54 protein-coding genes and 3 pseudogenes (1 of these 57 only partly in view) are annotated in these 55,997 nt (G+C 61.7%); 39 read left to right on the top strand and 18 right to left on the bottom strand.

Annotated elements, in window-relative coordinates; genetic code table 11:
• Positions 1-151: 151 nt before the first annotated feature.
• The 4 genes and pseudogenes from NKH37_RS28400 to NKH37_RS28385 form a co-directional block, all read left to right on the top strand.
• Positions 152-316 (top strand): annotated as a pseudogene (locus tag NKH37_RS28400) (DUF982 domain-containing protein); the annotation flags it as partial.
• A 114-nt stretch (positions 317-430) separates the two neighbouring features.
• Complete coding sequence (locus NKH37_RS28395; RefSeq protein ID WP_353011734.1) at positions 431-658, top strand: hypothetical protein; 228 nt, start codon at positions 431-433, stop codon at positions 656-658.
• A gap of 142 nt (positions 659-800) precedes the next feature.
• Complete coding sequence (locus NKH37_RS28390) at positions 801-1,058, top strand: hypothetical protein (RefSeq protein ID WP_353011736.1); 258 nt, start codon at positions 801-803, stop codon at positions 1,056-1,058.
• A gap of 191 nt (positions 1,059-1,249) precedes the next feature.
• Complete coding sequence (locus NKH37_RS28385; RefSeq protein WP_353011738.1) at positions 1,250-1,501, top strand: DUF982 domain-containing protein; 252 nt, start codon at positions 1,250-1,252, stop codon at positions 1,499-1,501.
• Positions 1,502-2,061: 560 nt separating this feature from the next.
• Here NKH37_RS28385 and NKH37_RS28380 read toward each other — a convergent pair.
• Positions 2,062-2,477: pseudogene (locus NKH37_RS28380) on the bottom strand (SOS response-associated peptidase family protein); the annotation flags it as partial.
• 57 nt (positions 2,478-2,534) lie between these two features.
• Between NKH37_RS28380 and NKH37_RS28375 the strand changes: the two are divergent.
• Positions 2,535-2,999 carry an SOS response-associated peptidase family protein gene (locus NKH37_RS28375; protein ID WP_352643908.1) on the top strand — a complete coding sequence of 155 codons (465 nt, stop codon included), beginning with the start codon at positions 2,535-2,537 and terminating at the stop codon, positions 2,997-2,999.
• Positions 3,000-3,072: 73 nt separating this feature from the next.
• On the opposite strand, the gene NKH37_RS28370 is transcribed toward NKH37_RS28375, so the two are convergent.
• Positions 3,073-3,315: a DUF982 domain-containing protein gene (locus tag NKH37_RS28370; RefSeq protein WP_353041978.1), complete on the bottom strand. Its 243-nt coding sequence runs from the start codon at positions 3,313-3,315 to the stop codon at positions 3,073-3,075.
• A gap of 405 nt (positions 3,316-3,720) precedes the next feature.
• Between NKH37_RS28370 and NKH37_RS28365 the strand changes: the two genes are divergently transcribed.
• Positions 3,721-4,917, top strand: coding sequence for a DUF932 domain-containing protein (locus NKH37_RS28365; protein ID WP_353041976.1), 1,197 nt, complete (start codon positions 3,721-3,723; stop codon positions 4,915-4,917).
• Between the two features lie 39 nt (positions 4,918-4,956).
• Here the strand turns inward: NKH37_RS28365 and NKH37_RS28360 are convergent, their stop codons facing one another.
• Positions 4,957-5,529: a hypothetical protein gene (locus NKH37_RS28360; RefSeq protein ID WP_353012979.1), complete on the bottom strand. Its 573-nt coding sequence runs from the start codon at positions 5,527-5,529 to the stop codon at positions 4,957-4,959.
• Positions 5,530-5,663: 134 nt separating this feature from the next.
• Between NKH37_RS28360 and NKH37_RS28355 the strand changes: the two genes are divergently transcribed.
• Positions 5,664-7,814, top strand: a complete 2,151-nt coding sequence (locus tag NKH37_RS28355) for a ParB/RepB/Spo0J family partition protein (RefSeq protein WP_353041974.1) — start codon at positions 5,664-5,666, stop codon at positions 7,812-7,814.
• Between the two features lie 73 nt (positions 7,815-7,887).
• Entirely contained in the window at positions 7,888-8,685 is a 798-nt protein-coding gene (locus tag NKH37_RS28350; RefSeq protein ID WP_352643839.1) for a UCP036055 family protein, read from the top strand.
• On the opposite strand, the gene NKH37_RS28345 is transcribed toward NKH37_RS28350, so the two are convergent.
• Complete coding sequence (locus tag NKH37_RS28345) at positions 8,667-8,939, bottom strand: hypothetical protein (protein WP_352643840.1); 273 nt, start codon at positions 8,937-8,939, stop codon at positions 8,667-8,669. The genes NKH37_RS28350 and NKH37_RS28345 overlap by 19 nt on opposite strands.
• Positions 8,940-8,974: 35 nt before the next feature.
• Between NKH37_RS28345 and NKH37_RS28340 the strand changes: the two genes are divergently transcribed.
• Positions 8,975-9,604 carry a DUF1419 domain-containing protein gene (locus tag NKH37_RS28340; protein WP_352643841.1) on the top strand — a complete coding sequence of 210 codons (630 nt, stop codon included), beginning with the start codon at positions 8,975-8,977 and terminating at the stop codon, positions 9,602-9,604.
• A 431-nt stretch (positions 9,605-10,035) separates the two neighbouring features.
• On the opposite strand, the gene NKH37_RS28335 is transcribed toward NKH37_RS28340, so the two are convergent.
• Positions 10,036-11,226, bottom strand: a complete 1,191-nt coding sequence (locus NKH37_RS28335) for a DUF1173 domain-containing protein (protein WP_353041972.1) — start codon at positions 11,224-11,226, stop codon at positions 10,036-10,038.
• A 187-nt stretch (positions 11,227-11,413) separates the two neighbouring features.
• Here NKH37_RS28335 and NKH37_RS28330 point away from each other — a divergent pair, with 187 nt between their 5' ends.
• The 10 genes from NKH37_RS28330 to NKH37_RS28285 all read left to right on the top strand — a co-directional run bounded on the left by NKH37_RS28330 (position 11,414) and on the right by NKH37_RS28285 (position 21,959).
• On the top strand, positions 11,414-15,907 hold the full coding sequence (locus tag NKH37_RS28330) for a strawberry notch-like NTP hydrolase domain-containing protein (protein WP_353041970.1): 4,494 nt from the start codon (positions 11,414-11,416) through the stop codon (positions 15,905-15,907).
• A 12-nt stretch (positions 15,908-15,919) separates the two neighbouring features.
• The gene (locus NKH37_RS28325; protein WP_353041968.1) at positions 15,920-16,969 is read left to right on the top strand and encodes a DUF7146 domain-containing protein; all 1,050 of its coding nucleotides are present in this window, start codon (positions 15,920-15,922) and stop codon (positions 16,967-16,969) included.
• Between the two features lie 247 nt (positions 16,970-17,216).
• On the top strand, positions 17,217-18,158 hold the full coding sequence (locus NKH37_RS28320; RefSeq protein WP_352483439.1) for a DUF2493 domain-containing protein: 942 nt from the start codon (positions 17,217-17,219) through the stop codon (positions 18,156-18,158).
• Positions 18,159-18,220: 62 nt separating this feature from the next.
• Entirely contained in the window at positions 18,221-18,481 is a 261-nt protein-coding gene (locus NKH37_RS28315; protein WP_352483438.1) for a type II toxin-antitoxin system prevent-host-death family antitoxin, read from the top strand.
• Positions 18,471-18,890, top strand: coding sequence for a hypothetical protein (locus NKH37_RS28310; protein ID WP_023723159.1), 420 nt, complete (start codon positions 18,471-18,473; stop codon positions 18,888-18,890). The genes NKH37_RS28315 and NKH37_RS28310 overlap by 11 nt, the downstream gene beginning before the upstream one ends.
• 157 nt (positions 18,891-19,047) lie before the next feature.
• Positions 19,048-19,326 carry a type II toxin-antitoxin system TacA family antitoxin gene (locus tag NKH37_RS28305; protein WP_023723160.1) on the top strand — a complete coding sequence of 93 codons (279 nt, stop codon included), beginning with the start codon at positions 19,048-19,050 and terminating at the stop codon, positions 19,324-19,326.
• Entirely contained in the window at positions 19,327-19,734 is a 408-nt protein-coding gene (locus tag NKH37_RS28300; protein WP_353041966.1) for a GNAT family N-acetyltransferase, read from the top strand.
• A gap of 290 nt (positions 19,735-20,024) precedes the next feature.
• The gene (locus NKH37_RS28295) at positions 20,025-20,558 is read left to right on the top strand and encodes a hypothetical protein (RefSeq protein WP_353041964.1); all 534 of its coding nucleotides are present in this window, start codon (positions 20,025-20,027) and stop codon (positions 20,556-20,558) included.
• Between the two features lie 708 nt (positions 20,559-21,266).
• Positions 21,267-21,590, top strand: coding sequence for a DUF736 domain-containing protein (locus NKH37_RS28290; protein ID WP_006339490.1), 324 nt, complete (start codon positions 21,267-21,269; stop codon positions 21,588-21,590).
• A 57-nt stretch (positions 21,591-21,647) separates the two neighbouring features.
• A complete protein-coding gene (locus tag NKH37_RS28285; RefSeq protein ID WP_352834551.1) occupies positions 21,648-21,959 on the top strand; it encodes a hypothetical protein in 312 nt (103 codons plus the stop codon).
• 82 nt (positions 21,960-22,041) lie between these two features.
• Here the strand turns inward: NKH37_RS28285 and NKH37_RS28280 are convergent, their stop codons facing one another.
• The 7 genes from NKH37_RS28280 to NKH37_RS28250 form a co-directional block, all read right to left on the bottom strand.
• Positions 22,042-22,314, bottom strand: a complete 273-nt coding sequence (locus NKH37_RS28280; protein ID WP_353011655.1) for a hypothetical protein — start codon at positions 22,312-22,314, stop codon at positions 22,042-22,044.
• A 64-nt stretch (positions 22,315-22,378) separates the two neighbouring features.
• Positions 22,379-23,089, bottom strand: coding sequence for a hypothetical protein (locus tag NKH37_RS28275; protein ID WP_353011653.1), 711 nt, complete (start codon positions 23,087-23,089; stop codon positions 22,379-22,381).
• A gap of 80 nt (positions 23,090-23,169) precedes the next feature.
• Complete coding sequence (locus NKH37_RS28270; RefSeq protein WP_353011651.1) at positions 23,170-23,589, bottom strand: hypothetical protein; 420 nt, start codon at positions 23,587-23,589, stop codon at positions 23,170-23,172.
• Positions 23,586-24,674, bottom strand: coding sequence for an AAA family ATPase (locus NKH37_RS28265; protein WP_352834562.1), 1,089 nt, complete (start codon positions 24,672-24,674; stop codon positions 23,586-23,588). The genes NKH37_RS28270 and NKH37_RS28265 overlap by 4 nt, the downstream gene beginning before the upstream one ends.
• 11 nt (positions 24,675-24,685) lie before the next feature.
• The gene (locus NKH37_RS28260) at positions 24,686-26,035 is read right to left on the bottom strand and encodes a type IV secretory system conjugative DNA transfer family protein (RefSeq protein WP_353041962.1); all 1,350 of its coding nucleotides are present in this window, start codon (positions 26,033-26,035) and stop codon (positions 24,686-24,688) included.
• Complete coding sequence (locus NKH37_RS28255; protein ID WP_353041960.1) at positions 26,007-26,732, bottom strand: hypothetical protein; 726 nt, start codon at positions 26,730-26,732, stop codon at positions 26,007-26,009. The genes NKH37_RS28260 and NKH37_RS28255 overlap by 29 nt, the downstream gene beginning before the upstream one ends.
• Before the next feature lie 24 nt (positions 26,733-26,756).
• Positions 26,757-27,278 carry a conjugal transfer protein TraD gene (locus NKH37_RS28250; protein WP_353041958.1) on the bottom strand — a complete coding sequence of 174 codons (522 nt, stop codon included), beginning with the start codon at positions 27,276-27,278 and terminating at the stop codon, positions 26,757-26,759.
• A 248-nt stretch (positions 27,279-27,526) separates the two neighbouring features.
• Here NKH37_RS28250 and NKH37_RS28245 point away from each other — a divergent pair, with 248 nt between their 5' ends.
• Positions 27,527-30,967 carry an AAA family ATPase gene (locus NKH37_RS28245; protein WP_353041956.1) on the top strand — a complete coding sequence of 1,147 codons (3,441 nt, stop codon included), beginning with the start codon at positions 27,527-27,529 and terminating at the stop codon, positions 30,965-30,967.
• Positions 30,968-31,302: 335 nt separating this feature from the next.
• On the opposite strand, the gene NKH37_RS28240 is transcribed toward NKH37_RS28245, so the two are convergent.
• From NKH37_RS28240 to NKH37_RS28225, 3 genes are all read right to left on the bottom strand, one after another.
• Positions 31,303-32,331: an alpha/beta hydrolase family protein gene (locus NKH37_RS28240; protein WP_353041954.1), complete on the bottom strand. Its 1,029-nt coding sequence runs from the start codon at positions 32,329-32,331 to the stop codon at positions 31,303-31,305.
• Between the two features lie 70 nt (positions 32,332-32,401).
• Positions 32,402-32,992, bottom strand: coding sequence for a recombinase family protein (locus tag NKH37_RS28235; RefSeq protein WP_353041952.1), 591 nt, complete (start codon positions 32,990-32,992; stop codon positions 32,402-32,404).
• A gap of 1,539 nt (positions 32,993-34,531) precedes the next feature.
• Positions 34,532-35,026, bottom strand: a complete 495-nt coding sequence (locus NKH37_RS28225; RefSeq protein WP_353041950.1) for a LysR substrate-binding domain-containing protein — start codon at positions 35,024-35,026, stop codon at positions 34,532-34,534.
• Positions 35,027-35,068: 42 nt separating this feature from the next.
• On the opposite strand from NKH37_RS28225, the gene NKH37_RS28220 reads away from it, so the two are divergent.
• The 7 genes from NKH37_RS28220 (at position 35,069) to NKH37_RS28190 (ending at position 42,099) form a co-directional block, all read left to right on the top strand.
• The gene (locus NKH37_RS28220) at positions 35,069-35,251 is read left to right on the top strand and encodes a CsbD family protein (protein WP_353011633.1); all 183 of its coding nucleotides are present in this window, start codon (positions 35,069-35,071) and stop codon (positions 35,249-35,251) included.
• A 987-nt stretch (positions 35,252-36,238) separates the two neighbouring features.
• Positions 36,239-36,439 (top strand): hypothetical protein, encoded by a 201-nt coding sequence (locus tag NKH37_RS28215; RefSeq protein WP_353041948.1) that lies wholly within the window; start codon positions 36,239-36,241, stop codon positions 36,437-36,439.
• The gene (locus tag NKH37_RS28210) at positions 36,436-37,296 is read left to right on the top strand and encodes an efflux RND transporter periplasmic adaptor subunit (protein ID WP_353041946.1); all 861 of its coding nucleotides are present in this window, start codon (positions 36,436-36,438) and stop codon (positions 37,294-37,296) included. Before NKH37_RS28215 ends, NKH37_RS28210 begins: the two co-directional genes overlap by 4 nt.
• Positions 37,297-38,571: 1,275 nt before the next feature.
• Complete coding sequence (locus tag NKH37_RS28205; RefSeq protein ID WP_353041944.1) at positions 38,572-39,540, top strand: helix-turn-helix domain-containing protein; 969 nt, start codon at positions 38,572-38,574, stop codon at positions 39,538-39,540.
• Between the two features lie 145 nt (positions 39,541-39,685).
• On the top strand, positions 39,686-41,203 hold the full coding sequence (gene adh / locus NKH37_RS28200; RefSeq protein ID WP_023720422.1) for an aldehyde dehydrogenase: 1,518 nt from the start codon (positions 39,686-39,688) through the stop codon (positions 41,201-41,203).
• Between the two features lie 68 nt (positions 41,204-41,271).
• Positions 41,272-41,604 carry a DUF779 domain-containing protein gene (locus NKH37_RS28195; protein ID WP_023720421.1) on the top strand — a complete coding sequence of 111 codons (333 nt, stop codon included), beginning with the start codon at positions 41,272-41,274 and terminating at the stop codon, positions 41,602-41,604.
• A 63-nt stretch (positions 41,605-41,667) separates the two neighbouring features.
• The gene (locus NKH37_RS28190) at positions 41,668-42,099 is read left to right on the top strand and encodes a potassium channel family protein (RefSeq protein WP_023720420.1); all 432 of its coding nucleotides are present in this window, start codon (positions 41,668-41,670) and stop codon (positions 42,097-42,099) included.
• A 13-nt stretch (positions 42,100-42,112) separates the two neighbouring features.
• Here the strand turns inward: NKH37_RS28190 and hemN are convergent, their stop codons facing one another.
• Positions 42,113-43,462, bottom strand: a complete 1,350-nt coding sequence (gene hemN, locus NKH37_RS28185; RefSeq protein WP_353041943.1) for an oxygen-independent coproporphyrinogen III oxidase — start codon at positions 43,460-43,462, stop codon at positions 42,113-42,115.
• Between the two features lie 156 nt (positions 43,463-43,618).
• Between hemN and NKH37_RS28180 the strand changes: the two genes are divergently transcribed.
• On the top strand, positions 43,619-44,347 hold the full coding sequence (locus NKH37_RS28180; RefSeq protein WP_031194425.1) for a Crp/Fnr family transcriptional regulator: 729 nt from the start codon (positions 43,619-43,621) through the stop codon (positions 44,345-44,347).
• A 2-nt stretch (positions 44,348-44,349) separates the two neighbouring features.
• Here NKH37_RS28180 and NKH37_RS28175 read toward each other — a convergent pair whose 3' ends face one another.
• Positions 44,350-44,760: a hemerythrin domain-containing protein gene (locus NKH37_RS28175; RefSeq protein ID WP_353041941.1), complete on the bottom strand. Its 411-nt coding sequence runs from the start codon at positions 44,758-44,760 to the stop codon at positions 44,350-44,352.
• 43 nt (positions 44,761-44,803) lie between these two features.
• Between NKH37_RS28175 and NKH37_RS28170 the strand changes: the two genes are divergently transcribed.
• The 11 genes from NKH37_RS28170 (at position 44,804) to NKH37_RS28120 (ending at position 55,316) form a co-directional block, all read left to right on the top strand.
• Complete coding sequence (locus tag NKH37_RS28170; RefSeq protein ID WP_352641916.1) at positions 44,804-45,016, top strand: hypothetical protein; 213 nt, start codon at positions 44,804-44,806, stop codon at positions 45,014-45,016.
• Positions 45,013-46,623, top strand: coding sequence for a cytochrome-c oxidase, cbb3-type subunit I (gene ccoN, locus NKH37_RS28165; protein ID WP_023720416.1), 1,611 nt, complete (start codon positions 45,013-45,015; stop codon positions 46,621-46,623). The genes NKH37_RS28170 and ccoN overlap by 4 nt, the downstream gene beginning before the upstream one ends.
• A gap of 11 nt (positions 46,624-46,634) precedes the next feature.
• On the top strand, positions 46,635-47,366 hold the full coding sequence (gene ccoO / locus NKH37_RS28160; protein ID WP_352641918.1) for a cytochrome-c oxidase, cbb3-type subunit II: 732 nt from the start codon (positions 46,635-46,637) through the stop codon (positions 47,364-47,366).
• A gap of 12 nt (positions 47,367-47,378) precedes the next feature.
• Positions 47,379-47,528: a cbb3-type cytochrome c oxidase subunit 3 gene (locus NKH37_RS28155; protein WP_352641920.1), complete on the top strand. Its 150-nt coding sequence runs from the start codon at positions 47,379-47,381 to the stop codon at positions 47,526-47,528.
• Positions 47,529-47,530: 2 nt separating this feature from the next.
• Entirely contained in the window at positions 47,531-48,394 is an 864-nt protein-coding gene (gene ccoP / locus NKH37_RS28150; protein WP_353041939.1) for a cytochrome-c oxidase, cbb3-type subunit III, read from the top strand.
• A gap of 217 nt (positions 48,395-48,611) precedes the next feature.
• The gene (gene ccoG, locus NKH37_RS28145) at positions 48,612-50,171 is read left to right on the top strand and encodes a cytochrome c oxidase accessory protein CcoG (RefSeq protein ID WP_352641924.1); all 1,560 of its coding nucleotides are present in this window, start codon (positions 48,612-48,614) and stop codon (positions 50,169-50,171) included.
• A complete protein-coding gene (locus tag NKH37_RS28140) occupies positions 50,168-50,665 on the top strand; it encodes a FixH family protein (protein ID WP_353041936.1) in 498 nt (165 codons plus the stop codon). Before ccoG ends, NKH37_RS28140 begins: the two co-directional genes overlap by 4 nt.
• Complete coding sequence (locus NKH37_RS28135; protein WP_353041934.1) at positions 50,662-52,896, top strand: cation-translocating P-type ATPase; 2,235 nt, start codon at positions 50,662-50,664, stop codon at positions 52,894-52,896. Before NKH37_RS28140 ends, NKH37_RS28135 begins: the two co-directional genes overlap by 4 nt.
• 50 nt (positions 52,897-52,946) lie before the next feature.
• Entirely contained in the window at positions 52,947-53,102 is a 156-nt protein-coding gene (gene ccoS / locus NKH37_RS28130; protein ID WP_023720408.1) for a cbb3-type cytochrome oxidase assembly protein CcoS, read from the top strand.
• A gap of 185 nt (positions 53,103-53,287) precedes the next feature.
• Positions 53,288-54,394 carry a copper-containing nitrite reductase gene (nirK, locus tag NKH37_RS28125; RefSeq protein WP_353041932.1) on the top strand — a complete coding sequence of 369 codons (1,107 nt, stop codon included), beginning with the start codon at positions 53,288-53,290 and terminating at the stop codon, positions 54,392-54,394.
• Between the two features lie 52 nt (positions 54,395-54,446).
• Positions 54,447-55,316, top strand: coding sequence for an SUMF1/EgtB/PvdO family nonheme iron enzyme (locus tag NKH37_RS28120; protein WP_353041930.1), 870 nt, complete (start codon positions 54,447-54,449; stop codon positions 55,314-55,316).
• Positions 55,317-55,382: 66 nt separating this feature from the next.
• Here the strand turns inward: NKH37_RS28120 and NKH37_RS28115 are convergent.
• A pseudogene (locus NKH37_RS28115) lies at positions 55,383-55,997 on the bottom strand (NnrS family protein) (it continues 562 nt past the right edge of the window).

The following is a 55,997-nucleotide window of genomic DNA, read 5'->3' as shown; positions in this document are numbered from 1 at the left end:
CTTCGCGCGAGCCCAAAGTCGATCACCGGCTCAGACATCCCTTCCAAACATTCCCACCCTCTAATTATCGCTCAATGGCAACCCATTGGTTCGTCCCTCCGGTCTTCGTGAAGACTGAACCGGCGACAGGCATGGCTGCAACAATGCGAGGCCAGCCCTTGAGCAGCTCAAGCGGTGGACCCGGAGAGGACCTCGCTGGCACAAGGCGGTGACCCTCTGCCTGTCAGATCTGGAGGGCGATCCGATTGATCCTCAGGTGGTACGAAAGGCATTTGAGGCTGCCGCTAAGGAAGCCAAGATGTATCTTTCCTCGTAGGTGAAATTTCTCCCAAATATCAGCCCTTTATTCCGGACGATTCGAACATTGATTTTTCCGTGGAGTGACCCATAAGGTGGCCGCTTGGGTTCTCGCTGAGGTGGGAGGCCTCGGATGAACGTTCTGACGAACTGCCGACCGAGCAAAGTGACTGCCCATAAGCTTGTTGAAGAGCTGATCTTACAAGCCGGTCGCGGCCAAATCATCTCCGTCAAAGAGACCATCGCAGCGGTGCGCCGAGACGGGCCGCATCTGGTGGAAAGTGACTGCGCGCTGGTTGAGCTTATAGTCGAGATTGCCCCAGCCTTTGGCCTGTTTGTCGGGTTCGATCTTCGCGAATAGCCGGATGGCAACCCATTGGTTCAACCCTCTATGAGATCGAGAGGGGCACGGGGGAACTTCGCGCGCGCACCCACCAAATTCGCATCCCCCTTCGGAACCCTTTCGCAGCGAAAGTGTTTCAGACGAATGTGGGAACGACCTTATGCCGGCACGACCAACAGCAGGGACAGCCTTTCAACGGTTGATCAGCTCAGAAGATAATCGTCTGATGCTCCGCAACAGGCTTGGCGTCGAAGTCGACGAGGAACTGCCGGCGTCCCTTGCTGCATTATTGCAGGAGCTTGAGCGGCGCGAGCAGGTCGAGGCTGAATGGAGCGCCACCACTTTGGCAGCGCACGTTTCTATGGCGTTCGACGAACCAGAAGGAACCTTCAGTGACCCTCACGGCCATGCTGCGTAGGGGACGTGCCTTCCGAGGGATGATCAGTTCGGAAGACTACTGCCGGAAGCTACGCAGGCTCCTAAGGTTTGTAGGCGAACCAACTCTGACACCGACGCTTGCCACACTGGCGCGGGAGCTTTCAGAAGACTCTGAGCTGCCGAAGCAAGAATCGGCCGACAAAATTCCATAGCCGTCCTACATTTCCCCTCATGGCAACCCATTGGTTCTCCCCTCCGGTCCCTGTGAGGACTGAGAGCGCCGGTATGACCCGGAACGTCAACAACGTCGAGGCAGCCGGCCAGGAGCTGATGAAGTGGACCAAGCGTGGCCCCAAATGGAACCAAGCGGTGCGCGTCTGGATCGCCTGCATTGCCGACGAAATGGAACCTGAGGAGGCACGGAAGGCATTCCTGGCTGCTGCCGAGGAAGCTAAGATGCTCGCTGCTCCCGGGGTGCGGTGATCCTCGCGCAATGTCGCATAACGCCAAGTGCTTTTCGAATTGAATTATTTCAACCTCGCATTGCAGGAACGGGCGATGCTTGGGTTGAGATCGCCAAACATTGAGGGGGCAATTTTTGAACCGCATTTTGATTACACTCGGCGTGGCAGTCTGCGTCATATCTTCGGCTGCTTCAGCCGGACAGGGAGGGGAGCAAAACATTAACTTCCTGGCTCGGATGCCCGACGCCAAGTTGAATTTGGCCGCTACAATGGCAGGTAACGTCATCGGTGTTATTCAAAGATGCCGGGCGCTGAGGCCAACCGAAGGTGGAAAAGCAATTATAGCTGTTCCAGTCCTTTTGTACGACGGTCTGGATAAACACCTGACACCCAATCGACCTAAGTTCACGAGGGCCATCCGCGCCTATGAGGCCGCTTTGAACAAAGCGGTGCGGCGTAGGGATGATTGCCAGACTGAGAAGGCCAAGTACCCGAGACTCTACCGGTAGATAGCTGTCAGGGGGCATTGGTTACGGTCTGGAGTAATAAACAGGCGGATCTCCTGTGTCCCTGTGCGCCCTCGCCGACCTCAGGCATTTCACGCCAGATGCCGGCGATGCAGAAGATCGGCTCGTCCTTCTTTGCGAAGAGCCACTTGTCCTTGCGCTTCTTCTTGGGGTCTTCCGGATCGGTGAACTCGTAGAAACCGTCCGCCACGATCAGGCACCGGTTCGACGAGAACTCCCGGCCCTCCGAACGAAATTATAGACGGGCCGCTTGTTCGGTCCGTGCCAGCTCCAGCGCCGTTGAATCATATCGCCTTCGCCTCGGACACCCTCGACCGTCCTGATGATCGGCGCAACGTCCGTGATCTTGATGTCCTCGCGCGCCTCGAGGTTTGGCGCACCTTCGCCGAAGCGGATCTTGATCTTGAGGTCGGCGAAGTCTTCCACGATCGAAGCGACATCCACCGTCAATCGATAGTCATTGCACATCGGTCCTCCGTCCGACCGCATTGCACCGCGATCGTGTTCCTGTATGTTCGCGTGACCATGAGCGCGAAGGTTTTCGATTCCGACGCATCGCTCGACGAACGCAAGCTGTCTTGGGGCCTTCAGCCCAGCGAAGTTGGAGGCAGGCCGTTCACCGTCATCCGCGCTGAGGGCAGGACGTTTCCCAGTCACCGTTGCCTCGTTCCCGCATCCGAGTTCCGCCATCGTAGCCGCGGCAAGCCCTATAGTTTCTCGCTCGCTGACGATGACTGGTTGTATTTCGCTGGAGTCTGGCGCCAGGCGACGCGGGACTGGCCTGAGGCTTATGCCATCCTGACGATCGAGGCTAACGACGACGTGGCGCCCTTCCACGACCGGCAGATGGCGGTGCTGCGGCGCGATCAGCGGATGGCTTGGCTCGACGGGACCTGCATGGAAGAAGAGCTGCTTCGGCCGTTGCCTGCCGGCACGTTCGTGGTTTCGCAGCCGCGCGAAGCATCTGCACAGGCGGTGCTCGCATTTTGAACCAAAAAGAACTTTTTGATCTCGCCGGCCATCCGCCGCTCCCACTGTGATCGAGGCTAATATGGTTTGGACCTCAGTCGCTGCGTAGAATTTTCGCTTCTAACGCCGCTGCAACGAAGGCCCGTCTCGCTATCGGCGTCTGGGCTTCACCACGCAGAACCTGAAGACATGCATCCATAGCCAGTTTTCGCTTCTCCGTCTGATGAGGGAAACTTCGCAGCAGGATCGTGCCTGCGTCATTCACATCGAATATGACGCGCTCACGGTCATGCCCGCCAATTTGCACCACCACGGGCCGGACGAACCTGCTCGACATGCAATTACTCTCTCAGTTCCGACCTCGATACGGTCTTCACCTATCATGACGTTGGGTCAATTTATACATGTATCAGCTAGGGCCGAAGAGAACTTGCAGTTGCTCAATCTCAAGACAAGTTGCCTGTCCAATTCCAGCAGGCCGTTATCTGAATCCGGATGGGTCCCCGTCTTGTTTGCGCAAGAAAGCACAGCGGATTTCTGTCGCGTCCGGAAGGTGAAGCGGCGCTTGGTCTTCGGGCTTTCCTGAAGCCCGAGCCTTCTCTCCTGGGTGTCAGCCTTGACGCGGCCGCCGCCGAAATGCCGACGCGCCCAGTGGCGCGTGGATGGAAGAGGGCGGGCGGGCCGCAGTGGCGAGTGAAGGTCCGGGAGAGAGTCTCCCGGCGCTCGCCGAGGAGCGACACCCATGACCCAGATGGAAATTCACACGCCCAAGCGCAACGAGCGTGCCGGTTATAAGGTCGACGTCAGCCGCGGCCAGCACATCGGCCGCGTGTCGTCAGAATGGTTCAACCGGCCGGCGGACGAGCGATATCTGTCGCTCACCGACCTTCGGAATTCGGTGAAGGCCCGGTCGGAGCGCAGCAAGACCCGCATCGTCGAAAGTGAGCGGATCCGCGTCGAGACCAGCCGCGACGACCCGGAGCGCCTGAGGCTAATGCTGCCCGATGCGCCTGCCCCAATTGCCCCCACGCATTGGAGTTTCGGCCAACTCGCCAGTCTAGTAGGCGCGCCGGCCACCTATCTGCGCCAGCTTCCGGCCCCGCTCGCGGTGATCAACCTACAGCACGGTCTCCTCAACCACCGCGCCGAGCAGGTGAAGACGCTGGAAATCGAGAACGGACGCCTCCAGCTGCGAGCGGTAACAGGTCCGGACTACGGCAGAATATTTGACTCAGAACTGATCGACGCCGTGCAGAAGATCGCTGGCAACGGCAACGGGGACACTCGCTGGAAGGTGCCGGGAGTCCTCGATTGGTCGACGGGAATTTACAACCCGAACGTCGACATCTCCAACGACACGACTACGCTCTATGCGTCCGACCGAGATGTGTTTGTGTTTCTTGTCGACGACCTGAACCCGATCGAGGCCGGGCGGCTGCCGAATGGGGAACCGGATCTTTATTTCCGCGGCTTCTACTGCTGGAATTCCGAAGTCGGAGCCCGCACCCTCGGGATTGCCAGCTTCTATCTGCGCGCAGTGTGCCAGAATCGTAATTTATGGGGCGTCGAAGATTTCGAGGAAATCACCATCCGGCATTCCAAATATGCCGCCTCGCGTTTCGCCCTGCAAGCTGAGCCGGCGCTGATCCAATTCGCGGAATCATCGCCCATGCCGTTCGTCAACGGCATCAAGGCCGCGCGGGAACGGATCGTCGCAGGAGACGACGAAGATCGCCAGGGCTTCCTGCGCAAACGGGGCTTCTCCAAGTCCGAGACCACGAAGATCATTGAGACTGTTCTGATGGAGGAAGGCAGGCCGCCGGAATCGATCTTCGATTTCGTGCAGGGCATCACGCGGGTCGCGCGCGACAAGCCGCATCAGGATGTCCGCCTGGAAATGGAGGGCAAGGCCAAGAAGCTTCTCAATTTCGCCGCCTGATCCTGCGGAGGCCGGCAGCGAAAACTTTCGTTGCTGGCCTCACGTCCGGTTCGCCATCTCCATCAATCCCAGCTGCCGTGCTCCGAAGCAAAAGGACGGCGCTTTTTTCGTGGCGGTCAGGTGACGGACGAAAGGCTTTCGGCCGTTCCGTCGTGGAACAAACCGAGGGAACCCGACAACATCTACGCCCAATGTATCGCCGCAGGTCTCCCGGTCATCGACAGCTGATCCGTCAAGTTCGGTATCGTGCTGCAGCTGACGCTTGGCGGGCCGCTGGTCGCTGTCGGCCGTAAGCCCGAGCCAGCATCCTGGCATGGCCTCTCCTACGTCCCGCAGCATGCCGTCGCCAATGCGGCGGCAGGCGCCGAGGTCTGAAACATAGCCCGAGAAGGCGCAGCGCATGAGCGGCGGGCCTCTTCTCAATCTCTTCACATGACGGAATTCGAGGATCTGAATGTTCGGCACGACCGGACGCGCAACACGAGCAAGTCCGTCACCGTCGACCGGCAGGCACTGATCCATATGCTGACGGACCACGCCAGCATGCTGGAGGCCCTCGGGCGGCTCGGTCGCGTCGATCCGCGAGCCGAAACGATAGCGGCGCGTCGTCATCCCGACCCATCAAATCTTGCGGCAGGCGGCCAGCGCCGGCGTGAGGTTTGGAGGCAGAGGGGGGAGAGGAGTTTCCTGACGGGCTTGGAGGTTCGGGGAGAGGCCCCGGGCCGCCCGTCATGGAGAACCTGACCATGGCAAAGAACGCCATTCAGAAGATCGCGATGAACGCCGCGGAGAATATTCCCTATGACAAGCTAATGCTGTCGCAGAAGAATGTCCGGCGCATCAAGGACGGCGTGTTGATCGAGCAGCTGGCCGAAGACATCGGACGGCGAAAGTTGATCCAGAGCCTGAACGTCCGTCCCGTGCTCGGCGGCGAGGGCGAGGAGACGGGCACGTTCGAGGTGCCCGCTGGCGGCCGGCGTTATCTCGCGCTCGGCATCCTCATCAAGCAGAAGCGCCTAGCGAAGAACGAGCTCATCCCCTGCATCGTCAACCGCAGGGAGGAAACCTCAGCCGAGGAGGACTCGCTTGCCGAGAACCTGCGCCGTGCAGACCTTCATCCGCTCGACCAGTTTCGCGCGTTCAAGAGTCTCAGCGACCAGGGCCTCGATCCGGAAGAGATCGCCGCGCGCTTCTTCGTGTCGCCGGCGACGGTGAAGCAGCGCCTGCGGCTCGCATCGGTGTCGCCGAAGCTCCTCGACCTCTACGAGAATGACGAGATCCGGCTTGAGCAAATCATGGCCTTCTCGATCTCGGACGATCACGCGCGCCAGGAGCAGGTCTGGGAGCGGATTTCCAGCTCGCACACGCAGGAACCCTATTACATCAGGCGTCTGCTCACGGAGACGACGGTGCGGGCCGATGATCGCCGGGCCGTCTATGTTGGAGCCAAAGCCTATGAAGCAGCTGGCGGCGTCATCCTTCGCGACCTGTTCGAGCAGGATTCCGGCGGGTGGTTCCAGGATGCCGCACTTCTCGAACAGCTTGTCTTCGATAGGCTGAAGATGGATGCCGAGGCGGTCCGCGCCGAAGGGTGGAAATGGGTCGAGGCGGCAATCAGCTTTCCCTATGGCCACACCTCCGGCATGCGGCGCATCTATGCCGAGGCGCAGGAGCTCAGCGCCGAGGAGATCGAACGCTACGACGCGCTGAAGGCCGAATACGACAAACTGGATGCGGACTATGCCCAGGCCGAGGATGCCGACGAAGCAATCGAGGCGAAGCTCGACCAACTGGGTGCCGAGCTCGATGCGATCGATGATCGTCCTCAAAGCTACGATCCCGCCCAGAAGGCCATTGCCGGGGTGTTCGTTACGCTTTCCGCGAACGGCAAGCTCCAGGTCGACGCCGGTTTCGTGCGGTCCGAGGACGAGCCGCGGACCGAGACCGGCGACGTCGATGAGGGCGAGGAAGGGGGCGCCGATGGCGGAACCCGATCCACTGGCGACGACGATGGCGACGGTGTTGTCGTCAACGGCAGGCCGGTGAATGACAGCGCTAATGACGATGGCGAGGACGATGGCATCAAGCCGCTGCCCGATCGGCTCGTCTTCGACCTGACCGCGCAGCGGACGCTGGCATTGCGCAACGCGCTCGCCGGTGACGTCGACATCGCCATCGTCGCCGCACTCCATGCCTTCGTCCTGCAGGTCTTCTATCGCTTCGCGCCGGACTCGTGCCTGGAGATCAGCCTGAAGAGCGGCAGCTTCAGCCAGGTCGATGGTCTTGCTGAGACATCCTGGGCCAAGGAGATCGCCGAGCGGCACGAAGCCTGGAACCGCGATTTGCCTGATGAGGCGGAAAGCCTGTGGGACTTCCTTCTCGGCCTCGACGAAGCAAGCCGCAAGGCGCTGTTCGCGCACTGCGTCTCGCTGACCCTCAATGCGGTGGTCGAACCCTGGAACAGGCGGCCGAAGGCGCTCGAGCATGCAGACATGCTTGGCCGCTCGCTTCAGTTCGACATGGTCGACGCCGGCTGGACGCCTACGGTCGAGTTCCTTGGGCGGCTCACCAAGGCGCGGATTCTACAGGCTGTCCGTGAAGCGCGTGGCGCAGACTCCGCGCAGCTGATCGACCACATGAAGAAGGACATCATGGCCCGTGAAGCCGCCCGTCTTCTCGAAGGATCGAACTGGCTGCCCGAGCCGCTGCGCCTTGAGGTCGATGAAGTGGCTACCGATGCTGGCGACGCGGTCGTCGGCGACATGTCGGACGAGGTGACTCTCGACGGCGATGCCGCCGAGTTGCCGGCTTTCCTTGCCGACGATGCGGATCCGTCCTCCGAAGAGCCGGTGACCATCGACGGCGACGAGGCCGACCACCTCCAGGCCGCCGAATAATCGGCCTCACGCTCGCACCGGGCCCGGCACTCCCGCCGGGCCCTTTCTCGTTTTCTGACATGGAGAAACCCGCATGTCCGCACATATCGTGTACGAATCCGCCCCTTTGGGGAGCGTTATCCGGTACAGCGACGGCGCCGCGAAACCGCCGGCTCGCTTCACCAAGAAGCTCGCCGCCTGGGAGAGCCGCAACGGCGTCGGTCGCCTGGTCAGGAAGGAACCGCCGCGCGAGCGCGCGACCTATAGCTCGCCGGCCTACTTCACCCTGCATGAGGGCGATTTCGGGCAGGGCGGCATCATCGTCGTCTCGGTCAGGCGCACCTGGTCCGTCGAGAGTGACCTGGGTTTCGAGATCGTCGAGCGTCCTACGATCGGCATGGTCCGCGTCCTGCAGGAACTCGGCGACAGCCCGGAGCTGCTCTATCTCGCCAAGGATCGCGAGGCGGCCGAACGCTGGCTCGCCAACAACCAGTATGGTCGGGCCTATCTCGAGGAAGTCTCCGCGGACGAGGTTCGGCGCCGACGTCATCGAGGGCCGCACGGTCGCCTGATCGCTTCACCCCATAGAACCACCCCGACGACAGACCCGGGAACGCGTGAGCGGTCGCCGGGTCTTTCCCGTTTCATGGAGATCGACATGTTCGACTGGAACAGAAGCTGCTCCTATGACGAGCAGCAGAAGAGACGTTTTCACACGATAGCCCGTTCACGGCTCAAGAAACTCGCTGCCCAACTAAACCTGCCGCAGGGAAGCTTTGACCTGCGCTCGAACAAGGCGGGCATAGCCGTTCCGGTGAAATTACCCTGCACCATCACCGCGCCTACATCCAGGTCGGCCAGTTCGGTTTGTCCTCAGATCACGGCATCCTGATCCGCACCTGCAAGGGCCGCAAGGACTATACCGGCGGGGCCAACCACTTCGTTGCGCTCGACATGCTCAACGACATCCCGGCGCTCGCCGCCGCCGTCCGTGCCGTTACTGGGGTGGTCGAGGCGCTTCGCCTTCCTCCGAGCAACGCGCCGCCTGAAGCCTGCAAACCCCATCATCGCCGGCGCACGCGCCGGCCGCAGGCCCGGCCAGTCGACAGCCACAACACCACAAGCAGTTGCGACGACGCGGTTCATGCCGCGCGTGGCCGACCTGCGTTCAGGAGAACCCCATGACCGCACATCCACCCTTCAGGAAGGTGCTCGACGGCGTCGCCACCCGCGAGCAGATGTTCCAACTGTTCAGCCGACACAAAGACACTCCCGGCATCGATCCGCTTTCCGGCACGCCCTATTCAGGCGAGTGGTTCCAGATTGCCGCGTCAGAATATCACTTCATGCTCGATTTGCTGCCGCCGCTCTTCATGCGCACCGGCATGTTCGGCATCTCGGAGTTCAAGGCTGGCAACGTGACCAGCGTATTCTTCGCGATCCGGATCCGGGGCCGCGAACGCTGGTTTCATGGCTTTTGCGACCTCACGGATCGGCAGTCGCCAGACAAGATGCGCGCCGCCATCATCGCCCACGAGACCGGCGCGAGTGACAACATGACCCGCGCGGAAAAGCTCGAGGCCATCTGGAACGCGAGGCATCCCGACTTCAAGGGGATCGCCGGCGAGATCAATCCCCACACCTGGCCTGCGGAGCACCGTGCCAAACGCGTCATTCTCGTCAACGACGGTGGCAACGGCACGATCCTGAAACTGCTGGAGGACCTGTCCGACAACGAAATCGACAACCGACTGGCGGCGATGCGCCCGCACACCAAAAGGCGAGGGAGCAACGATGAGGACCCTTCGTAAGCAGCCGACACGGGCGGACAAGCGCAGCTACGAAGCGTATTCGACCTATACCGCCGGCTTGGGTGTCTCAGATCGTTGCCGATACCGGCGCACACCGCCACCCATCGCAACCATCGACCGCAGTGCCGCCCCGGACGGACGCCGATGCGAAAGCCAACTCTCCAGCGTTTCGCTCGCCGATGCAACGCGGGGGTCGGACAGGTCGAATGGCATGACGAGTTCAACGCTGACAACGATCACTCGCCCGCTGTGCTTACACCGCGGATCCTCGCAAACCCGCAGCATGCTCACCGAAAAAGACGATCGCTGGTCACCCCTCACCATAGCGTCATGGTCCAAGACAGCGGGGATCCTTGTCCAACGCATTGTCTGAATCGATGGCCGCCAATTGATTCACGAAATTGATGGAAATCTGAGATGTCGTTCCCAGCCTATGGAAGGGCCGGCATCTCCCCGTCACCGACCCTCCAGGTCCACGCACCCATCTCCGGCCGGTTCGCGATCATATCCTGCAACGAAGCTTCGAACGCTTCGCCCGCACCGGCCGGAACGACAAAGAGCGCTATCGGCTCGTCCCTGTTCTGAAGCAATGCGTTGGCGATCGGCTGGTCGGGTTGCAGGTCAAAGCGCAATCCCTTTACGCTCTTCTCGCGAAGGCGGGCGAGCCCATCGACGAGCTTTTTCTCCGGGATCGTCTCGTAGGGAATCCAGTTCTCGGACACCACCATCAACGCGACCTCCTCGACAATGGCGAGGCCGGCCGGGTTCAGTCCGAACGTAGCGATCGTCATGAGATGTGAGCTGGAATCCGCTGCCCACAGGGACAGTTCTTTCTCAAAAAGCGCCTGCAAGCGGCGATGCAATGCATCGTCGATCATGAAGGGAAAACCGGGCAAATGCCTGATGACGAGTTTCTGACCGGATCGGGCGGGCACGATCTCCTTCACCTGGCCGACCAGGACAAGCAACTTTCGTGGGCCGGATTTCGGCGGGAGCGCCGTGCCGAGAACCGCGTTGCGACGATTTTCGATCGCTTCCTTGTTCTCGGCGCGAAACGGCTCGGGTACGAACAGGATGTCCGCGAGCGGTCCTCCCCTCACAGTCATTTGCCTGGCAGCCTCGAGCAGATGCCAGCGGACATTCCACCAATGTCGCTTGCCGGCCCATCGGGATGTCCAGACCGTCAATTCGGCCTCGTGCCAGAGATAATGAAGGAGGCCACGCAGCGACATCTTCCTGGGATCGGCGGTTACGCTGGCGGAACTTTGCCCCGCAGGCACGGATGCTGCGCGGCTCCCTGTCTTCGACAGGTTGAAGTCCAATTTGAGGGCCGCCATGCCGCTTTGCGGATCGAGCTGTATCGCGCTGCCCATCAAGGCGCCCAGGCCGGATAGTTCGTAAGGCGATTCATACGAATCGCAGGATGGATCATGCCCGCCGCCACTCAGCGGCATGCGCTTGATCAGATGAAGGTCGCCGATGCGCGCAATGTACATCGGGCAGCCCGGCTCGCGGCACAGGCATAGCGGACGCTCGGTGCGAGCATAGGCGTTTGCCAGCGCCGCCTGCAGGTCAGGCGCTCCCTCCTCGTAGACCGCACTGCCAATTCTGAACCGTCGCATCACCTCCGCAGCTCCAGGTCGCCGCCGCATCCCTGTCCGGACATTCAAGTCATGGCTTTGTGCAGAGCGCAACCCCTTTGGTGCGTCGGCGCCAGAGGCAGAGGGGAGCCGGGAGGAGTGCGGCCCGGCTGGCGCGGAGAGAGTGCCGGCGCGGGTGCCACTCCCCCCTCTCGCGAAGGACATCTCCATGAACATTGTTTCGACCACCTCGACCGTCGCCCGGACGGCCGCTCGCCTCGCGGTGCCGGCACATGACGCCATCAACACCGCCCAGGCGATCCATCAGGCGTCAATGCTGCTTTTGCCTTTCCTCGGGCAGGGCAAGCCTGTCACCACCGCCGCCCTGCGCACCGCCATGACGACAAGTTTTGGCGGCAGCGATGCGCAAGGGTTCTGGGTCTGGAAGGACGCCTATGAAGCGCTCGAAGTCGCCCAGGTGCTGTTTCTGCGCCGGTTCGGCCCTGCGATCCTGTCCCGGTCCACCACACCGCAGGCAACGCTGGCGATGATGAAGCGCATCGCCGAACTTCTTCCCACTCATACGCGACGGTCCGACGAGGGCCAGGCCATGCAGCAGCTCTCGACGCCCTTGCCGCTGGCCTTCGTCACAGCGCACGCCGCGGCGATCGCATCTCGCGACCTCGTTCTCGAACCCTCGGCCGGCACCGGTCTGCTCGCCGTCCATGCCGAGATGGCGCGCGCCTCGATCGCCCTGAACGAGCTTGCCGCGACGCGGGCCGATCTCATCGGCCTGCTGTTTCCCCGGTTCCCCGTCTCCCGGCACGACGCTGCCCATATCGACGATCATCTCGACGCGGCCATGGAGCCGTCCGTCGTGCTGATGAATCCACCCTTCAGCGTCGGCGCCTATATCGACGGCCATGTCGCCGATGCGGCATGGCGGCACCTCTCCTCCGCATTCGCACGCCTGCGTCCGGGCGGGCGCCTGGTAGCCATCACCGGCACCGGCCTATCTTCCGAAAACCCCAAATGGCGGCCCGCCTTCGAACGCCTGCAGCAGCAGGGCACCATTGTCTTCACCGCGGCGATCAACGGCCGTGTCTACGCCCGCCATGGCACCACCACTGAGACCCGCTTGACCATCATCGACAAAGTTCCTGCTACCGACCCAACCAGCTTCTCCTCGCCGGGCAAGGCCATGCATGTCGAGACGTTGCTCTCCTGGATCTCGGCCCTGCCGCCCCGAGCACCGGGCGGCTTTCCGGACTCGATCGGTGCATTGTCCAGCGGCATCCTGCGCAATGCCGCCATGCACATGGGCGCCCGATCGGGGGCGAGAGCCGCACCCCTCGGTGTCTCAACGGCTGCTCCGAAGGCCATCCAATCGGTTCGTCCGATTGTGCGGGCGAAGCCCGCTCGCCAGGTCATGGCAAGCAGCGCGCCTGCCGTCCCGCTCGCCTATGAGCTGCGCGACTGGATGCCCGAGGAGGGCGGCCGGCTCACCGACACGATCTACGAACCGTACGCGCTCCAGTCAATCGACATTCCCAGCGCCAAACCGCATCCGACGCCGCTCGTGCAATCGGCCGCAATGGCCGCCGTCGCGCCGCCGAAGCCTTCCTATCGACCGCTTCTTCCTGATGCGATCATCGACGAGGGCCTGCTGTCGGACGCCCAGCTCGAAAGCGTCATCTATGCCGGCGAAGCCCATTGCGGCCATCTCACCGGCGCCTGGACGGTTGACGAGACCTGCGATGTCGTCTCGGCCGCGCCAGAAGGTGCTGCGAACGCTGTCCGCTTCCGCCGTGGATGGTTTTTGGGTGACGGGACCGGCTGCGGCAAGGGACGGCAGGTCGCCGGCATAATCCTCGACAACTGGCTGCAGGGCCGCCGCCGTGCGATCTGGATCTCCAAGTCGGACAAATTGCTTGAAGACGCCCAGCGCGATTGGGCAGCACTTGGCCAGGAAAAACTTCTCGTCCAGCCGCTCTCACGTTATCGGCAGGGCACACCGATCCGCCTTGCCGAGGGCATCCTGTTCACGACCTACGCAACCCTGCGCTCGCAGGAACGGGAGGGCAAGAAATCCCGGATCGCCCAGATCCTCGACTGGGTCGGACAAGACGCGAGGGGGGACGAAGGCCCGACGGGAATCAATAGATCTTTCGATGGCGTCATCGTCTTTGACGAAGCGCACGCCATGGCCAATGCCGCTGGCGGCAAAAGCGAGCGTGGCGACGTCGCGCCCTCGCAGCAGGGCAAGGCGGGACTGCGGCTGCAGCACGCGCTGCCCAATGCCCGCGTTGTCTACGTCTCCGCGACCGGTGCGACCGCCGTCGAGAACCTGGCGTATGCGCAGCGTCTCGGCATCTGGGGCAGCGAGGATTTTCCATTCGCCAACCGAGCCGAATTCGTCGCCGCGATCGAGAATGGCGGTGTCGCGGCGATGGAAGTGCTCGCCCGCGATCTCAAATCGCTCGGCCTCTATATGTCGCGTTCGCTCTCCTATGATGGCGTCGAATACGACTTGCTCGAGCACGCACTGACCGATGAGCAGATCCGCATCTACAACGCCTATGCGGACGCCTTCCAGGTCATCCATAACAACCTGACTGCCGCACTCGAGGCCACCAACATCACCAGCGAGGCCGGCACGCTGAACCGCAACGCAAAATCGGCGGCGCGCTCAGCTTTTGAAAGTACCAAGCAACGTTTTTTCTCGCATTTGATCACCTCGATGATGATGCCAACGCTGATCGGCGCGATCGAGCAGGACCTCGCCGACGGGCATGCGGCAGTCGTACAGATCGTCTCGACCGGCGAAGCGCTGATGGAACGACGCCTTGTCGATATCCCAACCGAGGAATGGTCGGATCTGCATGTCGACGTCACGCCGCGCGAGTACGTCGGCGGGTACTTGCTGCACTCCTTCCCCACCCAGCTGTTCGAGGAATATTCGGACGCGGAGGGCAATGTCTATTCGCGGCCTGTCCACGACGAAGATGGCAACCCGGTCCAGTGCCGGGAGGCCATTCGCCGGCGCGACGAGATGATCGAAAACCTTGCATCGCTGCCGCCGGTCGGCAGCGCGCTCGACCAGATCATCCATCACTTCGGCACCGCCAGGGTTGCCGAGGTGACCGGCCGCTCGCGCCGCATCGTGAAGAAGACCGGCCGCGACGGCATCGATCGGCTCGCCGTGGAAAACCGCCCTGGCTCGGCCAATCTCGCCGAGACCCAGAGCTTTATGGATGACGACAAGCGCGTGCTGATCTTTTCGGATGCCGGGGGCACCGGCCGCTCCTATCATGCCGATCTTGGGGTGAAGAACCAGAGGTTGCGCAAACACTATCTGCTGGAGGCCGGCTGGCGCGCCGACAACGCCATCCAGGGTCTCGGACGGACCCACCGAACAAATCAGAAGCAACCGCCGTTGTTCCGGCCCATGGCCGCCAACGTGAAAGCCGGCAAGCGCTTCCTGTCGACCATTGCGCGACGGCTCGACACGCTGGGCGCGATCACGCGCGGCCAGCGCCAGACCGGCGGGGCGGGACTGTTCCGGGCCGAGGACAATCTCGAAAGCCCCTATGCCCGTGCGGCCCTTCGCCAGTTCTATCTTCTGTTGCACCAGGGCAAGATCGAGGGCTGCTCGCTCACGACCTTCGAGACTGTGACCGGGCTGTCGCTGACGACTGACGAGGGCGGGCTGCGCGACGAACTGCCGCCGATCACGACCTGGCTCAATCGCCTACTAGCGTTGCGCATCGAAACCCAGAACCTGCTGTTCGAGGTGTTCGAGCAGTTGATGGCGGCGAAGGTCGAAGGCGCCATTGCCGCCGGCAATTACGACAAGGGGCTGGAGACGATCACGGCGGAGAGCATCGTCGTTACCGATCGCCGGACGGTCTACACGCATCCGGTCTCCGGCGCGCAGTCCCATGTCCTGACTGTTGCGCGCAAAGACCGCATCCGGCCACTCGGCCTGGTAGACGCTCTGGCGATCGTACGCGCCGAGCCGCAGTCAGTCCTGCTGGTCAACACGCGTTCCAATCGAGCGGCGATCCAGCTGCCGACCGCCAGTCTGATGCTCGACGACGGAACGGTCGAACATCGCGTCCGTCTGCTTCGGCCGATTGACGAGCTGCGCTTTGGTCTTGACGCCCTCGCCGAAACCCACTGGCAGCCTGCCGACCGGAAGCTGTTCTGCGAATTGTGGCAGGCAGAAGTCACAGCGGTCCCCGAGTTCACCCCGAGCACCTTCTACATCGTCGCCGGCCTGTTGCTGCCGATCTGGCGGCGGCTGCCCGATCATGATTGCCAGGTCTACCGGATCCAGACCGATGCCGGCGAACGCATCATCGGCCGTCACATCGCGCCGACGCTGGTGGCCACCATGCTACGCAATCTTGGTATCGACCATGTGCCGACGCTTGCGCCGGAGGCGGCATGGACAGGCCTGATCGAAGGCAAGATCGGCTTGCAGCTTGCCGAAGGCCTGGTCCTGCGCCGCAGCCGCGTCATGAACGACTACCGCGTCGAGCTGGTCGGCTTCACCGAAGCGATGGTCCCGCGGCTGAAGGCGCTGGGTCTGATCTCCGAAATCATCTCCTGGAAGCTGAAGCTGTTCGTCCCGACAGGCGACGAAGGCTCCGCCATCCTCGCGACACTCCTCGATCGCCATACGCTGGTCGGGGTCACCGAGCGCACCGCAGCGGCTTAAGGGGAGGCGATCATGACCGCCTCGGCCTCCGAGCTGGCACGCCGCCTTGGCGAACATGCCGAGGCGGTGTGCCGCGAATATCTCTCCAACGGCCATCGCTCCGGCAATCACTGGATCGTCGGTGATGTCCGCAACGCACGCGGCCGCTCCATGCATGTGCGGCTGAAAGCCAATGCCAAAGGCCCTGCCGGCAAGTGGGTCGACGAGGCGACGGCCGAATATGGCGACCTGCTCGACGTCATCGAGGCGAGCTGCGGCCTGGTCGGATTCCGCGAGGTCGCCGATGAAGCGCGTCGCTTCCTCGCCATCCCACGGCCACAACCCCAGTCCCGCTCATCCGATATCCAGCGCCAGCCTGCCGCGGCACGCGGCTCCCCTGACGCCGCCCGCCGCCTGTTCGCCATGTCGCAGCCGATCGCCGGCACGCTGGCCGAACGCTACCTCACCGGCCGCGGCATTCTGCTTGCCGCCCGCGAACGCGCCCTGCGCTTCCACCCCGGCTGCTACTATCGCGATCTCGTGACCGGCGTGACGCAGACCCTGCCCGCGCTGATCGCTGCGGTCACCGGCATCGACGGGCGCATCACCGGCCTCCAGCGCACCTGGCTCGCTCCGGACGGCAACGGCAAGGCGCAGATCGCCGATCCTCGACGCTCGCTCGGTCATCTCCTGGGAAATGGCATCTGGCTCGGCCTCGATCCCGGCACGCCCGTTCCGGTCATGGCCGCCGGCGAGGGTTTCGAGACGATGGCCTCGCTCCGCACGGTGATGCCGGCGCTGCCGGTGGCTGCGGCCACCTCGGCCAATCACCTCGCCGGCCTGATCTTGCCCCCCGGCTGCCGCCGCCTCTACATCGCGGCCGACGCTGACGCCGCCGGCCGGCACGGCATCGAACGTCTCAGCCAGCGCGCAGGCGAGTCAGGAATCCTCGCCCTGGTGTTGCGGCCGCAGCTCGGCGACTTCAACGACGATCTGCGCCATCTCGGCCCAGCTCATCTCGCCGCATGGCTCAGCGATCAGCTCGTCCCGGAGGATGCCCGTCTCTTCCTGCCGCCCGGATGAACGGGCGGGGCCGGCAGGCGGGCAGAGTCGGCGTCACCGGAAGCCTTGCAGGCATGGCGACGGTCCGCCGGAGAGGCTGTGCCCGCGGCCTGCCCGAGAGGCGACCCCTGCCACCCCCCGGTCACGGCCGCAACGGCTGCGCCGTCCTCCGCTCGCGCTCCGGCCTTCGGTGCGGCCGCGCCCGCGGCGCGGCCGGGATGCGCTGTCAGGCCGCGATAGGCGCGACCACAACCGATGGAGACACGCCATGACCTACGAGCTTCCTTTCGACGACGCCTACGAACCCTACCACGCCTCCTCGCCGACCGATCGTGTCATCCTCGAACTGCAGATGTACGGCCATCGCCCGCACCAGGACGAACCTGATCCTCGGCCGCTTCCCGACGACGAAGTGATCCGGGCTGGCCTCGGCGGCATCGTCGAGACCTTCGCCGGTATGCTTGGCGACACCAGGCTCGAACCCGATCTCGACGACCTGCTCTGGTCCTTCGCAAACGTCTTCCACCGCGCCGCCGAGCGCGTCGCCCGCAGCCTTGACCGCAACGAGGACGCGCAGCGTTCGAGCCAGAGTGAGCAGGACGGCTCCGAGGTGAAATCGGTGGAGCTGGAACGGCTCACTGCGGAAGGCATCACCTATATCGAGCGCCGCAACGTGCTCGAAATCATGCGCGATGAGGCCGCCGACCTCTACGAGGCGCAGACCGGATCGGCATGGCGGCCGCGCACCGGCTCCAAGGTCAGCCACCAGGCGATGACCGCAGCGGTGATCGACTCCAGAGACTTCCTCGCCGCCCGCCGCCATGCCGAAACCGAGGTGCTCGTTCCAGCCGGCACCAAGATCGCCTTCGCCGGCGGCCTCGACTGCAACGATCACGACCGGATCTGGGAGGCGCTCGACAAGGCCCGCGAGAAGCATCCCGACATGGTCCTGCTCCACGGCGGCAGCCCGCGCGGCGCCGAACGCATCGCCGCCTGCTGGGCCGAGAACCGCAAGGTCACCCAGATCGCCTTCAAGCCGGACTGGACCCGACACGCCAAGGCGGCTCCGTTCCGCCGCAACGACCAGCTTCTCTCCGTGGTGCCCTACGGCCTGATCGTCTTTCCCGGCTCCGGCATTACCGACAACCTTGCCGACAAGGCGCGTCGGCTCGGCATCCCCGTGTGGCGGTTCGCGGAGGGCGGCGCGTGAGTGCCGTTTTCTTGCAAATCAAGAAAATCCAGATAATATGGAGATCGATAAGGAGTCCAGCCATGCGCCAGTTCACGACGGGGGATCTCAACAAGCAGGTTGGCGACGTCACCGACGTTGCCAGCCGCGAACCCGTTATTCTTACCAAGCACCGGAAACCCCGGTTCGTGCTGATGAGTTACGAGCACTACGAACGAATGCGCATCGGCGGCGATCCCCGCCGCGCATACCGTGTCTCCGAGATGCCAGAGGAACACACGGAACTCTTCGCCGCCGAGATCGACCGACTAGCGCGCGGGGAAGGATACGATGATGAGCGGTAGATTTCTGCCTGGTCAGGTGATCTCCTACCCGTATCTTTGGGCATGGCAACACGAGCGCGGCGAAACGGAAGGCCGCAAGAGCCGGCCGACCTGCGTAGTCATCGCTGTCCGCGGCGCAAGAGATGGCCTGACCCATCTCGCGCTCCTGGCGATAACCACCCATCCACCGACCAGCGATCGGGTCGGTTTGGAAGTCTCCGCTATCGAGTGCCGCCGCGCCGGTCTGACCGATCTCAAACGCTGCTGGATTGTGGTTGACGAATACAACTACGATATTGCCGAACGCTCCTGGTACATCGAATCCGACGGTAAGCCCCTCGGTCGTTTCAGCAAGGCATTCATGATGAAGATCGCAGGCGCCTTTATCGAAGCGCGCAGCGAGGGCCGCCGCGTCAGCCGTCTGGATTGACGTTCTCTTTCGCGGCAGGGAGCATACCTCGGATCGGATCAGTCCGCCGTTTCCGCATGCCTGTACGCCGGTCGCAGGAACAGGAATGTTGCGTCACGCAAATCCGGTGTCATGCTGCATTGCACGGACGTATGTCCATCCAGCACAGGAACGCACCATGGCCGCCGCCGCGAATAGGAAGATATCCGTCTCGATGCGGTTTCGCGACGACGATCTCACGATCATCGACCGCGGCGCGGAGCTGCTCGGCCTGTCGCGCACCGAGTTCATGCGGCGCGCAGCACTGCACGAGGCGCAGGCGGCCATCGTCAACACAACCGCCATCGTGTCCCCGGAAGCCTATGACGCTTTCATGCAGGCGATCTCAGCCCCCGCCGCTGCGCCTCCGCCGAAGGCGGCCGAGCGGCTGCGCCGGTCCCCGCCCTGGGACCGTTAGGTGGCGCTTTCAGGCATCGAACTCTCGATGACACGCACCGCCTCGACAGCTTCGATTGCGGCAAGCCGGCACTCAACGCCTGGCTGGCTGGCTTCGCGCGAACGAACCAGGCCCGCGGTTTACCCGCGTCCTGATCGTTCACGACGAGGGCACAGTCGTCGGCTATTACGGCCTCGCGCCAGGCGTGATCCAGCCAAACAGCGCACCGCGCGCCTCCGCACCGGCCGGCGGCCCGATCCGACCCTGTTAATCGGACAACTCGCCGTCGACCACCGCCATGCCGGGCAAGGCGTCGGCAGCGGTCTGGTCAAGGACGCGCTGCATCGCTGCGTCGCCGGCGCCGACATCGTCGGCGGCCGCGCGGTGGTGGTGCGGGCTATCGACGCCGAGGCCGAGCGCTACTGGTAGAACTCGGGCTTCATTCCCGCGCGGACAATCCGTCGGTGCTCATGCGCTCGATCCAGGACGTGAGCCTCTGGCTGGCCGACAAAGGCCACTAGCTCCACGCGCGTAGCGCCTCCGGCAGCGGCAGGGGCCGGCGCGCCGGCCTACGGCCGGCCGGGCTCTCGTCGCGGCCTCCCGCCGCTCCCCGAGCCGGCTTCGCCGTCTCGGCCTTCGGGTGACGATCCCTCGCGAAGGGCCGGAGGGAAAGGGCGGCCAGAGCGAGGCGGGGGCGCTGGAGAGAAAGGAAAGTCACGATGGCGATGATATTCATAGGTGGATCGCGCGAGATATTCGAGCTGCCGGAACCTGCCATCGCTCGGATCGGCGCAATCGTCGCTGCCGAGCACGGCGTGCTGATTGGCGACGAGTCTGGAGCCGATGCCGAGGCGCAGGGCCTGCTCGCGGGCTACGGCTACGAGCATATCGGGGTCTTCCATACCGGCAAGGAACCCCGCAACAATCTGGGCGACTGGGCCGCCTACCATGTTCCTTCTCCTGAGGGCGCCGAAGGATACTGGTTCCACGCCGCCAAAGACCGGGAGATGGCGCGGCGCGCCGACTTTGGCATGATGGTCTGGGATGGCGCATCACCTGGCACGGCCGTCAACGTGCTTCGGCTCGCCATCGCGAACAAGCCGTGCGTCATTTACGATCTGGCAAGGGGCAGCGTGGCGACGACGTACAATGTGCAAGACTGGTGCGCCATACTCCGCCATGCCGGTATGGACATTCGCCGCCAGGCCGAAGCCCGCATGATGCCGGACGAGGGTCTGGCGTTGCCGGGATGATGTACGCGCGGTCCCGCCGACAGCTCGGCGGTCCGATCCGATAGGCTTGATCCGGCCCCGCGCCGCCTACTCCACTTTTATGAACGGCCGGAGCCGACCCCTTTCGAAACCGGCCCGCGCAGAGCCGCGGGGCGTTGTGCAGGATGATCATCTTGACGCTTCTCGCCTCTGAGGCGGGGGCAAGCGTGCCGAACATCCTGGCGTGCCGGGTCATCCAACCTGGCTGCGAGGCTCGTCCCCGAGGGGCGTGAACTTCGCTGCCAGTCGGCTCCGATCTCGAAACCGCTGTGCCGCCATACCGAACACGCCAGGCGGTCACGCGCCGGGCTGCTGTTCGATGTGTTGGCGACGCCGACGACATGACCCGAGAGGCTGCTGCATGTTCCTGCGATCCGGCAGCGTTGCGTCGGCGGTCTAGCGATGGCGGCCTGAGTTCTTTTCCTTCGGTCGCATCCGGGGCCATTCCCGTTTCATGTCGCCTTTGTAGACGACCGCCTGCTTTGTGCGGTCAACCCCCGTTGGGGTACACTCGGCGAATATTCAGGAAAATTCGATTTCTGTTTTTTGTCTGCAGACAGGCGAAGGGCCTGTCCGCTATTTTTCGGCAAATAGAATTTTCCAGAATTTTCGCCGAGATGACCGCAGCAGGACGGCCCTCTCCTTTGGCGCCATCGGGAATGGTCCCGATGCAACCGAAGGAGAACTACCATGGCCACCACGATCGCAAACCTCACCACCAAGTCCGACGGCTCGATGGAAGGCGTCTTTGCCACGCTCCGGGTCAACGCCCCGATCACCCTCATCCCGAACACCAACAAGTCGCGCGAGGACGCGCCCGACTACCGGATCGTCAACAAGCGCACAGGCTTCGAGATCGGAGCCGGCTGGCACCGCATCTCCCAGCGTTCGGGCGAGGAGTACCTCTCGGTCAAGCTGGAAGCCCCCGAGATCGGCGTGATCTTCGGCAATCTTGCACCCGCCCCGGGCGGCGAGGAGAACAAGAAGGTCATCCTCTGGAACAACCCCCAGTGAGGCATCGGTGGCCGGCCCCGCAAGGGGTCGGCTCGCCACCGGCAAAAGGAGGTTGCAATGAGCCGCTACACCATCACCGTCACTGGCACCGCCACCAGACAGGGCCGCTCGGATCCAGACGCTGTCATCGGTTACGACCCGCCGCTTCGGACCTATTTCCTGCAGGCGTTCCCCCACGACGTGACCGACGACCCGGCGCTCTGGCTCGGCACCCACGATCACGCGTTCGAGACGCTGCAAGATCTTCACGACGCAGCCGTCGCTCACGGCTATGGCTTCATGCCACTGCCGGCGGTTGTCGCGGCGAAACTCATCAAAGACAAGGTGGCTGTTGCTAGCCCGGGCGCCCCGCGAAGGAGATCTGGCTGAATTCCTGAAACGCCTCAATGAGCCCGGCTAGGCGAACGCGCCCAAACGGCCGGCGACGGAGCGCGCCGTCGCCGGCCTTTTCTTATGCAAAGCGTGGCTGAAGACCAATGCCTATCGGCCGGTGCGGACGGTCGACAGGCAGACGGGCGGGAGCGCTTAACCGCGATTTCCGCGATCGCGGAATTGCGAAAACGCCCGTCGACAGACCCAACATGGCGGCAAGCTGTTCGCGGGCGAGCCCGCGCATCTCGCCGCTTTTGGGCGTTTGCTTGCTGAGCTTCTTTTCCATTTCAACGAAAGACACAACCCGTTGAAGCCAGGCCTGCGGAACATCGGCTTTCAAAACCTCGTTCATCCGTTTCGACGGACCCTGATTGACGGCGGCTGTGGTGCTTTTTGGTTCTCGCCATGACCTTTTGCTACCCCTGGTGCAGCAATTCGCCGCTGTCGATCATGCGCAGGTTCATGTCGGCGGGGGTCTTGATGAGCAGTTGGGCATTGAGAACATGCAGGTCACGCGGCTCGGTGCAGGCCAGCCAGGCGCGAAGCTTGTAAAGACCGGGGTGAAGATCGGCGCCAAAGATGAAGGAGACGCTTTTTTGCTCTCTGGCCGGCATCGGAATTTCACCATGCTGGGAGCCGATCGAGCGATCTTCGAGCCACAGCGAGGCTATGCAGCCGGCATTGACAAAAACGTTGGATCCGGTGGTGGCGCGGTATTCGACGGCGAGTTGCGTGCGGCCGGGTTCTGCGACCTTCAGCCAGCCCTGGAGTTCGACTGAGGTGAGGCCGGTGTAGAGCACACCTTTGCGTGACAGTTCATTGAGGGGAATGGCGCCGCCGATATAGACAAAGCTGCCGACGCTGTCGGCAGGGATCTCTGGAAGATCGTCTTTTTTGGCCGGCGCAACCCGGGCGATGGCGAGCGCGCCCCGCTGGTAACCTTGGCTGGCACCGGCTTCGGAGGAAGCCTGCTTCTTCGCGCCATCGTTTCCGGTGGCGGGCAGGCTGCCGTTGCTCTTTGCCGACGCACCGTCCTGTCCGGGGATGCCGAGATGCTCGATAATTCGATCGAGTTTTTGCTCGATGCGGTCCAATTGCTGCTGGTTTGCCTGCTGGTCTTGCGCCAAGGCAAAGCCGGAGCCCTCAACGAAACTCAACGCTGCGATTGCAATGCCGAGCGCCAGCCTGCCCACGCTTTTCCTTTGCATCATGGGGATGATCCTTCTTTCGGTACGGTTCCAAAATCGTCGTGCGGCGCGGGCGCCACCTTTATTCCTTGCAGCGGCCGGCCAGGAGCGACAGCAGGCGTATGGTCTTGAGCCGGCTCCGAGGTTGATCCAGGCGCGGGCGGTTCGGTCCGCGACCCTGCGGCTGTAGATGCATTGCCCTGTTCGAATTTTTCCGAAGTTGACGTCGGCGTGCCGGCGTTCTTTCCAGCGCCGGCAACGGGGCCGTCGCGATTGCCGGCGAGATCCCGAACAATACTAATAGCCAGAAAGATCAAAGCCAGAACGGCGGCGATCGTGGCATAGCGGAACAGCGGATCGCGCCGGAACAGGGCGGGAACAAGTTGGAGCCAGCGCACCAGCGTGGCTCGCACAGATGAGAGGAGGGTTTGAGCCGTCATGTAGTTGATCCCTGCCGCTCGTGTGATGCTATCGCCGCCGCAATGTCACCTGGCTCGATGGTCATGATGGCGTCGCGGCCAGCACTGCCGATGCCGTGGGTAGCAAGACGCATGGCTTGCGCCTCGCGCGTGCTTTCCCAAAGCGTGCGGATTGCGCGGGCATTGCCGAAATCGTCTCCACGCTCCGGTTGGATGCGGACGCAGGCAAGGTTAGCCGAGTTCTCGGCCGCGGCGTCGAGCACAAAACCTTCACGGTTGGCGAGGTTGCGAAAAATCCCCGCCAGCTCTTCAGCCGAATAGTCCTCGAACATTATTGTCCTGGTGAAGCGGGAGCGCAGGCCGGGATTTGCTTCGAGGAAGCGGCGCATTTCACCGGTATAGCCGGCGGCGATGACACACAATCGATCCCGATGATCCTCCATCAGCTTCAGCAGCGTGTCGATCGCCTCGCGGCCAAAATCGTTATTTTGGCCCTCGGGGGCCAATGCATATGCTTCGTCAACGAACAGCACGCCGTCGAGCGACGCCTCGACCGCCTCCCGTGTCTTGATTGCGGTCTGTCCGATATAGCCGGCGACAAGCTGGCTGCGGTCGACCTCGACGACATGGCCGGATCTGAGCAGGCCGAGTGCGAAAAGAATCTCGCCCATAAGACGCGCCGCCGTTGTTTTTCCGGTCCCTGGATTGCCGAGGAAGATCAGGTGCAGGCTTGGGGGTGCGGCGTTGATGCCGTAGCGCCGACGTTCCTGCTCGGCCTGCAGCACCGCGACCAGCTTCTTGACCTCATCCTTGACGGAGCGCCACCCGGTCATGGCGTCGAGTTCGGCCAGCACGTCATCGAGCGGCCGATGTCTTGCTGCACGGATCGGCAGAGCCGGTTTCCGTTCAACGCCTGCTTGCGCGTCCCATTCACCCTTCGAGAATTTCGGCGATACCGGCACGCCATGCTTTGCAGCATGCGCCAGCCGCCAGCCCATGACGATAACCGCGACGATAAGAATGACGCCGGAATAGGTTTCCAGCAGGGCGAGCACGACGATCAGGACGGCAAGGCCAGGGATAATCGGGGCCAGAATGCGCTGCATCTCTTGCCGCCTCAACCCGACGCGGCTTGGGGCGCGAAACGGTTCCGCTCGACCTTGGCGACCATTTCCGGCCTGCGGAAATAAATCGCTCTGCCGCAGCGCAACGGCTTTCGGCCCTGGACGAAGACGAACTGCTCGTCGGCTCTGGCATCGGCAAAAATTTCGGAGACGGTCGCCAACCGTCTGCCACGCTCGGAGCGCTGTTCCGAGGCGCCGGTCGAGGCGGTGCCGATCTCGAGCGGCTTTGCGCTTTTTCCCCGGTTTTTTGTCTCGGAGTTCAGCACGACGCCATGTTCGCCCAGCGCTTCGGAGACAGCGCGGGCCTGTTCGAGCGAGCCGATCGCGGCGTAGGATCGCCAGGAAGCGCTTTCGAACCAGGCGCTCTTGCCGCCATCGCCCCATTGTTCGCGCAGCTGGCCTTCGGACTGATAGAGCATGACCAGCGTAATGCCGTATTTGCGGCCGGCATCGCGGGCGCGGGCCAGTGAGGTCATGTAACCGAGGCGGGCGACCTCATCGAGTAGGAAGACGATACGCCCGCCCGGCAAGACGCCGTCGGCCTCATAGACGGCATTGAGCAGGAATCCGACAACGACACGGGCGAGCGCCGGCGTCGATTCCAGCACCTTCATCGGGATGTTGATAAAGAGGTCGAGCTTGCCGGCGATCAGATCAGCAGTGCGAAAACTGTTACCCGACACCAGTTTTGCGTAGGCGGGATTGGCGAGCCATTCGGTTTGCTCGCTCATGTTGCCGTAGACGCCGGAGAACGTCTCGGCGACCAGCCCCATCAACTGGCCTGCGAGATGGCGGGCGCGATGCGAGGAGGAGTGTTCAAAAATGCGTGCTAGCTCGTTCCGCATTTTTGCCTCCGGCAAGGCGAGCCGTTGCGCCAGAGTGACGAGATTGCGTTTGTCGTCGGACAGATTTTTGTCGAAGACGATGTCGGAAAGCAGGGTCTCGACGATGGCCTTGCCACGGCCCTCGAAGAAGGCCTTGCCCGAGGCGCCGTGCGGCGCATCACGGGTGGCGGTGTGTTTCTCGCCGCAGATCCAGTCGACGACCGAGCGGATGTCGCCATCGATGAGCGGCGAACTTTTTGTCAGCCAGTCGAGCGCGTTGAAGGCTCCGCTGCCCGTCATCGGATCAATTGAGATGACACGCCGGCCCATCGCCGTGCGTGCGCCCGTCAGCATCGGCGCCAGCTCGGAGGAGGGATCGAGGGTGACAATTGAGGCGCGCCAGGTGAGCAGCGTCGGCACGCAGACGGAGACGGTTTTGTAGGCGCCCGAACCGGCGAAGACGAGGCCGTGGGTGCCGCCCCAGGAGAGATCAAAGGGTGAGTAAAGGCGACTTGCCACCCTTGCCCCATGTTTTTGGATCGCGCGGATCAAACTTTTGTCCGCGCCGGGCCGGCGCATCCTGATCGACGCGGTAGGCTTCGCCGATGACGACGCCGCCGCGCGGATTGGTTGTCGACTTGGCCGAACCACCGAACAGGTTTTGTGACTCGCGAATGTCCATCCAGTCCGCGTGGCCAAAGATGTCAGAGGAGGCACGCTCAACCGGCTTGACGCTTTGGGCGTGCAGCGATTTTCCCATCAGCATCCTGACGCCGGCCGTGGTCGCGAGAAAGCCGACAACCCCGGCATAAAAGATGGCCATGTCGGCTGCGTTCAAAATGGCGGACCAGGCATAGTCTGATCGGTAGCCGAGCAGTCGTGTCGCTTCCGGCCAGACGGTGAAAACCGTTGCCGCGGCCATGCCCAAGACGCCGGCGATGGCAGTGAGGGGCAGCACCATGCCGGATCGACGCAGCAGCAGAGCCGCCGCCATTGTGATGGCCGGCCCGAGCAGCGCGATCGATGGCCATGCCGCGTAACCAAGTCTGTAAATCACCGATGCCGGCGAGAGACCCGTGCGATACCAGTCGAGCAAGGCGCCGCCCCACAGAGCATGCGCGTAGCGCCAGGCCGGGTACCAGATGACGAGCGGCAGGATGGCGAAGGTTGCCTTGAACAGTGTCTTGACGAGATCATAGGACAGCCGCCCGAACATTTTTTTGGCTCCTCGGCGTCGGCGCTATGAGCGTTCAGACTTCCTGCCGCGATCCGGCTCCCGATTGGACGGCGCGGTGGAATGAACGCGGTGTAGGGTGCCGTTCTGCTCGGCGGCCAGTGCTGCGACGGCGTCGTGTTCCGCCAGTCCTTCCCAGTGCTGCATGACTTTGTTCCAGCGCAGGCCGGCGCCGCGCAGGCGGGTCGCGAATGGGGTCGGCAGCGGAGCGGGGAAGGTGAGGGTCAACGGTTCGTTTGTTGCGCCATTGCCGATTGTTTCTCCAGCGAGCGCGGTTTTGCCAGCCTTGATCCACTCGGTAATGTTTGCGCTGTTGCCCGCGTCATTGGCAAGCGACAACAAGCCACCATAAAGGGCCGCTTCCTCTAGGTCCAATAATCCGGCCCGTTCGACGAGGGTTCCGGCTTCAACGAGGCGGCGGGTGCGCTGCTTGCGTTCGTCCGTCTTGAGTTTTGCTTCCTGCTCGGCGAGTTTCGCCCGCTGCTGTTCCAAGCGGCTCATGCGTTCGGCAAGCGAGGTGCGGGCCATGACGAGAATCTCCGTCTTTTCTCCGTCCGCCAAGCCCGAGGGGACTTTGCCAGCCGTGGCGCGTCTCTTCAACCCCCTTTTGTATATGCCGGCGGATGCAACCAGGACCTTCGGCGTGTTCCGCCGCTATGGATTCTGCCATATCGCCAATTGATTGTCGATGCGCGGTCGGTGGATTATTGCAGACGCAATATGCATTCTTCGAATGCTTGCTTGCGGCGGCGCGCTGATGATGGCATTCTGCGGCAATGGCCATCGCTTTCGCACGTGCCCGATACATCTCACGCTCCGACGGCGGCAGCGCGGTGCGCTCGGCCGCCTATAACGGCCGCGAGGCAATCAAGGCGCAGCGCACCGGCGAGGTGTTCTACTTCAAGCACCGCGAGGCGCCGGAGCATCATGAGGTGCTGTTGCCGGAAGGCGCGCCGTCAGAGCTGGCGTCGAGCGATGCGCTATGGAACGCGGCCGAGGCCATGGAAAAGCGCAAGGACGCGCAACTGGCGCGGGAACTCGTCTTGGCGTTGCCGGCCAATCAAGAGCTTGATCACGACGACCGGGTGGAGCTGGCGCGGTCGTTTGCGCAGGAACATTTTGTCTCGAAGGGGCTGGCGGTGCAGCTTGACGTCCATGCGCCGCATGGGGCGGAGAGCGAGGGCGAGCGGGCCAATTATCATGCGCATTTGTTGATCACGACGCGGCGGCTGGGCGAGGACGGGTTTGCGGCGAAGAAGGCGCGCGATCTCGATCCGGTGATCAAGCGGGGCGGGGGACGGGCGATCGTGGCGGAGGGCGAAGCGTGGGGCGCGCTGTGGCGCGATCATCAGAACCGCTATTTTGCCGAACAGGGGCTTTCGATCCGGGTGGATGCGACGAGCGCGGTGCCACAGGAACACATCGGACCGATCCGCATGCGCACGCCGGGCGCCGAGGTCAATGTGCGGGCCGAGCATATCAGGCGGGCGAACGAAGAAGCGGCGCGCGATCCTGAACATGTGCTCACAGTGCTCACGCGCAACCAGGCGAGTTTTTCCGAGTACGATCTCGACCGGCATCTGAAAAAGCACATTCGCGATGAGGGCGAACGGGCGGAGGTTAAGGGCAAAGTGCTCGGGCGTGACGATGTGCTCGCGCTGCATGACCGGGAGACAGGCGAGAGTGCAGGACGCTGGACAACGCGGGCGGTGCGCGACCAGGAGGTTTTGGCGCTTGCCGATGCACGGCGCGTGGCCGGAGGGTCCCGTCGCGATGTCGGGGCAAGGGCGCGCGAGCGGCTCGTGTCCGTGCAGGAATTGCGGCCGGATCAGTTGTCTGCGTTCGATCATGCGACGGGGTCCGGGGGGCTAAAAATAATCGAGGGGCGTGCCGGGACGGGAAAGAGTTTTGCGCTTGGTTCGATCCGCGATGCGCATGAAGCGGCCGGCTATCGCGTGATAGGCCTCGCGCCGACCAACGCGGTGGCGCAGACGATGAAGGAGGACGGGTTTGCTCGATCATCGACCGTTCATGCCGAACTGTTCCGATTGAAGAACGGCCGCGCGCAGTGGGACCATCGTACGCTGGTTGTTGTCGACGAGGCAGCGATGATGGACGCCAAGGTGACCGGCGAGGTGTTGCGGGAAGCGCGGCTTTCGGGCGCCAAGGTTGTGCTGGCCGGCGACGACCGGCAGCTCGGCTCGATCGAGCGCGGCGGGCTGTTCACAGAGCTGAAGAAGGAGCACGGATCGTCCGAGATCACCCAGGTCACGCGTCAGAAGGTCGACTGGCAGAGAGAGGCGGCGCGCGATCTTTCGGACGGTCGCTTCGAAGACGCGCTGCGAGCCTTCGCGCGAAACAAGGCGGTGGTGTGGACGTCGAAGCAGGATGAATTGCGAGAAAAACTGGTCGAGCGGTGGGCCAGGGATGCTGCTTCGAATCCGTCGGCATCGCGGTTCGTGTTCGCCTACACCAACAAGGATGTCGATGCGCTGAACAAGGATCTGCGCGCGGTGCGTCGCGAGCGTGGTGAGCTCGGTGAGGATTCTGTGTTTACGACCAAGCACGGCGAGGCCGCATTCGCTGTCGGCGACCGGGTGCAGTTCACGGATACGCTGAAGGGCGCCGGCATCTACAACGGCAATGCCGGCGTGATCACCAGCATTGACCGGAACTTTGGCCGCATCAGTGTCTCGCTCGATGCAGCTGCGGGCCGGGAGGGCAGGAAGGTCGAATGGTATGCTTCGGAGTTCAATGGCTTCCGGCACGGTTATGCCGGCACGATCTACAAGGGCCAGGGCAAGACGCTTGACCACACCTATCTCATGCACACGCATCACTGGCGCGCCGCCTCGAGCTATGTCGCGCTGACTAGGCAGCGTGAGAGCGCGACGATCTTCGTAGCGACGCAGACCGCCCGGGATTTGCGGCAGCTCGCCCGGCAGATCGGTCGCAACGAGATCAAGTCGGCGTCAGTGGCTTATGCAACACGCGACGAGCTCAGCGCGGAACAACGGGCGAAGCTGGACGAGGGACGGGCGGCGGAGAATGCCCGGCCAGCGTCGCATGTTGGGCAAGCTCAGGATGGCAGGGAACAAGAGGAGCAGCCGATGGCTTCAGTTGTCGAAGAGGCACGCGTGGGCATGCGTCAGGCAGATCCGCGCACACCGGAGATGCAGTCCGGCGCCATTGCCAAGGACGCGGAGAGCCAGCGTCGGCCCGAGCGTCGAGGCGGGACGCCTGAGCCCGTCGTGGCGCAGAAGTCAAAAGAGGCAGGAGGCAGCGATCGTCCCGGGCCAGCCGATGATCGGGTCGTGGCAAGCAGAACCGAAGATCGGCAGGCTGTTCCAGATGGCAGAAATGAAGAGCGGTCGCGCAGCACCGCAGCCGACCGGCCAGCGGACGCCAGGGTACTGATAGTTGCATTCCAGGATGTGGCTGCTGGTGGCGTGCGCCGCGACAGCCTTGGGCGATCGATCGACGAAAAAAGCATTGCCGCTGCTGTCAGTCGCGATGCGGATGTACAGCGCGAGCGCGAGGCTCGCTCAATCTATCTGGAGGCCGCCTACCGTGATCCGAAATCGGCGGCGCAGCGTCTCGACGAGATCATTGCTCGAGACGGTCCGACAAGTGCTGCACAACGGATATCGGCGGACACCAGCTTGGTCGGCGAGCTGCGGGGCAGGGAAGGGTTCTTCGCCGGTGCCAGGGCGCGGGAAGAGCGGACCGCCGCTGAACAGGCTACCGCCGCGATTGGCCCGAACATTGTCCGGACCGCCGAGTTCGAGAACCGAGCCGAACGATCCTATCGCACTCAGGTCGAAAAGCAGCTCAAGGCTGACGCGGTTGAGGTGAGAGATGTTTCGGATCGGGCGAAAGCTGCCCTGCAAAAAATTGCAATGGCCAAGGATGATCGCGAGCGGGCCGAAGCCTTCAAGGCGGTGTCAGCCGATCAGGAGGTCAGACGGGAGATCGCCACCTTCAAGAAATCGATTGAAGTCCGTTTCGGTGAAGACGGCGCACGCGAAATCGCTCGTGCGACAGCCTCGGGCAAATCGTTTGAACATCCATCCGTGCGGAAATCCGATCAGGTCAGGTTGGGTGAGGCCGCGGCTCTCTATTCCGCAGCCCGATCGGGTGAAGTCGCGTCCAGACAAGAGGCCGAAACTGAACGTCTTGCAGCGCGCGAATCTCAGTCGACACGGCTGAAGCAGTAGGGAAGCGCCGTGGGGCCGGCTGCGTTATCCCGTCGGCGTCGCAGGCCGCGGCGAATGACTACTCTTTAAGCAAGGTGGTCGTTCATTGTCACAAATGGGCCCGGTACAGTTCAGAGCTGCAGATCAGCATTCGGGGAGTTGCCAAAGATGCTCTTGTACTCTCGGCCGAACTGAGAGGGCTGAGGTCGCGCCATGCACCTTCAGGAGCCGGGCGACCTCGGCCGGCTTGAAATCGTCGTTGACGAGCTGTCGCGCATGCGCGACCTGGTTGGGGGAGGGACCGAACCACATCCCGCGCGCCCTGGCCGCGATCCGGCGCGGAGCCATCAAATAGCTCAAACTTCGCTAAAGTCGTGGCGAAACCCGCGAACCTCCCAAAGCTCTGACAGGGTCGGGGTTTCTTTCAAAAAACGAAGAACCTTCCGAGCCGCGATCAAATTGAAGGGGAACATTCCAATAGATGAGTGCCCACAATTCAGCCGCACGACCTCAGGTGGAAGATTGCACTTCGCCAGCAACTCAATGAGACGCTCAGAGCCTCCTGGGCGCGCAACCGTATCGTCCTTACCGAGCAAGAACATCAAATCCAGACGAGGACGTGTAAGGCCGAAAAGATGCTTCTCTAAATCGATGAGACCCCAAGCGGTTCTTAGCCCTTCCAGTGACATGGACGATTCAATACGACCACGTAAGGCCGTCATGGTCTCCGCAGTCCAGACGAGATCAGCAGGGCTTCCCGGCGATACCATGAGAACCGCCTTATCAACCTTCTGCTCTTGGGCAGCAACGAGACCCGCAACAGTGCCACCCAAACACATCCCTACAACCGAGATTTTCTGATACCCCTGACTATAAAGCCAACGAACAATCTTACGACCATCTAGGACAGCCTGTCTCATCGACTGGACGGTGCGCCCTAAATTCGCGTTGAAAAGTTTTTCCTCCGAATAGTCATTCGAAGCTCGCCCAAAATGATACGGAAGTGTAGCTTCAATAACCGTTATGCCCTTTCTAGCGAAGTATTTGGAAAATCCCGGATACCGGCTCCGAGCGTACCAATGATGAAACACAACAAGCGCATGTTGTTTAAATCCACTGTCGGTAACAACGCATTCGAACGTATTGTTCGCTTGATCTTCAGTTGAAATATCAGATTGGAAGATAACACTATCCGCTTCTTCCCTTAACGGAACAGCTGGAAATATCGGCGCGAAAAACATCTCGCCCTTGGAAATTTCATTGAAGACCAATGCGTCAGAGCCATAGCGAGAAAACGGAATCGCCTTATCATGAATACGCCTCTGGCGTTCTAATGATCTCAGGACGTGCTTACGATCATAACGGTGCGCTAGATAACGAAACATATTTCTCTCCTTTTTCTTTGCAGGTTGAAAACCTTTCATCATTAAACCAATGCCGAAATCCCGCCGTACTTCATTCAACCGACAAAGGCGCGGCTGGACATCCCTCCAAACTATTTAGCGCCCGATAAAGGGTTGCTCGATGCACCTTCAGGAGCCGTGCAACCTCAGTCACTGGCTTGTCCTGGGCGATGAGGTGACGGGCGTGCGTGATCTGGTCGGCCGATAGGGCAGGGGAGGGACCGAACCGCACTCCACGTGCCCTGGCCGCGATCCGGCCGGCGCTGGTGCGCTCCACGATCAAGGATCGCTCGAAATCCGCAACGCCGGCGAACATGGTCAACACCATGCGGCCCGCCGGCATCGTCGTGTCGGCCCATGGCTCGGCCAAAGATCGCAAGCCGGCCTCGGCCTCCCTGATCCGCTCTGCAATGTCGAGAAGGTCGCGCGTCGATCGGGCGAGGCGGTCTAGCCTGGTGACCGTCACCACGTCGCCGGGTTGCAAATGGTCGAGGAGCTTCACCAACTCGGGCCGATCGTGCCTTGCCCCGGAAACCTTTTCCTCAAAGAGGCGAATGCAGCCGGCCGCGCCAAGCGCTGCGCGCTGCTGGTCGAGGTCCTGGCCCTGGCCCTGGGTGGAGACCCGGGCATAGCCAATCATCATCGTGGCGGGTTTCCTGTCGCAAGTTATGTCGCAAGGACAATTACCACTTGCGACAAAGACATGCGACACAAAAACCCCCTGATTTTCAGGGGACGGCCGATCTGTCGCAGGTTTTAGGAATTATGCGAGGTAGCAACGATCTGCCTAGGAAGCTGCGCGAAATGGTTGGAACCAAGACGTCCACCCCCCTTGTGCACATCTATAATTTGGGCAACGACCAAATTATAGATGGGCATCACTGCTAGCCCTTGTCCCCGATCCCAACGCGAAATAAGCATCCGCCCCGAACGGACCACCAGACGGTGCAATCCACCATAGATAGCCACTCTTTGATCCATGAGACCGGAACAACCTGCTTTTCGAGCCACTGGCCACCATTGAGGAACAACAAGCCGAAGCGCGCGAGATCGCAAGCAGACAGGCGAAATGTATGTGCCCGATGGTCTGACGATGAAACTTGGCGTGGATCCTCGGCCATTTTTTCGGCCTCGATGCTCGGCCGCTGCGCCTGGCGCTCGGCCCGAGTTTGCTCGTGCGTCGACTCCCTATCCGGACGTAGCTCGATCTCGCTCCGGACGCCCATTTGCTCCGCAATCCCGCGCCGCTCAGAAGCGTTCAGAGTCTTCCGTCCAGTTTTATCGGGCGGTGAGGTGATGGTTAGTAATATCGATCCGTCGTATCGAGACTTAGAGTAAGAGTGACTGCCAGAACACTTGATCTAGTTCCTCTAGGTGATTGCTCGAAGACTCGAAACGCGAGCTATTCATACTTTGAATAGTGAGAAATATTATTTTATAACTGGTGAAAGTCGCGTAATATATCTTATGGAACTGAGTTACTTATATAGATTCAAAGTACGCAACCGACTTTCCGTTGAAGCGCATCAACACAAATCGGCGCGACTGACGACAAAATACAAGTCTAGCCTTGGGAATACTTGACAGTACGCCGTGCGCTGACCGCTTTCGATCAATACCGGGAAGGCTTGTCCCACGTAAGGAGGAGGTCGGGCGCCCAGAATATCACCTGACTGCGCCTTCCAGCGCGACATGCATCGTCCAGTTGTCACAGGCGTTCACAATTCCCGGGTGCCTCCAATCCTGACGCGTTTAGATTGGCTGTCGGCGCGCAGCAAGGAGGTCGTATCGAGACCTCATGCAGGAAGCGCCAAGCTGCTTTGGCCCGACCAAACCAGCCGATTTGCACGCCAGAGTAGCCCGTAGCTCAACGCCCCCGAGGTGTATTAATGGCTGACAGTCCGATCTAACGAAGGATACCTACTACCGCGATCGGCCCGCCCCTTCATGGTCCGCTCCCCCAATACATTCTTTGCGCCATTTAGGCACTTCTCCAAAGCGGGCACTCAAAACTGGCCTCCGGCGAAGCTCAGCCGCGTATTGTGGGCCACTGTGACGCGGCCTGTTCGGCCTGAAAGCTTTCGCCGGTGACTACGATGGCGTGCTCGCAATGTACCACGACGAGGGCCAGATCGCGACGAAGATGCGCGGCTTCAACCGGGGCGTCACGGTCACAGCGGGCCTAGACACCATCTTCGTGCCAAGCGGCAACCTTGGTGAAACCGGGGATTTCGAGCGGTGGATCAACGCCTGCCAATCCGTCTGCTCCCGCCATCACTCGCCGCGGAATGACCGCAATGAGATTGCTGGTCCGCAGCACGTCCAGAAGCACTAGAAAGCTGGGAATCGACAAAACAGCGTGTCGCGAGCGGCCAAGATGAGCGAGTGCCTCATCCGTGGCACCTTGGAAGACGTGGCCTGAGTGGGACATCAGCGCATGGTCGAGGGCGCAGAAGCGATCAAGGGTAAGCCGCCCCGGCGTTGCATCGGGATGACCGGCTCTCAGCGCACAGACATAATCTTCGTCGAACAGGCGCCGGACGCGCAGTCCATCCGGGGTCGTGTCGGGCGTGAGCAGCGCCAGATCCAACTCACCCTTCTCGAACTGGGCGACCGGACGCACCGCCACACGGATGCCCTCTATCCAGCCATGTCGTTCCCGCTCACTCTGGAACATTCAGGTTCCGCCTACGTTGGTTTCGCTCAAAGGAGAAGAACGATGCACAAGGACGAAGTTAAGGGTTCCGCGAAGAAACTGCGCGGCAATGTGAAGGACAAGATCGGTAAGGCCACGAGCGACGATAAGCTTCGCGCGGACGGAGCCGCTGACAAGACCGAAGGCAGCCTTCAGAAGGGCCTCGGCAAGGCGAAAAATAAAGTTCGCGATGCCTTAAAGGATTGACAGGGCGGACCCGGCCAATTCCGTCATCACGCTGGCGGCTATGACAAGGTTGAAGTTATTTTTTTCTGTCACCCTGCCCCCCCGTGCGAGACGTTGCCGACAATAGCTTGGCCGCCTTCGTGACGTGCTTCACCGACGGGCCGCGACCGGTTTTTCACCGATCCTGCAGCTTTAAGGAGTGAACTCGCTGCAAGCACCGAACCTTCCACCTGGCTCGGTGTTCCGCGAGTGCAAAAAAAGCCCGCCGCACCTTTGGCACGGCGGGCATCAAGCGCTGACACCAAGCTTAGGGACTTCGGGGGTTGGGCTTGCCTGGCGCCAGATCGTGGGGAGAAGTTAGGCGAATCAGCTATAACGCGTCCACCAACCGACGGTGGAAGAAGGCTACTGTGGAGCCGGGGGACTCGCTACCCAGAGAAGCAATACAACTCCGATCGCATAGGGAACCAGCACGACCGCCAGCGCCACCCAAAAGCCTGGATCCGCCAACGCCGCCATTTCACTGCGAAGCTGTTCCATCGCGTGTTTCCGACGAGGGTTTGTTTTCAGCCTTCAGCCGCTGCTCCCGGAGCCGAGCCGTCTTTGCGTCTCGGGCCGCGCGCTCAACATCGATTAATGACCGTGCAGCATCTGACGTGCGCTGCTCTCTCTCATCTCTTTGTGTCCAACTGACCAAGCGGCGCTCTCCTGTGCCAGCCCCGATCCGGGCGAATAGTGCTGATCGAACCATCGTCGCAGGCGGGTGTTCCACCCAAGACAACAAAAAGCCCGCCGGCCGAAGCCGACAGGCCAAGTGTGACCGACAGCTGATCACAATTTGCTGTCTGGCCGGAGTACGAAGCACCAACACGCGAAAAGGCCGAAAGTTCCGCAGATGCTAATATACGACAGGTGCGAGGCTAGCCCGGAATTCCGGTGGGGAGACCCGACCCATGGAACCTTTCAAAGCCGCATGCCTTGTCCCTTTTCGATAGAAGGAGATGAGAAATGAGCCTTGACATAGGAAAGGTCGCCATAGCGTTGCTCGGCCTGCTTGCCTACAAGAACAGGGACAAGATCGGCGAGTTGATCGCTGGCAGGAAATCGACCGATCCCAACGCTAGCGCTGGCTCCCCCTGCCGAGCTTTCACGATGCACGCACTCATGAGGAGCTGCGAGCGGCGCTGGCTGCGGCCGATGCGGCTGTGAACCTGGCGGCAGCCGAAATGCGCCGGATTGAGGCTGCGCTAGCATTTTCGCGAACAGAGTTGGGGCGGGCCGAAGCGCTTGCGCGCACCGAGGCGATCTCTGTCAAAGCCCTCGACGGAGCCAAGTTCGACGTCGAAACCAATGAGGCAGCCCTGGCCAGTGCAAAAGCTCTGCTGGAGGTCCGCCGAAACGAGCGTGACAGCGTTGCAGCACGGTTTGGCGAACAGTCGGGGGCTGCACCGGAGCCAGATCCGGCCTGCTGCATACAGTTGCGCGCTCCCGTGACAGGCAGCGTGCTGAAGATCATCCAGGAGAGCGAAGGAGCCGTCCAGGCCGGTGCGCCCCTGATCGAAATCGGCGATCCACTCGATCTCGAGATCGTCGCAGATCTGCTGTCCGATGCTGTTCGGATCAAGCCTGGCGCACCCGTCATGATCGACAACTGGGGTGGCCCGCCGCTCCAGGGCCACGTCTCCCGCGTCGATCCGGCCGGTTTCACCAAGGTTTCGGCACTTGGAATTGAGGAGCAGCGCGTCCGCACGACCATCGACTTCACAGATCCTCCCGCGAAATGGTCGGCGCTGGCACACGATTATCGGGCGATCGTGCACGTGACGATCTGGAAGGCCGATGACGTGTTGACCGTCCCGGTAGCGGCCCTGTTCCGGCAGGGGGACGAATGGGCTGTGTTCGCGGTCAGGGAGGGTCGTGCAGCGGCGACGATCATAAAGGTGGGTCAGCGAAACAATCGCACGGCGGAGGTTCTGTCGGGACTAGCCACTGGCGATCGTGTTGCTCTGCACCCGAGCGACAGAGTCGCGGACGGAGTGACCGTTGCGGAGCGCGCTCTACAATAAGCAGGATGCCGTTGGCTAGCCGGACGCAGGAGGCGCCCATTCAGTTGTGGCGCGCCGCCCGAAGAGATTCGAACTCCCAACCCCCAGATTCGTAGTTAGAGAGGCTCGCTTCGCTCAGCCGTAGCAGCGAAGCCGGAACTGGCAGTTCAGCGAGTGGGGGGAAAGGCGGTAGCGCTCTTCCGACTCGAGCCCCCGAATAAGCGCGTCGATGAATTTTGCACCCCTGCGGATCCAGACCGCCAACTTCCTTCATAGGCGCGCGCAATTCGGCTGGAGGCGCAAAGCATTTCGAAAAGCTTCCAAAAACACCCAGGCAACTGCACGCTGCAGCGGACGATAAGGTTCACGGATATCCCGGCGAACATCCGCATTGGAGCGGTCGATATCGTCGGCAGAAGAGCGTCCGAAAAGGGCTGTCGGCGGCTCCGTCGTGGGAACGAAAAAGAAGAGAAGCAGAACTTTCGTGTGCGATTTTTGCACACAACATATCGTAACTAGCTGATTATATTTAGATATCTGCCCCATCCATCATAGGTGCCACGGTAACTTTGTGTTTTAACATACTAATTTTATTATCTTTTTTCTGTATCAGTACGTCCAATGCCCGGTTGGAAAGACTGACCAATTTGGCAAGATGCATGCACCAAAAACTAGCCTATTTTACGACTATGCCGCCGACAATAAAAGCCATTCGGCCATATCGCATTTCTCGTTGCACACATAGTGCACACGAAAGCGGTGGGCCCACTGTTTCGAGGCAGTAGGCGACGCCACATAGTATCTGAACCCAAATTGTCGACTGACCCGTTTAGCGAGCGGGGCAGGCAGCACGACCAGGCGACACCATCCGGTGTCTTGGACGCGATCTGCGCTTGGAACGACGCCCTCCATCTCTGGTCGGCTGCTCCACCCTGCAGCTTTCAATATTGCCCCGACGACTGCTCCTTAGCTTGCCCGCGGCATGAGCACCGCAACCAATCGAGGGAACCAAGGGGAATCCGCGCGAACTTTGCTCTCGATCAATGAATATCCGGTTTCGGGTTGGTAGGGTGTTTGGGATCAACCGAGTAAGGCGGCTGAGCGAGATAATTCAAATAATTGCTGCCTAGACGACCAACGGTTCAGTCAAACATCGCGGAACTTTTCTGGTTCCTCCGTCGAATTGACAGTGCGTTGATAGAAAGCGGAATCTGATACGACACCCGCATTGCCTTGTCTTGAAGCAGCCGTGGTCTAGTAGCCGAAAGGAAGAGCTGGGGTTCTGGGAGGATATGCATGGGTGAGGATCTATCCGGTCATCACGCCGACCGCGTTCAGGCCGCGATCGCTTCGGACGCGGCGGCGAAGTCCGCGCTGGTCGCTTCCTGGCGACGGTCTTCCAGTCTGCACCGGCTCGATCCGGCCGATTGCAGCCCCCCACTCTATCTGACAGAGGCGGAATTGGGAGAGGCCCGGCAACGCATCGAGCCGCTCGTCCGGGTTGCTCAATCAAGCCTGGACCGGCTCTATCTTGCGGTGGGCGGCGTCGGATGCTGCGTCCTGCTCGCCGATCGCGACGGCGTGCCGGTCGAACGGCGCGGCGCGCCTGTGGACGACGAGACGTTTCGTTCCTGGGGGTTATGGACAGGCTCCGTCTGGAACGAGGAGAGCGAGGGCACCAATGGTATCGGCACCTGTCTGGTGGAACAGCGCGTCCTGACGATCCACCGTGATCAGCATTTTCACACGCGCAACACCGGGCTGAGCTGCACCACGGCTCCGATCTATGATCACTGTGGAGATCTCGTGGCTGCTCTTGACGTGTCTTCCTGTCGGGCTGATCTGACCGAGGTCTTCTCCAATCTTATTTCCATGGCCGTGGTCGACGCGGCGCGTCGGATCGAGGCGGAGAACTTCAAGATGGCATTCCCCAAGGCGCGCATTCTGCTGGCGCCGGTGCCCGACAAGGGCTCCGGGGCGCTGATCGCGGTTGATGCGGACGACCTCGTGGTCGGCGCGACCCATTCGGCTCGCCTGGCGCTAGGAATTACGCAACAGTGTCTCGACAAGCCGATGCCTGCGGCCGATCTGCTCGGTTGGGCCGAGAGCGGCCCCGAAGTCCTGGCCGAGGCGGAGCGCGGCGTTCTGCATCGGGCGCTGGCGCGGGCAGACGGAAATGTCTCGGCTGCGGCCCATGCGCTCGGCATCAGTCGCGCCACGCTTCACCGCAAGCTCAACCGCCTGGACGTCCACAGGTCCCACTGACTTTCGAAACGTCGCGTGACTGTCGCAATTCTGCGACACATCCCGCCCGCCCACTGTCCCCGGCGTATTGGAAATAGCGGTGGGAGATCGCAAGTGTCTTTCCGAAGCGTCGCATTCCGCGACGTCAGCTTTGGGAGGAAGACACATGAACAAGGTAGAGTTCTCACGCCCGGTCAAGGCGCCCTTCGACAAGCGCTACGGCAATTTCATCGGCGGCAAATGGGCCGAACCGCGTTCGGGCCGTTATTTCGAGAACTACTCGCCGGTGAACGGTCAGCTGCTGTGCGAGGTGGCGCGCTCGGATGCCCAGGACATCGAGGCGGCCTTGGATGCTGCGCACGCCGCCAAGGACGCCTGGGGTCGCACCAGCGTGGCCGAGCGCTCGCTTATCCTCAACCGCATCGCCGACCGCATGGAGGAAAACCTCGATCTGCTCGCATGCGCCGAAACCTGGGACAACGGCAAACCGATCCGCGAAACGACCGCCGCCGACCTGCCTTTGGCCATCGACCATTTCCGCTATTTCGCCGGGGCCGTGCGTGGCCAGGAAGGCAGCCTTTCGCAGATCGACGACGATACCGTCGCCTACCATTTTCACGAGCCGCTCGGCGTGGTCGGCCAGATCATCCCGTGGAACTTCCCGCTGCTGATGGCCTGCTGGAAGCTTGCGCCCGCCCTTGCGGCCGGAAACTGCGTCGTCCTGAAGCCTGCCGAGCAGACGCCGGCAGCCATCATGCTGTGGGCCGATCTAGTCGGCGATCTGTTGCCGCCCGGCGTGCTCAACATCGTCAACGGCTTCGGCCTCGAGGCCGGCAAGCCACTCGCGTCGTCGCCGCGTATTGCCAAGATCGCCTTCACCGGCGAAACCACGACCGGCCGGCTGATCATGCAGTATGCCAGCCAGAACCTGATCCCCGTCACCTTGGAACTGGGCGGTAAGTCACCCAACATCTTCTTCAAGGACGTCGTCACCGAAGACGACGATTTCTTCGACAAGGCGATCGAAGGCTTCGTCATGTTCGCGTTGAACCAGGGCGAAGTCTGCACCTGTCCGAGCCGTGCGCTCATCCATGAAGCGATCTACGACAGGTTCATGGAACGCGCCCTCAAGCGTGTCGAGGCGATCGTGCAGGGCGATCCGCTCGACCCGGCAACGATGATCGGTGCCCAGGCCTCGTCCGAGCAGCTGGAAAAGATCCTGTCCTACATCGACATCGGCCGCCAGGAAGGCGCCGAGCTGCTGACCGGCGGCGAGCGCAATGTTCTGCCCGGCGATCTGGCCGGCGGCTACTACGTCAAGCCGACGGTGTTCAAGGGCCACAACAAGATGCGCATCTTCCAGGAGGAGATCTTCGGGCCGGTGGTTTCGGTCACGACCTTCAAGGATGACGACGAAGCGCTGGCAATCGCCAACGACACGCTGTACGGCCTCGGCGCCGGTGTCTGGACACGCGACAGCAACCGCGCTTACCGGTTCGGCCGCGCGATCCAGGCCGGCCGCGTCTGGACCAACTGTTACCACGCCTACCCCGCGCATGCGGCCTTCGGCGGCTACAAGCAGTCCGGCATCGGCCGTGAGACGCACAAGATGATGCTCGACCACTATCAGCAGACCAAGAACATGCTGGTCAGCTATAGCCCGAAGAAGCTGGGCTTCTTCTGATCGCGGCTTTGACTTACAGGCGCGGCTCCGCGAGGGGCCGCGCCACAGGCTGGAAATCGGAAAACACAATGCAGGCTAAGGTCACGGCGACACCGGCAGCCCTTGAACTGATCACGGAGATTGTCGCCGATCACGGTCCGGTGCTGTTCCATCAGTCCGGCGGCTGCTGCGATGGCTCTTCGCCCATGTGCTATCCGCGTGCCGGCTTCCTTGTCGGCGACCACGACGTTCTGCTCGGCCATATCGGTGACGCGCCGTTCTACATCGGAGCGTCGCAGTTCGAGGCCTGGAAGCATACCGATCTTATCATCGACGTTGTGCCGGGTCGCGGCGGCATGTTCTCGCTCGACAACGGAAGGGAAAAGCGGTTCCTGACGCGGTCGACGATCTGTGCCGTATAGGCGAAACCTGCCGGTTTTGATTTCGAGCAAGGAAGGCGCTGCGGCAATCTCTACCGTCCGAAGATGATCCTCAATCTGCTCATCGGCACCGTCGTCATCAGTCTGACGGTTTTGATCCACACGTTTGGTCTGATCGCCGTCACGCACATGATGGGACATCTGGTCGCCCGGTTTCGCATGCACGGACGCCGCAGCCGTATCGTCGCTATGATCAGCGTGGTGATGGGCCTCTTTGCCGTCATGACCGCGGAGGTCTGGCTCTGGGCGGGCCTGTACCGGTTGCTTGATATCTTCGCTGATTTCGAAACCGCGCTCTATTTTTCGACCATTACCTTTTCGACCGTCGGCTACGGCGACATCGTGCCCGCCCACGCGTGGCGTGTCCTGGCGGCGCTGGAGGGCGTAAACGGGTTCTTGCTGATCGGCTGGTCGACCGCCTATCTGATCGCGGCAGGCACCCGCATCGGCCCGTTCAAGGCCGGCGAACATTTCTGACGGGAGCCAATGCTCAGACCGCCACCGAATGCCTGGCTTTGCCGGTTTCGAAATATTTGTCGAACTTTGCCGCGATGCTCCTGACAAAGGGCCGACTTTCCGCCGGCACGACGAAGCGGTCACCGTCAAGTTCAAGCAACCGCGCAGGATCGTGAAGGGCCGTGGAACTCGCTTTGACGAGAAGACTTTGGCCGGCTTCGCCAAAGCGCTCCACCAGCTCGATCGCCGAGAAGGCGAAATCACACATCAGCCGCTCGATGATCCAGCCGCGAACGCGGTCGTCGGCGGAAAGGGCGATACCCCGAACAGCGGCCAGCCCGCCGTCATCAACCATGCGTCTATATTCGCTGGTTGAAGGCATGTTCTGCGTATAGCCCTGCCGAAACTGGCTAATGGATGACGGGCCGAGCCCGATCAAGGTTTCGCAGCAATCGTCCGTGTAGCCCTGAAAGTTCCGGTGCAAAGTCCCGGCGCGTGCCGCAATCGCCAGCGCATCGCCCGGTTTGGCGAAATGGTCGAGCCCGATTGCCTCGTATCCATTGTCTACAATCGCCTGCGCAGCCAGTTGTGACTGGGCAAAGCGCTCCGCGGGACCCGGCAACCAGGCCTCGTCGATCATCGTCTGATGTTTCTTGAACCACGGTACATGCGCGTAGCCAAACAGTGCGATCCGATCCGGTTCCAGGGTCAGTGCCTGCGCAACCGTAAAGGCGACGCTTTCCCTGGTCTGGTGCGGCAGACCGTAGAGCAGGTCCAGATTGACCGATTCGACGCCGCGCGAACGAACGCCGTCGACGACCGTCTTGGTCTGCAGGAAGCTCTGCTCGCGGTGGATCGCTTTCTGCACCTTCGGATCGAAATCCTGAACGCCGAGGCTCGCCCTTGTCATGCCGATTTCGGCAAGCGCATCGAGGCGGGCATCGTCCATATCGTTGGGTTCGATTTCAACGCTGATCTTGGCGCCGGGAAGAAAGCCGAAGCTGTTGCGCAGGGCGGTTCCCAGCGCCACCAAATCTTCGGGTTTGAGCATGGTCGGCGAACCGCCACCGAAATGGACGGCACGCACGCGGCCCTTGCTTGCGACAAGACTGGCGACGGTGGCGATCTCTGCATGCAGTGAGCGAAGATACGTGACCACCGGTTCGTAGTGGCGTGTCTGTTTGGTATGGCAGGCACAGAACCAGCAAAGTTTGTCGCAGTACGGGATGTGCAGATAGAGCGAGATTTCGTCGCCCTCGTCGAGCCCCTGTAGCCAGCCACGACAAACGGTAGCGTCAACGCTTGCATTAAAATGCGGCGCTGTCGGGTAGCTCGTATAGCGCGGCACGTTCTCGCCAAGCCTGGCAACTAATTTCGGCCGCATGTCGCTATCCGATCCCCTTTGCATTGCGCGACACTGGTCACATTGCGCGCCCGCGGCCTTGATTTCGGTCAAGGCCGCCCGCGGACAAACTGCCGCAAGGTTCTTTTGTCCGCCAATGCTACCTTGCGGACACATGGAATCCTTCGGACGATGAAGATGACGGTGCACCAAGACGTTCACAGTTCCAGCATTCCAGTGCTTTGCCAGTCTTGCGATGCGCGGCACCGCGGCGTTTGCGGTGCGCTCGATCCCGACCAATTGGTAAGCCTCGCCAAGACCTCATCGAAGCACAACGTTGAACCGGGCGTGGAACTGATTGGCGACGCCGAGACCGTCGACAGTTATTCCAATGTGCTTTCCGGCGTGGTGAAGCTCACCAAGAGCCTTTCAGACGGACGCCAGCAGATTGTCGGCCTGCAGTTCGCCCCCGATTTTCTGGGGCGGCCTTTCAAGGCGGAAAGCGCGATCAACGCCGAAGCCGCAACTACCGTTTCGCTGTGTTCGTTTCCAAAGGCCGCCATCGAGCGCATGATGAAGGAATCGCCACAGCTTGAGCATCGTCTCTTCAAGCAGACGCTCAATGAACTCGACGAAGCACGAGACTGGATGGTGACGCTGGGGCGCAAGAGTGCTTCGGAAAAGGTGGCGAGCTTTCTCCTGATGATCGCCAGGAATATCGATCCCACGCTGGACCCGGCGGCCCAGTCGACGACCTTTGACCTGCCGCTGACGCGCGCCGACATCGCCGATTTCCTGGGCCTGACGATCGAGACGGTGAGCCGCCAGTTGACCAGGCTGCGATCGGATGGCGTGATCCGGATCGAGAACAACCGCGAGGTCACAGTCGGCAACTTGACCCGGCTGCAGCGACGCTCTGGCGTCTAGAATCAGTCGACGACCCCTATCATCGGCAAGACGTGCTCGCGTTCAAAGGCGATATGTCGGCGCAAGCTTTCGAAGAAGCCGCGCAGCATGAAACCGATGGCTTCGGGGTTCTCGACCGTCTCGCCGTGACCGATGGCCAGCAGAGTTTCGGTCACCTCGCCGGCAAAGCATTCATCTTCGACATGTTCGGCCCGCAACCGCCTGGTTGAGGCAAGGTTCGCATTGCTGCCTGCCGTGGCCTCCTCATCGGCGGGGAAGATGACCGTCTCTTCGTATCGATGAATGTCGCGCAGCAGCGGAATGATCGCGTTGGCCGTGCCGAGGCACTTCAGACGGTCGACCCTGGGCAAGGCGTCTGCAATTGTCTCCAAAGCATCGCAGAGCTGCAGCTTTTCCCTGTGCGCGCGCCTCATAACGGCAGCCGGGACCGCTTCTCTGCTGGATCGACCAGCTGGTATGGGATTTTCATCGCCTTCTTCGAACAGCGACGATCCCTGCCTGTTCTTCCGGTTCAACGGCGGCCTCCAGTCGTTTGCAAGGACCACGCTGCCCAATCCAAAAGGGATGAGCTTTGACATGGATCAAGGCGGCGATGAGGCGACTGCTGAATTGCTGTCCCGGCGGATTGGCGTCCGCGCACCGGAATCCGACGTCGGGGACAAGTCATGAAGTTCGGCACGCAAATCTTCGCTTTGGGCCTGTTCACGTTTGCAGCCCTTGTGGCCGCTGGCTTCGGGGTGGACGAGCCTTTCCGGCAGCACATGTGGGTGCTGTTTTTTGTCCTGCTCGGTTTTGTCGGCATCCTCATCCGCAACACGAATTTCGAAGTGGCTGCTCCGATCGATCCGTCCGCCTACATGGATGGTCCAATCCGCTACGGCGCCATTGCCACAATATTCTGGGGCGTGGTTGGCATGCTGGTGGGTGTGGTCATCGCGCTGCAGCTTGCCTATCCCGATCTCAACATCCAGCCCTGGTTCAATTTCGGCCGTTTACGCCCGCTGCATACATCGGGCGTCGTCTTCGCCTTCGGCGGCAATGCGCTGCTTTGCACGTCCTTGTATGTCGTCCAACGCACCTGCCGCGCGCGGCTGTTTGGCGGCGATCTCGGCTGGTTCGTGTTCTGGGGTTACCAGCTCTTCATCGTCATGGCCGCGACAGGCTATCTGCTCGGCATCACCGAGAGCCGCGAATATGCGGAACCCGAATGGTATGTGGACATCTGGCTGACCATCGTCTGGGTCGCCTATCTCATCCTGTTCCTCGGCACGATCCTGAAGCGCAAGGAACCGCACATCTACGTCGCGAACTGGTTCTACCTTTCCTTCATTGTGACCATCGCGATGCTGCATGTGATCAACAACCTGTCGATGCCGGCCTCCTTCCTCGGTTCCAAGAGTTACTCCGCCTTTTCCGGCGTCCAGGACGCCCTGACGCAATGGTGGTATGGCCACAACGCCGTGGGCTTCTTCCTGACCGCCGGCTTTCTCGGCATGATGTATTATTTCGTGCCCAAGCAGGCAAACCGGCCAGTCTATTCCTACCGCCTGTCGATCGTCCATTTCTGGGCAATCATCTTTCTCTACATCTGGGCTGGGCCCCATCACCTGCACTACACCGCCCTGCCCGACTGGGCGCAGACGCTTGGCATGGTGTTCTCGATCATGCTTTGGATGCCATCATGGGGCGGCATGATCAACGGCCTGATGACGCTGTCGGGCGCTTGGGACAAGCTCCGCACCGATCCGATCATCCGCATGATGGTGATGGCCATCGCCTTCTACGGCATGTCGACCTTCGAAGGTCCGATGATGTCGATCAAGACGGTCAATTCGCTGTCGCACTATACCGACTGGACCATTGGCCACGTTCACTCCGGTGCGCTCGGCTGGGTCGGCATGATCTCGTTCGGCGCGATCTACTTCATGGTGCCGAAGCTGTGGAACCGTGAACGGCTCTACTCACTGCGCCTCGTTACCTGGCACTTCTGGCTGGCGACGCTTGGCATCGTTGTCTACGCCGCTGTCATGTGGGTGTCCGGCATCATGCAGGGCCTGATGTGGCGCGAATACGACGAGCAGGGCTTCCTAGTCTACTCCTTCGCTGAAACCGTGGCCGCCATGCACCCCTATTATGTCATGCGCGCCATCGGCGGAGCCATGTACCTCTCCGGCACCCTGATCATGGCCTGGAACATCGGCATGACCATTCTCGGACACCAGCGCCAGGAGGAGCCGATGCCCGGCTCTGTTCCCGCCCTTCAGCCTGCCGAATAGGGAGCCAGAAAATGGCCTTGATGGACAAACACGCACTGATCGAGAAGAACGCTACACTTCTTCTCGTTGGCTCCCTTCTTGTGGTGACGGTCGGCGGCATCGTCGAGATCGCACCGCTCTTCTATCTCGACAACACGATCGAGAAGGTCGAAGGCATGCGGCCTTACTCGCCGCTCGAACTTGCCGGGCGCAACATCTATGTGCGCGAGGGTTGCTACCTCTGCCACAGCCAGATGATCCGCCCATTCCGTGATGAGGTCGAGCGCTACGGCCACTACAGCCTGGCGGCCGAGTCAATGTACGACCACCCCTTTCAGTGGGGATCGAAGCGCACCGGACCGGACCTCGCCCGGGTTGGCGACCGCTATTCCAATCTGTGGCAGGTCGAGCACCTGACGGATCCACGGTCCGTGGTGCCGGAATCGATCATGCCGAGCTATGCGTTCCTCAAAGACACGCCGATCGCGGTGAAGGACTTCTCGACGCATTTGGTCGCCAACAGGCGCGTCGGCGTGCCCTACTCCGATGACATGATCGCTAACGCCAATGCCGATTTGATGGCGCAGGCCGACCCCAACGCAGACACGTCCGGCCTCGAGGCCCGCTACCCCAAGGCCAAGATCGGCGACTTCGACGGCAACCCGCAACAGGTCACTGAAATGGATGCCCTCGTCGCGTATCTCCAGATGCTCGGCACGTTGGTCGATTTCAAGAACTACGACGAAGCCGCCGGCTACCGCTGAGGAGTTTTATCCATGGATTACAATTTGATGCGAGAGTTCGCTGACAGCTGGGGTCTGGTCGCCATGGCGCTTTTCTTCGTCGGCGCAATCGCCTTTGCCCTTCGTCCTGGCAGCCGCAAACAGGCCGACGAAGCTGCCCGGATTCCCCTTGAGGACGAGTGATCATGAGCGACGAGCACATCGATGAAATCTCTGGTGTTTCAACCACCGGCCATGAGTGGGACGGCATCCGGGAGCTCAACAACCCGCTTCCGCGCTGGTGGGTCTGGACGTTCTACATCACCATAGTCTGGGCGATCGGCTACACCATCGCCTATCCGGCATGGCCTCTGCTGCACACGGCAACCAAGGGTGTGCTCGGCTATTCCAGCCGCAACGATGTCGGGAACGAGTTGTCCGCGGCTGAAGCGGCCAAGGGCAAATATGTCGCCGCGATAGAAGCGAAAAGTGTTTCGGAGATCGCGGCGGACGACACGCTGCGCGAATTCGCGGTCGCTGCCGGCGGCGCCGCGTTCAAGGTCAATTGCGTGCAGTGCCATGGTTCCGGCGCCCAGGGCACAAAGGGCTTCCCGAACCTCAATGACGATGACTGGCTGTGGGGCGGCAAGGCGGACCAGATCCAGCAGACGATTACGCATGGAATCCGCTTCGCCTCCGATCCGGATACGCGCCTGTCGGAAATGCCGGCCTTTGGCGACATCATCACTGCCGATCAAATCAAACAGGTCAGCGCCTATATTGCCAGCCTGTCCCAAACCGTCAGCGACCAATCTTTGGTGGCGCCCGGTGCCAAGGTTTTTGCCGAAAACTGCGTGGCCTGTCACGGCGACAATGCAAAGGGCAACAAGGAGCTCGGCGCTCCTGATCTGACCGACGCCATCTGGCTCTACGGGTCAGGCGAAGCGGCCATCGCCGCCCAGGTCACCGCGCCGAAACAGGGCGTGATGCCGGCCTGGGGCGCGCGTCTGGGCGAAACCAGGGTGAAGGAACTGGCGGTCTACATCCATTCGCTTGGCGGTGGAGAATAGGAACGGGGGTCTATTCTCCGGCCCTCACCGCCCAAGCGGCGAGGCCCGGCTCTGCCGGGCCTCGATTTGTTTGCGTGTACCCGGCGATTGACCTGCATCAACGCGGCGCAATCCAGTCGGCGGCACAATCCGCTCGACGCTGTATTTCGCGCACCTGTCTGCACCCAGCCAGGTCACGTGCCCGGCGAAATCACAAGCTCCGCGACGGGAGAGATCAGTGCTGGACAATACGCAGGTAGAACGGCTCGAGGCTGAGGCGGTAAACTCCGCCAAGGTGCGTCAGCCAATGTATGCCGCGCGCAAGAAGATCTTCCCGAAGCGGGCCTCGGGCGGCTTTCGCCGATTCAAATGGATCGTGATGGCCATCACGCTCGGCATCTACTACTTGACGCCGTGGCTGCGCTGGGACCGTGGCCCGTTTGCCCCGGACCAGGCCGTGCTGCTCGATGTCGCCAACCGGCGCTTCTATTTCTTCTTCATCGAGATATGGCCGCAGGAATTCTACTATGTCGCCGGCCTTCTGGTCATGGCCGGCGTCGGTCTTTTCCTAATCACGTCGACTGTCGGCCGTGCCTGGTGTGGCTACACATGCCCGCAGACCGTGTGGGTAGATCTGTTCCTGGTTGTCGAGCGGACCATCGAGGGTGACCGCAATGCGCGCATGAAGCTCGACGCCGGTCCCTGGACCAGCCGCAAACTCGTGCTGCGGCTGTCCAAACACGCCATCTGGCTGGTCATAGGCGCATTGACGGGCGGCGCCTGGATCTTCTATTTCGCTGACGCGCCGACGCTGCTCGGCGAACTCTTCGCCGGCACGGCGGCACCTGTCGCCTATATCACCGTCGCCGTACTGACGGCGACGACCTATACGTTCGGCGGGCTGATGCGCGAGCAGGTCTGTACCTACATGTGCCCATGGCCGCGCATCCAGGCAGCCATGCTCGATGAAAGTTCGCTCACGGTCACCTACAATGACTGGCGCGGCGAACCGCGCTCGCGTCACGCCAAGAAGGTTCTCGCCGCAGGGCAGCCCGTCGGCGACTGCGTCGACTGCAATGCCTGTGTCGCTGTCTGCCCGATGGGCATCGACATTCGCGACGGCCAGCAGCTCGAATGCATCACCTGCGCGCTTTGCATCGACGCTTGCGACGGCGTCATGGACAAGCTCGGCAGGGAGCGCGGGCTAATCTCCTACGCGACGCTCTCCGACTACAACGCCAACATGATGCTGGCGACCGCGGGCGGCTCCAGTTCGGTCAATCCTTCGCTGGTCAGGACGGATGACGGCCTGTTTTCGGACAGGGTGGCTCATTTCCACATTCGCAAGATCTTTCGTCCGCGCACCTACGTGTACATGGCTATGTGGTCGCTGATCGGCCTGGGCCTGCTCTATTCGCTGATGACGCGCGACCGGCTCGAAGTGAACGTGCTGCATGACCGCAATCCGCAATTCGTCACGCTGTCCGACGGCTCGATCCGCAACGGCTACACCGTCAAGCTGCTCAACATGATCCCGGAGCCAAGGACGATCGTCGTCACGATGCAGGGCTTGCATAGCGCCGAGATGAGCGTGGTCGGCGGCCACATCCCGGCAGGCCGTTCTTTCGCCGTTCCAGTCGAACCCGACCGCCTGAAAATGCTGAAGGTCTTCGTGCGCCAGCCGGCGGATCAAATTCAGGGCACAGCGCGGACCTTCACGTTCCGTGTCGAGGACAAGGCGAGCTTCGAGTCGGACGAATACACCGCCACCTTCAACGCGCCGGAGACTGCCAGATGACTGCCAGAACACAAAAAACCCGCGAATTCACCGGCAGGCACATGCTGTTCACCATCCTTGCCTTCTTCGGTGTGGTCATCGCGGTCAATCTGACGATGGCGACGCTTGCCAACACGAGCTGGACCGGGCTTGTCGTCGAAAACACCTATGTGGCAAGTCAGCAGTTCAACAAGAAGGCCGAGGAGGGGCGGGCGCAGGCAGCCCTTGGCTGGACCGGCAAATTGACCATCGCATGGGGTGAAGTTCGCTACGGCCTCACCGATGCCGTCGGCAAACCGGTTCCCTTGCATGGAGTGAAAGTGCTGTTTCGCCATCCCGCTTACGAGAAAGAGGACAAGTCCGTCACGCTCGCCCTCGCCTCGGCCCAGGAGTTCGCAGCACAGCACATGCCACGGGATGGCGTGTGGATCATCGAAATCGACGCCGATGCAGGTCTGGCGAGACCGTATCGCGACGTGCGCAGGATCATGATTTCCAATGGAGCGCTGAAATGAGCTGCTGTGCACCGGGCGCTGAAATGGCGCTGGATCTGGTCAGCCCCACTTCAGTCCTGCCGTCAAGCCAGGAGATCAGGCTGGCAAGCCGATCGCTTGGCGACGACCTTCATCAGAACGACCTTTCGGTACCGACTGTTCACTGCGGCGCCTGCATCCAGACTATCGAGACGGCGTTGGGAAAGCTCGATCACGTCGACGCCGCCCGCGTCAACCTGTCGACAAAGCGGGTCTCGGTCCGCTGGCGCGGCGACGAGGTTCCGCCATTCGTCGCTGTGCTCGGGCGCCTGGGCTACCAGGCACATCTGTTCGAAGCCGACACCGATGCGAAGGATAAGACGCTGTCGGAGCTTATCCGCGCCGTCGCCGTTGCCGGCTTTGCGGCGGGCAACATCATGCTGCTCTCGGTATCGGTCTGGTCCGGCGCCGAAGGCGCGACCCGCGACCTGTTCCACTGGGTCTCGGCACTGATCGCCATCCCCGCCCTCGCCTTCGCCGGCGGCATCTTCTTCAAGTCGGCATGGAATGCGCTGCGCCATGGCCGCATGAACATGGACGTGCCGATCGCGGTCGGGGTGTGGCTGGCCTACGCGATGAGCCTCTATGAGACGATCACCCATGGTGACCACGCCTATTTCGACGCGTCGGTGTCTCTGCTGTTTTTCCTGTTGATCGGCCGCACGCTGGATCACCTGATGCGCGAACGCGCCCGCACCGCCGTGAAAGGCCTGTCACAACTGGCCGCGCGTGGCGCCATGGTGCTGCGCGACGATGGCGCACGCGACTATCTGCCGGTTGGCGAGATCGAACCGGGCATGCTGTTGCTGATCGCGGCGGGCGAAAGGATTCCCGTCGACGGCAAGATCACGCGTGGGACATCGGACGTCGACTGCTCGCTGGTTTCGGGCGAGAGCACGCTCAGAAGCGTGGCGCCAAACGACGCCGTCCAGGCCGGCGTGCTCAACCTTACCGGCCCGCTGACCATCGAGGCGACAGCCGCCGCGAAGGATTCGTTCCTGGCGGAAATGGTTCGGCTGATGGAAGCCGCCGAGGGCGGTCGCGCACAGTACCGCCGCATCGCCGACCGCGTTTCAGCGCTCTATGCTCCAGTTGTTCACCTCACCGCCCTCGTGACATTCCTTGGCTGGATGGCGGCAACTGGCGACTGGCACCGGGCCATAACCATCGCTATCGCCGTTTTGATTATCACATGCCCCTGCGCGCTCGGCCTCGCGGTGCCGATCGTCCAGGTGGTCGCTGCGCGGCGCCTGTTCGAAAACGGCATCATGGTCAAGGATGGTTCGGCCATGGAGCGCCTGGCAACAATTGATACTGCAGTGTTCGACAAAACCGGAACGCTCACGCTCGGACAGCCCCGGCTCATCAATGCGTCGTCGATCGATCCGGCAATGCTGGCAATCGCCGCAGACATGGCCGCGCATTCCCGCCATCCGTTTTCAAAGGCCATTGCCGGCTTTGCCGCTCCTGGAGGACAACACAAATTCGATGCCGTCACCGAGCATCCGGGGTTCGGAATCGAAGCCACTGTCGCCGGAAATATCTGGCGGCTGGGCCGGCGCGGATGGGCTGGATGGAAGGCCCGAACCGGCGGCGAAGGCAAGCATGGCTTTGGCGGGACGGTCCTGACGAAAGACGGGATCATTGGCGCCACATTCGATTTCGAGGATGCGCTGCGTGCCGACGCTGGAGCGGCCATCCAACAGTTGAACGATGCGGGGGTATCGGTGGAAATGCTGTCGGGCGACACTGCGGCAGCCTGCGCCGGTGTTGCGAAAATGCTGGGAGTCGACGACTTCGTTCCGTGCCTGATGCCGTCCGGCAAGGTCGAACGTATCGAGACCCTGGCGAAAGACGGACACAAGGTTCTGATGGTTGGTGACGGCCTCAACGACACGCCTGCACTGAGTGCGGCGCACGTCTCGATTGCTCCAGCCACCGCCGCCGACATTGGCCGCAACGCAGCGGACTTCGTATTCCTGCGGGAAAGCCTTCTGGCAGTGCCTCTCGCGCTGGACGTCTCACGCAAGGCGGGAAGCCTGATCCGCCAGAACATCGCGATCGCGATCGTCTATAATGCTGTTGCCGTGCCGATCGCCATCCTGGGACATGTCACGCCTCTTATCGCAGCGATCGCCATGTCCGCTTCGTCGCTGCTTGTGATAGGAAATGCGCTGCGGCTGCAAAGTTCCACGCCGAATTCGCCGGCGTAAAATGTTCGGCGCGACAGACGTTTCGACATCAACACATTGGCCCGATCCTCATGACAACCCTTGCCTACCTGATACCTGTGGCCCTCTTCCTTGGTGCGCTTGGACTGGGGAGCTTCCTGTGGGCTTTGAGGAGTGGCCAGTACGAAGATCTCGACGGCGCCGCCGAGCGGATCCTTATCGAACGGGAAGACAAACCCGGCCGCTAGCCAAAGCTGATGCAATAACCGGGGCCACGACCTTCTCCACCTCGATCATGACGCGCCAGATCGCTGTATCCGAGGTTCTTGCCTGCCAAGACTGAACTCCAGCAATTTGCGCCAGCGCAAAGAAACGCCGCGTCACGTCAGATAGTTTCTACTCATCTGCAATGGTTGAGAGATAGGAGACTGACATGATCACGCGACGCGAAGCCCTCTTCGGAGCAGCGATTGGCGCTGCCGCCGCAGCGGCGCTGCCCGCATTTTCGGCAACGGTGACAAAGGCAGACATTCGCGGGCTCCCTCGCGGAAAGATCAAGCTCGTCGCACCGCCGTTCGTGCATCCGCACGATCAAGTCGCCAAAGGCGGACCGAAAGTCGTCGAGTTCACCATGACGATCGAGGAAAAGCCCGTTGTCATCGATGCCGACGGCACGACACTGAATGCGATGACCTACAACGGCTCGATTCCCGGCCCACTGATGGTCGTGCATCAGGACGACTACGTCGAACTGACGCTCATCAATCCCGATACCAACTCCCTCGCCCACAACATCGACTTCCACGCCGCGACCGGCGCTCTGGGCGGCGGCGTCCTCACCTTGATCAATCCCGGCGAACAGGTGACCTTGCGCTTCAAGGCGACGCGAACGGGAACGTTCGTCTATCACTGCGCGCCTGGGGGCGCGATGATCCCTTGGCATGTCGTTTCCGGCATGAGCGGCGCAATCATGGTCCTGCCGCGCGATGGGCTCAGGAATGACAAGGGCGAGCCGGTCAAATACGACAAGATCTTCTACATCGGCGAGAACGACTTCTATATTCCGCGCGACGAGAAGGGCAACTTCAAGAGCTACGAATCGGCCGGTGACGGTTACGACGACATCGTCAAGGTCATGCGCGGGCTGATCCCGACGCATGTCGTGTTCAACGGCAAGGTCGGATCCCTGACCGGCGACAACGCAATGAAGGCGAGGGTCGGCGAGACCGTGTTGATCGTCCATTCGCAGGCCAACCGCGATACCCGGCCGCATCTGATTGGTGGTCACGGTGACTATGTCTGGGAACAGGGCAAATTCGCCAACCCGCCGTCCAAGGACCTGGAAACCTGGTTCATCCGCGGCGGTTCGGCGGGCTCGGCGCTCTACACGTTCCTGCAACCGGGCATCTACGCTTACGTCAATCACAATCTGATCGAAGCTGTGGAACTCGGAGCGACTGCTCACTTCATGGTCGAGGGCGAGTGGGATGACGACCTGATGACGCAGGTCGAGGCTCCTAAACCCATCGTCACCAACTGACGGCACTCCAATTTGCCCGGGCAGCGACGCTGTCCGGGCATGGACGAAAGCCATGTCTCCTTTCACCTTGAAGGTTCTCCCGGTCGCCCTGGCCGCCGCTGCTGTTCCGGTAGTGCTCTCGCAACAGGCGGTCTTCGGGGATACACAACGCCATCCCATCGCCATGACGGTCACCTTGCCCCCTGGTTCGATCACCTATCCGACTCCGGGCGAGTTCCTGAAAGAGGGACGCCCGCAAGGCAATCCCCGCCTCGAGCGGCAACTCGACAGACCTCTCGAAATCATGGCCTATCAGGTCGGCGCGGCCGACTACGCGGACTGCGTATCGGCTGGCGGCTGTCAGCCGGCACAGGAGACGCGCGCGATCCCGAGCAATGCTCCGGTGACAGGGGTGAGCTATCTCGATGCCAATGCCTACGCCCGGTGGTATTCGCAAGTGACCGGCGACCAATGGCGGCTGCCATCCGATGAAGAATGGGCCTTTGCCGCCGCGGAGCGGTTCGCCGGCGAATTCGAGGGGGTCGAAAACGACGCCAGCAATCCCGCCAGACGTTGGCTCACCAGCTACAAGGCCGAGGTGGACCTTAATCGCAAACCGGACCCGTTGCCCAAGAGCCGTGGCTCTTTTGGATTCAATTCCCTCGGCCTCGCCGACTTTTCCGGCAATGTCTGGGAGTGGACCTCGACCTGCTATGTCCGCACCACGTTGGCTGCGGATGGAAGCGGTGTTGCGAGTTCGGTCGACAATTGCGGCGTCCACGTCCTTGAAGGGCTTCACAGAGCCTACATGTCGAACTTCGTTAGTGACGGAAAAAGCGGAGGCTGTGCCGTTGGCACGCCTCCCGACAATCTGGGATTCAGATTGGTCCGGGACCATTCGGGATGGGCAAGCCGGATCCTTGGCTGGCTTGGTATCGTCTGAAAAGCAGGAATAGCGGGCCACGTCTTCCCGACCCGTCGCGAGCCCGCCCGCCGCCCTTCCCTCGCCTCACCGTGCCTTGGGTGTCGTCAACGCGGTTCCGTGGATCAGGAGGAAGCCGGCGAATGCCGCCATCCATGCGGCGCCGGCCATATCGATCACCGCGTCTGAGGGGACGAAGGCGGTCAGGATTCGCAATGATCCCGCGAGAAGGACGGCTACGAAGATGAACGAGGTCCCTTTCCCGGCCTTGAGCTCCCGCCCTGTGTGCCCGAGCGTTGCGCGGGTCATCACGGCAAGCGTCATCGCACCGACCGCACCCGCTCCGAGCGCGTGGAGCCCTGCGGCGGCCGGCACGGTGGCAGGAACGAAGATCGATGCCGAAACGAAGGCAAGGCCGACCGGCACGAAGGCATATGCAAGATGGAGGATGAGCACGAGCGGATCCCGCAATGTGCGTTCGCCAGCCCAGCGCGACAGACGCCACGCCTGGCAGATTCCAGCGACTGCCATAAGCATTCCTGAGGCGCGGTTGTCGGAGGCGAACGTCCATGCTCCCAGCGCGATAGCTGAGATGGCTATCGATACGATGTCAAAAACGGCCGAACGGCGCGGGCAGCCTGCCAGGATTTTCGCGAACGAGCCAGTTGCGGGTGAAGCTCGGAATGATGCGCCCACCGATCA

Origin of the sequence: Mesorhizobium sp. M1217, assembly GCF_040318275.1 — a bacterium.
In the GTDB taxonomy this organism is placed as follows: domain Bacteria; phylum Pseudomonadota; class Alphaproteobacteria; order Rhizobiales; family Rhizobiaceae; genus Mesorhizobium.
The sequence above is the reverse complement of the archived record's forward strand: the minus strand, read 5'-3'. Positions and strand labels throughout refer to the sequence as shown.

What these genes read in the sequence shown, in the direction of transcription:
- ccoS (WP_023720408.1), top strand. Translation starts at nt 52,947, where the DNA reads ATGACAACCCTTGCCTACCTGATACCTGTGGCCCTCTTCCTTGGTGCG.
- NKH37_RS28345 (WP_352643840.1), bottom strand. Translation starts at nt 8,939, where the DNA reads ATGAACCGCGTCGTCGCAACTGCTTGTGGTGTTGTGGCTGTCGACTGG.
- ccoO (WP_352641918.1), top strand. Translation starts at nt 46,635, where the DNA reads ATGGCCTTGATGGACAAACACGCACTGATCGAGAAGAACGCTACACTT.
- NKH37_RS28240 (WP_353041954.1), bottom strand. Translation starts at nt 32,331, where the DNA reads ATGTTTCGTTATCTAGCGCACCGTTATGATCGTAAGCACGTCCTGAGA.
- NKH37_RS28220 (WP_353011633.1), top strand. Translation starts at nt 35,069, where the DNA reads ATGCACAAGGACGAAGTTAAGGGTTCCGCGAAGAAACTGCGCGGCAAT.
- NKH37_RS28140 (WP_353041936.1), top strand. Translation starts at nt 50,168, where the DNA reads ATGACTGCCAGAACACAAAAAACCCGCGAATTCACCGGCAGGCACATG.
- NKH37_RS28225 (WP_353041950.1), bottom strand. Translation starts at nt 35,026, where the DNA reads ATGTTCCAGAGTGAGCGGGAACGACATGGCTGGATAGAGGGCATCCGT.
- NKH37_RS28315 (WP_352483438.1), top strand. Translation starts at nt 18,221, where the DNA reads ATGCGCCAGTTCACGACGGGGGATCTCAACAAGCAGGTTGGCGACGTC.
- NKH37_RS28295 (WP_353041964.1), top strand. Translation starts at nt 20,025, where the DNA reads ATGGCGATGATATTCATAGGTGGATCGCGCGAGATATTCGAGCTGCCG.
- NKH37_RS28265 (WP_352834562.1), bottom strand. Translation starts at nt 24,674, where the DNA reads ATGCAGCGCATTCTGGCCCCGATTATCCCTGGCCTTGCCGTCCTGATC.
- NKH37_RS28235 (WP_353041952.1), bottom strand. Translation starts at nt 32,992, where the DNA reads ATGATGATTGGCTATGCCCGGGTCTCCACCCAGGGCCAGGGCCAGGAC.
- ccoP (WP_353041939.1), top strand. Translation starts at nt 47,531, where the DNA reads ATGAGCGACGAGCACATCGATGAAATCTCTGGTGTTTCAACCACCGGC.
- NKH37_RS28330 (WP_353041970.1), top strand. Translation starts at nt 11,414, where the DNA reads ATGAACATTGTTTCGACCACCTCGACCGTCGCCCGGACGGCCGCTCGC.
- NKH37_RS28310 (WP_023723159.1), top strand. Translation starts at nt 18,471, where the DNA reads ATGAGCGGTAGATTTCTGCCTGGTCAGGTGATCTCCTACCCGTATCTT.
- NKH37_RS28250 (WP_353041958.1), bottom strand. Translation starts at nt 27,278, where the DNA reads ATGGCCCGCACCTCGCTTGCCGAACGCATGAGCCGCTTGGAACAGCAG.
- NKH37_RS28350 (WP_352643839.1), top strand. Translation starts at nt 7,888, where the DNA reads ATGTCCGCACATATCGTGTACGAATCCGCCCCTTTGGGGAGCGTTATC.
- NKH37_RS28245 (WP_353041956.1), top strand. Translation starts at nt 27,527, where the DNA reads ATGGCCATCGCTTTCGCACGTGCCCGATACATCTCACGCTCCGACGGC.
- NKH37_RS28190 (WP_023720420.1), top strand. Translation starts at nt 41,668, where the DNA reads ATGATCCTCAATCTGCTCATCGGCACCGTCGTCATCAGTCTGACGGTT.
- NKH37_RS28325 (WP_353041968.1), top strand. Translation starts at nt 15,920, where the DNA reads ATGACCGCCTCGGCCTCCGAGCTGGCACGCCGCCTTGGCGAACATGCC.
- NKH37_RS28175 (WP_353041941.1), bottom strand. Translation starts at nt 44,760, where the DNA reads ATGAGGCGCGCGCACAGGGAAAAGCTGCAGCTCTGCGATGCTTTGGAG.
- NKH37_RS28390 (WP_353011736.1), top strand. Translation starts at nt 801, where the DNA reads ATGCCGGCACGACCAACAGCAGGGACAGCCTTTCAACGGTTGATCAGC.
- NKH37_RS28270 (WP_353011651.1), bottom strand. Translation starts at nt 23,589, where the DNA reads ATGACGGCTCAAACCCTCCTCTCATCTGTGCGAGCCACGCTGGTGCGC.
- NKH37_RS28355 (WP_353041974.1), top strand. Translation starts at nt 5,664, where the DNA reads ATGGCAAAGAACGCCATTCAGAAGATCGCGATGAACGCCGCGGAGAAT.
- NKH37_RS28340 (WP_352643841.1), top strand. Translation starts at nt 8,975, where the DNA reads ATGACCGCACATCCACCCTTCAGGAAGGTGCTCGACGGCGTCGCCACC.
- NKH37_RS28255 (WP_353041960.1), bottom strand. Translation starts at nt 26,732, where the DNA reads ATGTTCGGGCGGCTGTCCTATGATCTCGTCAAGACACTGTTCAAGGCA.
- NKH37_RS28170 (WP_352641916.1), top strand. Translation starts at nt 44,804, where the DNA reads ATGGGATTTTCATCGCCTTCTTCGAACAGCGACGATCCCTGCCTGTTC.
- NKH37_RS28335 (WP_353041972.1), bottom strand. Translation starts at nt 11,226, where the DNA reads ATGCGACGGTTCAGAATTGGCAGTGCGGTCTACGAGGAGGGAGCGCCT.
- NKH37_RS28365 (WP_353041976.1), top strand. Translation starts at nt 3,721, where the DNA reads ATGACCCAGATGGAAATTCACACGCCCAAGCGCAACGAGCGTGCCGGT.
- NKH37_RS28395 (WP_353011734.1), top strand. Translation starts at nt 431, where the DNA reads ATGAACGTTCTGACGAACTGCCGACCGAGCAAAGTGACTGCCCATAAG.
- NKH37_RS28285 (WP_352834551.1), top strand. Translation starts at nt 21,648, where the DNA reads ATGAGCCGCTACACCATCACCGTCACTGGCACCGCCACCAGACAGGGC.
- NKH37_RS28375 (WP_352643908.1), top strand. Translation starts at nt 2,535, where the DNA reads ATGAGCGCGAAGGTTTTCGATTCCGACGCATCGCTCGACGAACGCAAG.
- NKH37_RS28320 (WP_352483439.1), top strand. Translation starts at nt 17,217, where the DNA reads ATGACCTACGAGCTTCCTTTCGACGACGCCTACGAACCCTACCACGCC.
- NKH37_RS28305 (WP_023723160.1), top strand. Translation starts at nt 19,048, where the DNA reads ATGGCCGCCGCCGCGAATAGGAAGATATCCGTCTCGATGCGGTTTCGC.
- NKH37_RS28215 (WP_353041948.1), top strand. Translation starts at nt 36,239, where the DNA reads ATGAGCCTTGACATAGGAAAGGTCGCCATAGCGTTGCTCGGCCTGCTT.
- NKH37_RS28370 (WP_353041978.1), bottom strand. Translation starts at nt 3,315, where the DNA reads ATGTCGAGCAGGTTCGTCCGGCCCGTGGTGGTGCAAATTGGCGGGCAT.
- NKH37_RS28195 (WP_023720421.1), top strand. Translation starts at nt 41,272, where the DNA reads ATGCAGGCTAAGGTCACGGCGACACCGGCAGCCCTTGAACTGATCACG.
- NKH37_RS28280 (WP_353011655.1), bottom strand. Translation starts at nt 22,314, where the DNA reads ATGAACGAGGTTTTGAAAGCCGATGTTCCGCAGGCCTGGCTTCAACGG.
- hemN (WP_353041943.1), bottom strand. Translation starts at nt 43,462, where the DNA reads ATGCGGCCGAAATTAGTTGCCAGGCTTGGCGAGAACGTGCCGCGCTAT.
- NKH37_RS28120 (WP_353041930.1), top strand. Translation starts at nt 54,447, where the DNA reads ATGTCTCCTTTCACCTTGAAGGTTCTCCCGGTCGCCCTGGCCGCCGCT.
- NKH37_RS28180 (WP_031194425.1), top strand. Translation starts at nt 43,619, where the DNA reads ATGACGGTGCACCAAGACGTTCACAGTTCCAGCATTCCAGTGCTTTGC.
- NKH37_RS28135 (WP_353041934.1), top strand. Translation starts at nt 50,662, where the DNA reads ATGAGCTGCTGTGCACCGGGCGCTGAAATGGCGCTGGATCTGGTCAGC.
- nirK (WP_353041932.1), top strand. Translation starts at nt 53,288, where the DNA reads ATGATCACGCGACGCGAAGCCCTCTTCGGAGCAGCGATTGGCGCTGCC.
- NKH37_RS28360 (WP_353012979.1), bottom strand. Translation starts at nt 5,529, where the DNA reads ATGACGACGCGCCGCTATCGTTTCGGCTCGCGGATCGACGCGACCGAG.
- NKH37_RS28385 (WP_353011738.1), top strand. Translation starts at nt 1,250, where the DNA reads ATGGCAACCCATTGGTTCTCCCCTCCGGTCCCTGTGAGGACTGAGAGC.
- NKH37_RS28205 (WP_353041944.1), top strand. Translation starts at nt 38,572, where the DNA reads ATGGGTGAGGATCTATCCGGTCATCACGCCGACCGCGTTCAGGCCGCG.
- ccoN (WP_023720416.1), top strand. Translation starts at nt 45,013, where the DNA reads ATGAAGTTCGGCACGCAAATCTTCGCTTTGGGCCTGTTCACGTTTGCA.
- adh (WP_023720422.1), top strand. Translation starts at nt 39,686, where the DNA reads ATGAACAAGGTAGAGTTCTCACGCCCGGTCAAGGCGCCCTTCGACAAG.
- NKH37_RS28290 (WP_006339490.1), top strand. Translation starts at nt 21,267, where the DNA reads ATGGCCACCACGATCGCAAACCTCACCACCAAGTCCGACGGCTCGATG.
- NKH37_RS28155 (WP_352641920.1), top strand. Translation starts at nt 47,379, where the DNA reads ATGGATTACAATTTGATGCGAGAGTTCGCTGACAGCTGGGGTCTGGTC.